At 39.2% G+C, this 47,681-nt stretch carries 44 protein-coding genes and 1 riboswitch; of the genes, 30 read left to right on the top strand and 14 right to left on the bottom strand.

Annotated features, from left to right (window positions below):
* Window positions 1–207: 207 nt before the first annotated feature.
* Window positions 208–489 (top strand): hypothetical protein, encoded by a 282-nt coding sequence (locus tag ACE198_RS25670; RefSeq protein ID WP_251461707.1) that lies wholly within the window; start codon window positions 208–210, stop codon window positions 487–489.
* A 296-nt stretch (window positions 490–785) separates the two neighbouring features.
* Here ACE198_RS25670 and ACE198_RS25665 read toward each other — a convergent pair whose 3' ends face one another.
* Entirely contained in the window at window positions 786–998 is a 213-nt protein-coding gene (locus ACE198_RS25665) for a hypothetical protein (protein WP_375377516.1), read from the bottom strand.
* Between the two features lie 235 nt (window positions 999–1,233).
* On the opposite strand from ACE198_RS25665, the gene ACE198_RS25660 reads away from it, so the two are divergent.
* Window positions 1,234–2,673: a flavin monoamine oxidase family protein gene (locus ACE198_RS25660; RefSeq protein ID WP_375377519.1), complete on the top strand. Its 1,440-nt coding sequence runs from the start codon at window positions 1,234–1,236 to the stop codon at window positions 2,671–2,673.
* Window positions 2,674–3,035: 362 nt separating this feature from the next.
* Here ACE198_RS25660 and ACE198_RS25655 read toward each other — a convergent pair whose 3' ends face one another.
* The 4 genes from ACE198_RS25655 to ACE198_RS25640 all read right to left on the bottom strand — a co-directional run bounded on the left by ACE198_RS25655 (window position 3,036) and on the right by ACE198_RS25640 (window position 10,454).
* Entirely contained in the window at window positions 3,036–4,550 is a 1,515-nt protein-coding gene (locus tag ACE198_RS25655) for a CoA-acylating methylmalonate-semialdehyde dehydrogenase (RefSeq protein WP_375377515.1), read from the bottom strand.
* 30 nt (window positions 4,551–4,580) lie between these two features.
* Window positions 4,581–5,933 (bottom strand): aspartate aminotransferase family protein, encoded by a 1,353-nt coding sequence (locus tag ACE198_RS25650; RefSeq protein ID WP_375377514.1) that lies wholly within the window; start codon window positions 5,931–5,933, stop codon window positions 4,581–4,583.
* 689 nt (window positions 5,934–6,622) lie between these two features.
* On the bottom strand, window positions 6,623–8,188 hold the full coding sequence (locus tag ACE198_RS25645; RefSeq protein WP_375377513.1) for a vanadium-dependent haloperoxidase: 1,566 nt from the start codon (window positions 8,186–8,188) through the stop codon (window positions 6,623–6,625).
* Between the two features lie 613 nt (window positions 8,189–8,801).
* Entirely contained in the window at window positions 8,802–10,454 is a 1,653-nt protein-coding gene (locus ACE198_RS25640; RefSeq protein ID WP_375377512.1) for a M20/M25/M40 family metallo-hydrolase, read from the bottom strand.
* Between the two features lie 183 nt (window positions 10,455–10,637).
* Window positions 10,638–10,820, top strand: a riboswitch (Lysine riboswitch).
* 81 nt (window positions 10,821–10,901) lie between these two features.
* Between ACE198_RS25640 and ACE198_RS25635 the strand changes: the two genes are divergently transcribed.
* From ACE198_RS25635 to ACE198_RS25625, 3 genes are all read left to right on the top strand, one after another.
* On the top strand, window positions 10,902–11,699 hold the full coding sequence (locus ACE198_RS25635) for an ABC transporter substrate-binding protein (protein WP_375377511.1): 798 nt from the start codon (window positions 10,902–10,904) through the stop codon (window positions 11,697–11,699).
* A 72-nt stretch (window positions 11,700–11,771) separates the two neighbouring features.
* Complete coding sequence (locus ACE198_RS25630) at window positions 11,772–12,455, top strand: amino acid ABC transporter permease (protein ID WP_098576875.1); 684 nt, start codon at window positions 11,772–11,774, stop codon at window positions 12,453–12,455.
* Window positions 12,452–13,174: an amino acid ABC transporter ATP-binding protein gene (locus tag ACE198_RS25625; RefSeq protein ID WP_375377510.1), complete on the top strand. Its 723-nt coding sequence runs from the start codon at window positions 12,452–12,454 to the stop codon at window positions 13,172–13,174. The genes ACE198_RS25630 and ACE198_RS25625 overlap by 4 nt, the downstream gene beginning before the upstream one ends.
* Window positions 13,175–13,494: 320 nt before the next feature.
* On the opposite strand, the gene ACE198_RS25620 is transcribed toward ACE198_RS25625, so the two are convergent.
* On the bottom strand, window positions 13,495–14,598 hold the full coding sequence (locus ACE198_RS25620) for a 5-methyltetrahydropteroyltriglutamate--homocysteine S-methyltransferase (RefSeq protein ID WP_098576870.1): 1,104 nt from the start codon (window positions 14,596–14,598) through the stop codon (window positions 13,495–13,497).
* A gap of 223 nt (window positions 14,599–14,821) precedes the next feature.
* Between ACE198_RS25620 and ACE198_RS25615 the strand changes: the two genes are divergently transcribed.
* Together ACE198_RS25615 and ACE198_RS25610 are read left to right on the top strand one after the other, a co-directional pair.
* A complete protein-coding gene (locus ACE198_RS25615; RefSeq protein WP_251461742.1) occupies window positions 14,822–15,784 on the top strand; it encodes a bile acid:sodium symporter family protein in 963 nt (320 codons plus the stop codon).
* A 264-nt stretch (window positions 15,785–16,048) separates the two neighbouring features.
* Window positions 16,049–16,222, top strand: a complete 174-nt coding sequence (locus ACE198_RS25610) for a hypothetical protein (protein WP_180230285.1) — start codon at window positions 16,049–16,051, stop codon at window positions 16,220–16,222.
* Window positions 16,223–16,478: 256 nt separating this feature from the next.
* On the opposite strand, the gene ACE198_RS25605 is transcribed toward ACE198_RS25610, so the two are convergent.
* The 6 genes from ACE198_RS25605 to ACE198_RS25580 form a co-directional block, all read right to left on the bottom strand.
* Entirely contained in the window at window positions 16,479–16,736 is a 258-nt protein-coding gene (locus tag ACE198_RS25605) for an aspartyl-phosphate phosphatase Spo0E family protein (RefSeq protein ID WP_098576864.1), read from the bottom strand.
* Window positions 16,737–16,983: 247 nt separating this feature from the next.
* Window positions 16,984–17,265: a hypothetical protein gene (locus ACE198_RS25600; protein WP_098576862.1), complete on the bottom strand. Its 282-nt coding sequence runs from the start codon at window positions 17,263–17,265 to the stop codon at window positions 16,984–16,986.
* Between the two features lie 7 nt (window positions 17,266–17,272).
* Window positions 17,273–17,662: an SHOCT-like domain-containing protein gene (locus ACE198_RS25595; RefSeq protein ID WP_375377509.1), complete on the bottom strand. Its 390-nt coding sequence runs from the start codon at window positions 17,660–17,662 to the stop codon at window positions 17,273–17,275.
* 13 nt (window positions 17,663–17,675) lie between these two features.
* The gene (locus ACE198_RS25590) at window positions 17,676–18,041 is read right to left on the bottom strand and encodes a DUF2089 domain-containing protein (protein ID WP_375377508.1); all 366 of its coding nucleotides are present in this window, start codon (window positions 18,039–18,041) and stop codon (window positions 17,676–17,678) included.
* Between the two features lie 261 nt (window positions 18,042–18,302).
* On the bottom strand, window positions 18,303–18,545 hold the full coding sequence (locus ACE198_RS25585) for a hypothetical protein (RefSeq protein WP_180230284.1): 243 nt from the start codon (window positions 18,543–18,545) through the stop codon (window positions 18,303–18,305).
* A gap of 145 nt (window positions 18,546–18,690) precedes the next feature.
* Complete coding sequence (locus ACE198_RS25580; protein ID WP_375377518.1) at window positions 18,691–19,260, bottom strand: DUF421 domain-containing protein; 570 nt, start codon at window positions 19,258–19,260, stop codon at window positions 18,691–18,693.
* A gap of 420 nt (window positions 19,261–19,680) precedes the next feature.
* Between ACE198_RS25580 and ACE198_RS25575 the strand changes: the two genes are divergently transcribed.
* From ACE198_RS25575 to ACE198_RS25560, 4 genes are all read left to right on the top strand, one after another.
* Complete coding sequence (locus ACE198_RS25575; protein ID WP_375377517.1) at window positions 19,681–20,598, top strand: VOC family protein; 918 nt, start codon at window positions 19,681–19,683, stop codon at window positions 20,596–20,598.
* 260 nt (window positions 20,599–20,858) lie between these two features.
* Window positions 20,859–21,701: a ComEC/Rec2 family competence protein gene (locus ACE198_RS25570; protein WP_375377507.1), complete on the top strand. Its 843-nt coding sequence runs from the start codon at window positions 20,859–20,861 to the stop codon at window positions 21,699–21,701.
* A 1-nt stretch (window position 21,702) separates the two neighbouring features.
* Entirely contained in the window at window positions 21,703–21,918 is a 216-nt protein-coding gene (locus ACE198_RS25565) for a DUF3006 domain-containing protein (protein ID WP_251461763.1), read from the top strand.
* 431 nt (window positions 21,919–22,349) lie between these two features.
* Window positions 22,350–22,916: a DUF4256 domain-containing protein gene (locus ACE198_RS25560; protein WP_375377506.1), complete on the top strand. Its 567-nt coding sequence runs from the start codon at window positions 22,350–22,352 to the stop codon at window positions 22,914–22,916.
* Between the two features lie 46 nt (window positions 22,917–22,962).
* On the opposite strand, the gene ACE198_RS25555 is transcribed toward ACE198_RS25560, so the two are convergent.
* Window positions 22,963–23,139, bottom strand: coding sequence for a hypothetical protein (locus ACE198_RS25555; RefSeq protein WP_375377505.1), 177 nt, complete (start codon window positions 23,137–23,139; stop codon window positions 22,963–22,965).
* Window positions 23,140–23,540: 401 nt separating this feature from the next.
* Between ACE198_RS25555 and ACE198_RS25550 the strand changes: the two genes are divergently transcribed.
* From ACE198_RS25550 to ACE198_RS25520, 7 genes are all read left to right on the top strand, one after another.
* Entirely contained in the window at window positions 23,541–24,953 is a 1,413-nt protein-coding gene (locus tag ACE198_RS25550) for an MFS transporter (protein WP_375377504.1), read from the top strand.
* A 345-nt stretch (window positions 24,954–25,298) separates the two neighbouring features.
* Window positions 25,299–26,348, top strand: a complete 1,050-nt coding sequence (locus ACE198_RS25545; protein WP_375377503.1) for an autoinducer 2 ABC transporter substrate-binding protein — start codon at window positions 25,299–25,301, stop codon at window positions 26,346–26,348.
* A gap of 97 nt (window positions 26,349–26,445) precedes the next feature.
* Window positions 26,446–27,933 carry a sugar ABC transporter ATP-binding protein gene (locus tag ACE198_RS25540; RefSeq protein ID WP_375377502.1) on the top strand — a complete coding sequence of 496 codons (1,488 nt, stop codon included), beginning with the start codon at window positions 26,446–26,448 and terminating at the stop codon, window positions 27,931–27,933.
* Between the two features lie 40 nt (window positions 27,934–27,973).
* The gene (locus tag ACE198_RS25535; protein ID WP_375377501.1) at window positions 27,974–28,969 is read left to right on the top strand and encodes an ABC transporter permease; all 996 of its coding nucleotides are present in this window, start codon (window positions 27,974–27,976) and stop codon (window positions 28,967–28,969) included.
* A gap of 21 nt (window positions 28,970–28,990) precedes the next feature.
* Window positions 28,991–30,043: an ABC transporter permease gene (locus ACE198_RS25530; RefSeq protein WP_375377500.1), complete on the top strand. Its 1,053-nt coding sequence runs from the start codon at window positions 28,991–28,993 to the stop codon at window positions 30,041–30,043.
* A 39-nt stretch (window positions 30,044–30,082) separates the two neighbouring features.
* Window positions 30,083–31,786, top strand: coding sequence for a ribulokinase (locus ACE198_RS25525; protein ID WP_375377499.1), 1,704 nt, complete (start codon window positions 30,083–30,085; stop codon window positions 31,784–31,786).
* Complete coding sequence (locus tag ACE198_RS25520) at window positions 31,755–32,363, top strand: SIS domain-containing protein (RefSeq protein ID WP_375377498.1); 609 nt, start codon at window positions 31,755–31,757, stop codon at window positions 32,361–32,363. Before ACE198_RS25525 ends, ACE198_RS25520 begins: the two co-directional genes overlap by 32 nt.
* A 46-nt stretch (window positions 32,364–32,409) precedes the next feature.
* On the opposite strand, the gene ACE198_RS25515 is transcribed toward ACE198_RS25520, so the two are convergent.
* Window positions 32,410–33,384 carry an ABC transporter substrate-binding protein gene (locus tag ACE198_RS25515; protein WP_375377497.1) on the bottom strand — a complete coding sequence of 325 codons (975 nt, stop codon included), beginning with the start codon at window positions 33,382–33,384 and terminating at the stop codon, window positions 32,410–32,412.
* A 172-nt stretch (window positions 33,385–33,556) separates the two neighbouring features.
* Between ACE198_RS25515 and ACE198_RS25510 the strand changes: the two genes are divergently transcribed.
* The 12 genes from ACE198_RS25510 to ACE198_RS25455 all read left to right on the top strand — a co-directional run bounded on the left by ACE198_RS25510 (window position 33,557) and on the right by ACE198_RS25455 (window position 47,405).
* Complete coding sequence (locus ACE198_RS25510; protein WP_375377496.1) at window positions 33,557–35,320, top strand: cache domain-containing sensor histidine kinase; 1,764 nt, start codon at window positions 33,557–33,559, stop codon at window positions 35,318–35,320.
* 6 nt (window positions 35,321–35,326) lie between these two features.
* Window positions 35,327–36,892: a response regulator gene (locus tag ACE198_RS25505; RefSeq protein WP_375377495.1), complete on the top strand. Its 1,566-nt coding sequence runs from the start codon at window positions 35,327–35,329 to the stop codon at window positions 36,890–36,892.
* 256 nt (window positions 36,893–37,148) lie between these two features.
* Window positions 37,149–37,751 (top strand): YARHG domain-containing protein, encoded by a 603-nt coding sequence (locus tag ACE198_RS25500; RefSeq protein WP_375377494.1) that lies wholly within the window; start codon window positions 37,149–37,151, stop codon window positions 37,749–37,751.
* Between the two features lie 172 nt (window positions 37,752–37,923).
* Window positions 37,924–39,843, top strand: coding sequence for a BglG family transcription antiterminator (locus ACE198_RS25495; protein ID WP_375377493.1), 1,920 nt, complete (start codon window positions 37,924–37,926; stop codon window positions 39,841–39,843).
* 169 nt (window positions 39,844–40,012) lie between these two features.
* Window positions 40,013–41,953, top strand: coding sequence for a fructose-specific PTS transporter subunit EIIC (locus ACE198_RS25490; RefSeq protein ID WP_375377492.1), 1,941 nt, complete (start codon window positions 40,013–40,015; stop codon window positions 41,951–41,953).
* A gap of 192 nt (window positions 41,954–42,145) precedes the next feature.
* Window positions 42,146–43,090: a mannose-6-phosphate isomerase, class I gene (manA, locus tag ACE198_RS25485; protein WP_375377491.1), complete on the top strand. Its 945-nt coding sequence runs from the start codon at window positions 42,146–42,148 to the stop codon at window positions 43,088–43,090.
* 48 nt (window positions 43,091–43,138) lie between these two features.
* On the top strand, window positions 43,139–43,825 hold the full coding sequence (locus ACE198_RS25480) for a copper homeostasis protein CutC (RefSeq protein ID WP_375377490.1): 687 nt from the start codon (window positions 43,139–43,141) through the stop codon (window positions 43,823–43,825).
* A gap of 26 nt (window positions 43,826–43,851) precedes the next feature.
* Window positions 43,852–44,265: a RidA family protein gene (locus tag ACE198_RS25475; protein WP_375377489.1), complete on the top strand. Its 414-nt coding sequence runs from the start codon at window positions 43,852–43,854 to the stop codon at window positions 44,263–44,265.
* Between the two features lie 174 nt (window positions 44,266–44,439).
* Window positions 44,440–44,910: a DUF2975 domain-containing protein gene (locus ACE198_RS25470; RefSeq protein WP_375377488.1), complete on the top strand. Its 471-nt coding sequence runs from the start codon at window positions 44,440–44,442 to the stop codon at window positions 44,908–44,910.
* Between the two features lie 22 nt (window positions 44,911–44,932).
* Window positions 44,933–45,412, top strand: a complete 480-nt coding sequence (locus ACE198_RS25465) for a DUF2975 domain-containing protein (protein WP_375377487.1) — start codon at window positions 44,933–44,935, stop codon at window positions 45,410–45,412.
* A gap of 10 nt (window positions 45,413–45,422) precedes the next feature.
* Window positions 45,423–45,641: a helix-turn-helix domain-containing protein gene (locus ACE198_RS25460; RefSeq protein ID WP_375377486.1), complete on the top strand. Its 219-nt coding sequence runs from the start codon at window positions 45,423–45,425 to the stop codon at window positions 45,639–45,641.
* Between the two features lie 123 nt (window positions 45,642–45,764).
* Window positions 45,765–47,405 (top strand): M20/M25/M40 family metallo-hydrolase, encoded by a 1,641-nt coding sequence (locus tag ACE198_RS25455; RefSeq protein ID WP_375377485.1) that lies wholly within the window; start codon window positions 45,765–45,767, stop codon window positions 47,403–47,405.
* Window positions 47,406–47,681 lie beyond the last annotated feature (276 nt).

Below are 47,681 nucleotides of genomic sequence, written 5' to 3'. Positions count from 1 at the left end.
AGATAAGCTATATTCTGTAAATGATGACTAGGAGGAGCCGTGTGCATTAATAGTGCAAGCACGGTTCTGTGAGGGGGGAGAACACAATCTACCGTAAGGGTAGAGAGGTTCTCTTCTACTCGACTAGATAAACAAGAACAATGTAAATTCATAAATGATTAATTGACGTAATTTACATATACTATTAAGTATTAAGGAGATGAATAAATGGAAGAAGATTTTTATTTCTCAAAAAAGCACTTTATAAGTGGTTTGCTGATGCCGAAAAGTATAGGTGGTTTGACGATGAAAAGAGGTGATGTATCACTTGCTAAGATTAATGATGTGTGGGAAAAATACACAGAATCTGTACCAAGAGGAAGAAAACCTTTGTCAAATCATGATGATCTAGTTTGGATTGGTGGAGGGAAAGATGTGGAGATTGAACGGGAGCAACTTTCACAAGAACAGATTGAAACTCTCATTATAGGAATGAAAAATAATCATTAATTCTAAGTACGAAGATGCTTTTATATAGAAGAACTGATAGTCAGCTGCCATACTTGGCGGCTGTTTCTTATTGACTAGGGATGCAGGATAGTGAATATGAAGAAATAAAGGTGAGTTAGTTTAAGATATCATAGGAAATTTTAGCTATCGGTGTAGTAAAGGTGACTCAAAAATGACCTAATTAATCTTAGGGATTTATTGAACCAAGGGGTAAAGTAAGGATGTTGCGACAGCGGGGTTGAAAAATAAAATACCTTGAAAACCGCTTGTGTTTCACCCCAAAAAAAAGCACCCGATTATTCGGATGCATACTTAATTATTCCGTGTAAATAAACTGAGTATTCTCGTAGTACACATTCTCTTAACTTGATTTTTCCTTCACTAACTAATTCTCCAACCAATTCTTCAATCTTTTTTACATCTTCATTTGTAGCTTTAGGAATCTCTGTTGAAAACAAATTACTTCGACTGGCATTGTGTAGTTTTCTTAATAATTCAACTTTATTCATTGGGTCATCCCCTTTACCTATAGGATTCGACATAAAGGAGGTACTTTCCTTTAAGTTGTTTCACAAACGGGGCAGGTTAATAAAAGAAGGGATCGGTTAAACGTCCATCATGTAGTATGATTGAATTTAATCCTAGTTAATAGTCTACTTCAACTTTCTACCGAATAACATTTTATTGGTAGGTATTTTTTTGGAAGTAGAGGTGATATCTTTGATACAAAAATTACTGCTTTCAATGGAGCAAATGATTTACCTAATTCAAAATGGGTTACAAAAAACGAATTCACCAAAGGATGTAACCATTATAGGTGCAGGGATATCTGGTTTAGTTGCTGCTTCACTCTTAAAAGAAGCTGGACATCGGGTTACCATTATTGAAGCAAATAACAGAATTGGCGGAAGAATTTACACAAAAAGGGAACCTTTTATTAATAATCAATATATAGATCTTGGGGCAATGCGTATACCTTCATCTCACCATTTAGTTTTTGAATATATAAAAAAATTTAATTTACAATTCAACGAATTTATTAATAGCACCCCTAATGATCTGATTTACATCAATAATATATTAACAAATGAAAAAAATTATAGAACCAATCCAGACCAATTAAGATATAAAGTCTACCCAAGTGAAAAAGGAAAAACTGCAACAGAGTTACTATTATTAGCAGTTGGTCCAGTTATTGATTTTATTAACCAAGATCCCGAAAAAAATTGGGATATAGTTATTAATAGGTATGATCATTTATCAATGGCTAACTTTTTGAAATATAACCCTGTGGGTGTATCCTTATCTGCTGAAGCAATCGATATGATTGAAACGATGGTCGGATTAGAAGGATTTTCTGAACTTGCATTTACTGCAATATTAAGAGAAGTTTTAGTACTCCTTACAAAGAACCTAAAACTTTATGAAATTTCAGGGGGTACTGATCATCTTATTAATGGATTTTTACCACAACTAAAAGACGATATTATTACTAATCAAAGAGTAAAAAAAATTATTCAACAAGAATCAAACGTAACAATCTATACAGAAAATCAAATACTAAATACTGAGCATCAACTTACAAGCGACTTTGTTATTTCAACAATTCCTTTTTCTTTATTGAATTTCGTAGATTTACTTCCCTTTGAGTCTATTTCATATGATAAGAGGAAAGTTATTAGAAAGATACATTATGCAAATTCAACTAAAATAGGACTTCAATTTAAAACTAGGTTTTGGGAAAAATATGGGTTATATGGAGGGAAAATAACAACCGATTTACCAATCAAGTTTGCATATTTTCCTAGTCATGGTCAAGAATCATCGGACAGTACAGGGATTATGTTAGCTAGCTACACATGGGAAGACGATTCTAGTATTTGGGATAATATGACACAACAAGAACGTATTAAAATTGCTTTAAATAATCTTTCGTATATATTTGGAAATCAAGTGTTTACGGAGTTTTTAATAGGATATTCACATAATTGGTCTGAATTTCCTTATTATGGAGGAGCATTTGTCATGTTTAAACCCGACCAAACAAAAGAATTAGGTCAACATATTAGTACACCAGAAGGGAGAATTCATTTCGCAGGATCACATTCATCTACTACACCAGGTTGGATTCAAGGCGCGATTGAAGCAGGAGTTAGAACAGCGTATGAAGTTAATAATAGGTAAGTTTTATTTAAATATCAAAAGATGAACTTCCACAAAAAGGTCATCTTTTATTGATAATTAGAGTATTTATTTAAACAGATTACTGAATATAAAGGATTTTCTTATTCAATTAGCGCATGCGTTAGTTTAAAAAGAACCGGAATTTTATAACAAAGAAAACTCGCCAATTTTGGGGCGAGTTTTGCTTTTTTTATGCCATTTACGATGTCAAAAGGACTGTCATTTCTGTGCATTTTTTTATTAATGCACCTCAAATCGGAACTTTTACAAATTTGAAATCGGCGCAATCACTAAAATTAACGTTTATTTAATTCATCAAGATGATTCGGGGGTGTCAGGCACTGATTTTCTAACTAGCTGTGTTATTTATTGCTAGGGAATGCAAAGGATAGATCACTATTATCATTTGATGATAACCAGCGTTCTGAAACTGTTTTGGTCTTTGTATAGAACCGTGCTTGATCTGGGCCAAACATTTGCCCGTCGCCAAATCTTGAGCCCTTAAAACCAGCAAAGTTATGAAAGCCTACTGGAATTGGAATTGGTACATTCACCCCGACCATTCCTACATCAATTTCAGTCGTGAATTTTCTGGCTGCCAGCCCATTATTGGTATAGATGGTAACACCATTGGCTAATTCTTGCTGATTAATTAATTGGATGGCTTCTTCTAAAGAATCCACACGGACAATATTACGAACAGGGCCGAAAACTTCTTCATCATAAATTTTCATACCTGGTTTTACATGATCAAGCAATGTTGGTGCCAGGAAGAATCCTCCGTCATTTTTGGTAATGTCTTGATTACGGCCATCACAAACGAGGGTTGCCCCTTCTTCTTCACTGAGGTCAATTGCTTTTAAGATGTTTGCTTTTGCTTGCTTGGAAATAACGGGGCCGTAATCTGCACCGTCTGTAAAAGCACCAACTTTTAAGCGGCTAACCTTTTCTTTTAAAATTTCTACCAAGCGGTCCGCCGTTTCTTGCCCGACCGGCATTAATGTAGAAATGGCCATACACCGTTGTGAGGCAGCCCCATACCCTGCACTGATGAAAGCATTCGCTACTTGTTCTAAATCAGCATCAGGCATAACGACCATATTATTTTTCCCGCCGCCTAAGGCAACAACCCGTTTTCCATATTTAGCGCTCGTTTCATAAATATAGTGGGCCACTGGTGTCGACCCGACGAATGAAATCGCCTGTACAGCTGGATTTTCAAGTAGTTCATTTACCGCCTCTTTATCACCATTGATAACTGTCCAAATACCATCTGGCAGGCCTGCTTCTTTCCATAATTCACAAATATATAAAGCAGTCATAGGTACACGCTCAGAAGCTTTTAAAATAACCGCATTTCCAACGGCAACGGCCATGCTTGTTTGCGCTAATGGCACCATGATTGGAAAATTGAAGGGAGAGATGGCGGCCACTACACCAAGTGGATATTTTGCTGAATAGGCATTAATTTGTCCGCCTACATTTACGGAATATTCGCCTTTCATGAAATGAGGCGCATTCATCGCTAAATCTACTGATTCTAATCCACGAGTAATTTCACCCTGTGCATCTTCGTCTGTTTTTCCACTTTCGGTGCAGATTAATTCGATTACCTTATCTTGATTTTTCTTTAGTAAGTTTCGGAAATTCAGGACGATTTCTGCGCGTTTCGCCACGGAGAGATCACGCCATGCCGGGAAGGCAGCTTCTGCTTTTTTTATGGCACCTTTCACTTCATTAGAGGAAGCTAATGGTACTTTCGCAATGACTTCGCCTGTTGCCGGATTGAACACCTCTGAAAAACGGCCGCTTTCACCCTTGGTCATTTTTCCATCAATAAAATGCGTAAGTTCTTTCACGTCAGTTATGTTTGTCATCTATTCGTTCTCCTTTCGATTTGAAAAGATTTATAAAGATTCAATTGCTTGAACTAATTTTGCTAGAATAAAATCCTTTTCCTCTAACGTAATATTTAATGGTGGGGATAAGGTTAATACGTTGTTGTATCCTGCGACGGTTACACCATTTTTTCCAATAATGAGTCCTTGCTCTTTACACTTTGCAATTACTTGATTGACCTTTTCTACAGCTAAAGGGTTTTTTGTCTCACGGTCTTCAACTAGCTCGATTCCAACGAGCAATCCTTTTCCGCGAATATCACCAACATGTGGATGTTGTGCTATTCTAGTTTTTAATTCTTCTATTAAAATCGCACCCATTTCGGTAGATTGCTCAAATAGATTTTCTCGTTCCATAATTTCTAAATTTTTTAAAGCCACGGCACATGCCGCCGGGGAGCCCCCAAATGTATTGATATGACGGAAGAAGTCATAATTTCCGCTTTTCGTAAACTCTTCATAAACTTCTCTCTTGACTGCCGTTGCTGAAAGTGGCATATACGCGCTGGTCAGTCCTTTTGCCATGGTAATAATGTCTGGCTGTACCCCATAATGTTGGTGGCCAAAGGCTTTTCCTGTCCGTCCAAAGCCGCAGATGACTTCATCGACAATTAATAAGGCACCATGCTTCTCGCACACTTCTTTTACACCCTTTAAGTAATCATCTGGAGGCATAATGACCCCGCCGCCTGTAATAATCGGCTCCAATATCATAGCCGCAATCGTTTCTGAATGTTCCCATGTCATGATTTCGTCTACTGCTTTAACAGAAGGTAAATCGGTTGGATTCGTAAATCCATCCTCATTGGAGCGATATTGATCCGGGGCTTTCACATGAATAAAACCAGGTGCTAATGGTTCGTATTTATATTTCCGTTCAGCTTGCCCTGTTGCGGCAAGTGCTCCCATGGAGTTCCCGTGATAGGCGCGATACCGAGAGACAATTTTATAACGGCTGCCTTGCCCTTTTTGCTGGTAATACTGCCTGACGATTTTAAAGGCTGTTTCATTTGCCTCAGAGCCGCTATTGGAGAAAAATACTACATAATCTCCACCTAATAACTCGCTGATTTTTTCAGCCAGTAAAATCGCCGTAGGATGCCCATTTGTTAATGGTGTATAGTTATTCTCGAGAAGCTGGTCATATGCCGCTTTTGCAATTTCTTCTCTTCCATACCCAACATTTACACACCATAGTCCCGACATGGCATCCAAATAACGATTCCCCTCAATATCTGTCAGCCAAGCACCCTCCGCTTTTTGAATGATGCTAGTAGCTTGAGGGTTATACGGCTTCATTGAATGCCATAGGTATTTCTCATCTTTCGTGACTAAATTTTCACCTGTTTGAACATTTCCCATCCTGAGTCACTCCTTTACAATTTGTTTCATCTATCTTTATTGTGAAGGGTAATGACCCTATAATCATCAGACATAATGTAAAACGTTTTCAAAAGATGTTTAACATATTGACAACATTTCATCGCCTCTTACATACTAAGAGGATTTTTGTGCCAAGTATAAATAATGGCTACAGTCATCGTGAGGATAAATTAACTTCCTATGAAGACCTACGCTTAAGGTGCGAACGTTATGCTTATTAGTGTATTATGCCGTGAAAAAGTGTGATAGAAAAAAGGATCAGTTCTCCGCTGTTTTAACGCAGCGGGGACTGATCCTTTTTCCTCATTTGATTAGATTTATTACATAAAGGCGGACACTTATGACGTATTTTAAGAGATTTATGACATAATTTTGGTTACTTATGACGTACTTTACGAAATTTACGACATTTATTGGAAAAATACTGGTAATTAATCTGAGCTGGATAAGCTTGTTCCTTTTCTAATAAAAAGGAATAGGATAGAGTATCAAACGGTTGATTGGAAAGAATGCTGAAAACGCATTGGATTTTTGCGCTCCCTAATAGAAAAGGCCACTCCCATTTGCAGAGTGGCCTTAATCGTTTAAATATTATCGTTTGGAAGCATTCAGTACAAATAATAGTTTTCCAAATTTGGTGTAACTATTCTTTAGAATCATCAAAATTCTTAGGTCGTTATTTTAGATCCATCAAATTTTGTAAGAGAGAATCCTTTGAAACTCTCATTATAGGTTCGCTTGTAATCTCTTAAGATTCCTATGGCTACAGCTTCTCCAAGTAACATACCATTGATCGCACTGCTACGGTAGTGAACCCCAGCAATCGTCCGCCCAATGGCAATATTTGCTGCAAGTTTATTCAGTTCCCCTCCTAGCGTTAGCTTCCCATCGTAAGGCAGAAGGTGAAGACCGTCAGAACTTGCTACAACCGGATCGGGTATTTCATACGATTCATCAAAGAAGGCTTTCATCATTGTTACCATCGCCCCAATAAAGGCGGCATGACCGGAAGGATAAGAAGGGTGAGTTGGACATCCTTCTGAATAAGCTTGAGGAAGCAAGTACGTACCGAATTTATTAAATGTTTGGATAAGTGCTTCCGAACTCATAACCACCGGATTGATGGGGTAATCAGCACCCATCATCTTATTATGAATCCGACCACCGAATTCTTCGGGGCGGAGCCGGCGATGAACGAGCCATTTTTGGAACCAGACTGCATCAAGGGCTGGACGTGAAGCTCTTGTGATGAAGTCCAAAATATGCGGGACCCCAAAGGTAGGAAATCCAACTTGTGTGGCAGAGTTAAAATAAGGATTTTCCTGATCTAATGCTTTACTGCCATAGCTTAGCAAAAGGTAACAAGCCATTAACCCGCTATCAATCGAACTATCATTGTGTACCCATTCGGCTAAATCCCGGCCATTGCGAATATAGCGGGGTACGGAATCCATCTTTTTGTTATGAGGATTTGAGCCGTTTTGTACGGCCAGCCATTCGCTATAGGAAGTTAGATGGTCATCCCCTGGCAAAATAGTATTGTATTGTTGGATAATTTCAGTAGAAACAAAGGGGATATTTTTCCATAAAAATTGTGAAATATAAGGCCCTTCTATGCTGCCTTGATAGTTCCCGCGGAACAATGTACCTGTCGTGACTTGTCCATTGATTTTTGGCCCATTAAAAACAGGCAGACCTGAAAGTTCTGCGGCTGCATCCTTTGTTAATTGGTTGCTATCGTATTCATTGAATGGAATGTCTCTTGCAAGTGCTTGCCAATAAAGCTCAACCATTTCTCCAGCAAGATCAGCACTGCTAAAGTCTGGAGGTGCGTGAAGAACCAGCTGATGACTATCGGGTCCGACTAAGTCATATGCATATGCAGACTGTGGATTTACCAGCTTCGCAGCACCACCCATTGGAATCTTCTCAAAATCTTTCGAGTCTCCTGATTTCAAAGCTTCTAAATAATTATGATATGCTTTGAGATTAACCTCTCCTAACTCATTATGCGGCAATGCTTTCGAATAACTGGCTATTTTATTTGGATACCTATCTTCATCCCCATTATTTCGATGGTTGACCAGCGGCTGATTCTTATAGAATTTCGCGGCCTCCATACGAATTTCAAATGCTTTATCGCGTCTTTCGGCAGGAGATAAGGGACCGAGAAGACACGAATTTATATACCTGGACATTTTTTTAATTACCTTTTTAAATTTGTGCTTGTCCAATAGATCACCTCTATTTATCGTATTCATTTTTTCTTTTTTTGTTTATGAAATTTATTATTTTTATTATTCTTGGAAATGGCATTGGGGGAAAATATATTAAACTCTTGGTCTCAGAATGGTATGGTCGAAATATAAAAAAATAAATTGACAAATTTTAGAATCCTATTAAATGTAAGATAGTTTTATCCTCAAATTCTTCTCTAACTATTCTTTTTATATTAACTACTCCGCAAGTCTTTAAACGGTAAAAAAAAGCACTTTCTCAACTAGCCGACAAAAAGATGTTGATTCCCGCATCCGGGATCAAGAGGGTTCGCTCTTATCGGTTGGGGGATCATGTTAAACACCCGATCAGATAAATAAGCGGAAAAATTCCGCTTATTTAGAAATTATCATTAAAAATAACCAAAATAGCCGGAGAAATTCCTCCTATTTACTCGAAAAGCGCGAAAATGGTGGATTTCGCTTTGAATAACCGGAAAAACTTCCCTTATTTACCCCAAAACGAGCTCCATTCTGCATTTAACCGGAAAAACTCCGCTTATTTTCCGATCGCGCCGGTGCCGCAAAACAAAAAAGCCTGTAGACCAGACGAGTCTACAGGCTTTTGGCCTCAATGATTTAATAGTTTCTGAATCACGAGGTTTGTTAGATTTGGTACGATTTCAAAGGAGTAAGTCATTTCTAGTCTTTCAAGTTTCTTGTGAGCATCTAGACCATAAGGGCCGATGTTGATTACTGGTACATTGATATCGCGAATGTCTTGGTAGTCTACAAAGAGCTTGGTGCCCCAGCCAGGGTTATTGTTCGATTCGGCATTAATACCGGCTTCGTCATCACTAAGCGCAACAAAACTCATATCTGAGATATAAGGGAAAAAGTTACGTGTCACCATCGGATGTTGATAGTATGGCTGGAGCTCATCCACTGCTTCATCCAAGGCCGTAATTAAAGCAAGCTCGTCCGTTGTTTTCCCTGTCAATTCAATTCGTGGAGAGTACAGGGATGAGTAAAACAGAATAATGGCCGGATTTTTATCCTTCATCCATTTCCATGCTTCCTCGACCACTTTTGCCGCAAACATGCGCGTATCTAGTTCTGTATTTTTTAAAAGCTGTTCTTTAAATTGACTCATATGTGCCGTGAACGCTTCGCCGTTCTCTTCAACCAATAATTGTTCCATTTCCTCGTACGTCATCACTCTAGGTTTCCAAGGGTGCTGTACATAGGGTTCGCCGCTTAATGTGCTGTATTGTTTATACCTTTCTTCAAAGGAAGTCAGGGCATTGGTAAAAGCAATGATCGCTTGTTCCCTTAATTTTTCAAGCACGTCCTTTGGCGACCAGGAATGAATAAAGAAATTGTAATAAACATAGGCAGCTAAGGCCGTTTGAACGGTATAAGAAGGCTTCAAATCCGTTTGTTTTAACGAAACAGGAGGCACGGTTGTTTCACCAAATGCTTCGTTACAAAGCTCTGGATTGTAATTGATTTGCCTGGTCAGCTCGGCGGCAATAAAGTTCGGATCAAGTCCCTCAAAGGCGGAGCCTACATGCGTTTCTGCTCCTGTAATAAAGAAAGATGGCAGAAGCTTTCCGACGGTCCCTTTGTAGATATAGCGATTTTCGTCGCCTTCATATCTTGGTGAAACGAAATCCGCATTAATCGCGGCTACATAGGTAAACCCATGTTCCTTTTTCCAGCGTTTCAATGTTTTCAATGCGGAAAGAACACCGTGTGAACTGTCCTCTTCGTCACATTCTGATAAGAGAACGATGTTTCCGTCTAGTTCTTCAGGGTGCTCGGAATAATAGTTTAAGAGATATAAGTGGCTGGCAACCCCGCTTTTCATATCAAGGACGCCGCGGCCAAATAACCAGTCGCCTGAGTCTAAATGCTCTTTAGCGGCAGCCGGCAGCTGTTCCGTTTTTAGTGACTCCATCAGTTGGTCTGGGAAGCAAGCCTGGTCTTTTAAATGGTTAAAATCTTCAATCCCAACCGTATCAATATGACCCATCAAAATCACCGTGCGGCTGCTATTTCCCTTCGTTCCTTTCACAAAAGCAAGAACATTATAACGCTCTTGATCGTCGTTGAGTGTTTGTTCTAACACTAGGTGGCTAGGGTTTTGTGAAAAATAGGGAATAGAAGAAATCATAGAATATAAAGACTGTGCAATGGCCTTTTCGCCATTGGTATTAACGACACTTTCAATGTTTACAAGCTGTTTCGTGAATGTCAGCACATCCTCACGACATTGCAACATACGCCTGACCTTCTTTTCTAGTAAATTGGTATTTAGAAAAAATGTATATCAGAAGAGAAAGCCCGTCAAGTCTTTAATTTTGATAAAAAATAACATCAAAAATATTATTGCAAAAGTAAGAATATTTATATATACTAAAACTTGTTTCATTAAACTAAATATAAATCCTCATCTTTAAGCATTAGATGGGGTAGAGGTCGCGATTGATATTAGTATCCTATTGGAGATTCAGTGAAATCTATGAAAATAGGAAAAAGGATCCATCGCCGAAGCTTCTGAAATCACTGCGTTCAGAAAGCTGGGTCTGCACTCGAATAGGGGCAGAACTGTCACAGTTCCTTGGAATTGTGGAGAACTATCTTCACCAATGCTAACCGATGAGGGTGTGTAGAACACCGTCATACTCACATGGACGGTGTTTTTTTTATTACCTAGGAGGGGATTTTTATGAAAAAGTTTGCATTTTTATTAGCAGCGGCGATGATGTTGATTTTATCTGCTTGCGGCACGGAGAAGCCTGATGGAGAAAAGGCAGCAAAAGCAAGTGGCTCTAAGCATGAGTTAGTGAAAAAAGGGCTGTTAACATTCTCGATGACCGGGCAGTATCCACCGTTAAACTTTAAGAAAGACGGTAAATTGACTGGATTTGATGTTGAAATTGGAACAGAAATTGCTAAGAGAATCGGGCTTGAAGCCAACCCTGTAACCAATCCATGGGAAACGATTATCCAAGGATTAAAGGCAAACAAATATGATGCCATTATTGGAAGTATGACTGCTACACCTGAGCGAGATAAGCAAGTTGATTTCACCAATCCATATTATTTATCTGGTGCACAGATTTTTGTAGCGGAGGGCAATTCTGCGATTCAATCGAAAGAGGATTTAAAAGGCAAAAAAATTGGTGTTATTCAAGCAAGTACGTGGAAAGACATGGCCGATGAATTATCTGATCAAGTGAAAGGCTATCCAACAGACGTTAACGCCCTTCAAGATTTGGCGCTTGGCCGTTTAGATGCGGTCATCACGGATAAGATTGTCGGTGTGAGTGCTAAAAATGAAAAAGGCTTAAAAATTAAGGCCATTGGCGATTTATTGAATGAAGACCGTGTCAGTGTAGCGGTAGCTGAAGGAAACAAAGAGCTCGCTGAAAAAATCAACGAAGCCATCCAATCGATGATTGACGATGGGACGTATGAAAAAATCAGTATGAAATGGTTTAATACAAACATCATGGAAAAGTAAGAGAGGATCAAAGATTTTAGTGTAAGCACCTGATGTGGGTGCTTGCACGATTCAACGAAGGAGGTACGCATCATGATATTTATTGAAAATATTATCAGTATTTTTAGTGAACACGGAATTGCTTTTTTGAAAGCTTCTTGGATGACCATCGCGATAACGGCCATCTCGCTATTATTTGCCATGGTGATTGGTATAATTTTCGCGGGCTTTAAAATTTCCTCTAGTAAAATACTAAATCGCATTGCCGATATCTATATAGGTATTATTCGTGGAACGCCTCTCATTGTTCAGATTATGTTCCTTTATTATGGACTTGCCAATATCGTGAACCTGGACAGCTTCACGGCAGGGGCTCTGGCATTAGGTGTACATACAGGAGCCTATATTGCGGAAATTTTTAGAGGAGCGGTGCAATCCATTGACCGCGGACAGATGGAGGCGGCAAGGTCACTCGGAATGTCCTATTCTCTTGCGATGAGGAGAATTATTTTCCCGCAGGCTTTCAAAAGAGCAATTCCGTCTTTAGCCAATCAGTTTATTATTGGCTTAAAAGATTCTTCCCTTGTTGCCTATATTGCCGTGACGGATCTATATAACACGGCTCTTAGTGTCCAAGGTGAAAACTATATGCCATTTGAAACGTACTTTGTTGTCGGCGTCTATTATTTGATTATCGTTCTGATTTTCACATGGGTTGCTAATCGGATTGAAAAGAAAATGGATGTCAGCAGACCTAAGGAGGCAGTAATCGCATGATTGAAATGAGCCATCTTTCAAAATCCTTTGGTAAGCTTGACGTATTAAAACAGATTAACTTAAGTGTAGAAGAGAAAGAGGTCGTTGTTCTGATCGGTGCCAGCGGCTCTGGTAAAAGTACGCTGCTTCGCTGCCTCAATTTTTTAGAAGTGGCAGAGAGCGGTGACATTATCATTGATTCTGAAAAAATAGACCTCGCAAAAACAAACTTAAATAAAGTAAGAGAAAAGGTAGGAATGGTGTTTCAGCATTTCAATCTTTTTCCTCATAAAACAGTCATCGAAAATATTATCGAAGCACCGATGTTTGTCAGAAAGGAAACAAAGGAAGCAGCGAGTTCCAAAGCCATGGCCCTTCTTAGAAAGGTAGGCTTAGAGGATAAAGCCAATTACTATCCAGAACAATTATCCGGCGGGCAAAAGCAGCGGGTAGCAATCGCGAGAGCATTAGCGATGGAACCAAAAGTGATGCTTTTTGATGAACCGACTTCAGCGTTGGATCCTGAACTTGTTGGTGAAGTGCTGCAGGTAATGAAGGATCTCGCACGTGACGGGATGACGATGGTGATTGTGACACATGAAATGGGCTTTGCGAAAGAAGTGGCCGACCGAGTCATTATGCTGGCAGACGGAAATATTATTGAAGAAGGACATCCAAATGATATCTTTGTCCATCCAAAACATGAACGTACAAAAAGGTTTTTGAACCAAATATTATAGAATGCCATCAAACTTGCCTTGGAGTATTCAAGGCAAGTTTTTTATCTTATGGCTCTGTTATAGCTTAATGATGATTTCTCTGTGTTTGAAAAATAAACGGGGAACTTCCGTTTAAATTGGGAAATACCCATATTTCCTTAAAAATAAAGGGAGTTTCGGATTCCCTTTTCCTGATATGCCATATATTTTAACCCTACTTTTGTACAACATTTAGATACATAGGGTGGCAGCCCTTGCCTTTTGTGTAAATATAGATATTAGGATAGTTGATACCACGGACAACGGAAGCAAAGGAACGCCCCCGCGCTTTCGAATTTCTCTTATTTCCACACATCATTCGCAATCGAAATCACATGTCTAACTTTATCCCATTGCTGTTCCTCTGTTAATAGATTTCCCTCTTCGGTAGAAGAGAATCCGCATTGCGGACTTAGGCATAGCTGGTCTAAGTCTACATACTTTGCAGCTTCTGCAATACGGGCTTTGATACGTTCCGGGTCTTCTAGGTCACCGAACTTCGATGTAATTAGACCAAGAACAATTTGTAAATCTTTCCGATTAACGTGTTGAAGCGGTGCAAACCCGCCAGAGCGCTCATCATCAAATTCTAAGAACAAGCCATCAAGCTTCAGTTCGCCAAAGATATATTCAGAAGCGTTATCATAACCGCCGCTTGCTGTGTAGGTCGATTTAAAGTTCCCGCGGCAGATATGCATCGTGATGACCATATCTTCTGGTTTGTTAGCAATCGATTCATTGATGGCACGGGTGAAAATTTTAATTAATTCTTCTGGTGTATAGCCCTTATCGGCAATTTGTTGATGGCCTTTCTCGGAAAAGAACACTGCCCAGGAAGTGTCATCAAGCTGCAAATAACGGCAGCCTGCCTCGTAAAATGCCTGAATTGCTTTTTGGTAGGCTTTAATTAAATCATCAAAGAACTCATCTTTGTTTGGATAAACTGCTTCCTCAATAACTCCTCTAAAAAAGAGCATATTTGGACTTGGAATCGTGAATTTTGCGACATGGTCACCCTTGATGCTGTGCAAGAATTTATAGTCTTCGATAAATGGATGCGGACCGAAGTCTAGTTTGCCATTCACCTTTAGTCCGTGAGCTTTTGTTTGGACACCGTGAAATTGAATTCCTGCCTCAGCTTCATAAAGCTCAACGCCCTCAAGGCCCGCTAGGAAGTCGAAATGCCACCATGCACGGCGGAATTCCCCATCAGTTACAGCGGAAAGACCTGCTTCTTTTTGTTTTTCTACTAATTTAATAATTTCTACATCTTCGATGGCACGAAGCTGTTCCGCTGTGATTTCTCCGTTTTCTTTTTGAAGACGTGCTTGTTTTAGTCGTTCGGGACGAAGGAAGCTTCCGACGTGATCGGCTTTGAATGGTGCTCTAGTAAGTGTTTTTGTCATTATTTGTCTGCTCCTTAATAAATATAATTTTTATTATATAGATAATTTTCAAATAATGCACAGATGAAATATCTGCTGTAAATCCTTTTTAAATATGTAAGCCTTTACGTTTTTTCTGAAAATAATTATTGTATAGAAAATATTGATTTTTTTAAATATTTATACTAATATATAAAAATATTAATTATTTGGAGAAACGAAATAATTCAGGGGGTACTATATTATGGGCGTCATCGAGAAAATCAGCGGGTTTGCTGGAAAGACCTTTACATTATGGGTATTAATCTTTGCTGTTGTTGCGTTTAATTTTCCCACTCACTTTGCGTGGTTGGGAGGATATATTGTTCCTTTATTAGGAATCGTTATGTTTGGCATGGGGCTGACACTAGAGTTATCAGATTTTAAAGAGGTGTTTAGAAGACCAAAGGAAGTAGCACTGGGGGTCATCGGCCACTTTATCATTATGCCGCTGTTAGCGTTTCTATTGGCGGTCGGACTTGATTTACCGAAGGAAGTGGCGGTCGGGGTTATTTTAGTAGGTTGCTGCCCGAGCGGAACGGCTTCGAATGTTATGGTGTTTTTAGCAAGAGGAAATGTGGCGCTGGCGGTTGCGATTGCCTCTGTATCTACGATTCTTGCACCTATTGTCACACCATTGCTGATTCTTTTATTTGCAAGTAAGTGGGTGGATGTCAGTGTGGCCTCTTTATTCCTATCGATTGTACAAGTTGTCATTATTCCGTTGGCGCTTGGCTTTATTATTAAAAAGTTCTTTGGAAAACAGGCACAAGCCGGTGCAAAAGCATTGCCGCTTGTTTCCGTTATCGCGATTGTGTTAATTGTCTCTGCCGTTGTTGCGGGCAGCGCGGCGAAGATTGCGGAAACAGGTTTGTTAATCTTTGGAGTGGTCATTCTTCATAATCTATTAGGATTCTTGATTGGATTCTTCTTTGCCCGAGTATGCGGGATGGATCTGGCGAAACAAAAGGCTGTTGCAATGGAAGTCGGCATGCAGAACTCCGGTTTGGGTGTCGCTATCGCCACCGCTCATTTCTCGCCATTAGCGGCCGTACCAAGTGCGATTTTCAGCGTTTGGCATAATTTATCTGGATCGGTTCTAGCGAATATCTTTAGCCGAATGAAGGAAAAGGGGCAAAACGGGGGAAGTATGAAACGTGTGGGTTAATTTGAATCACCTCTCAGCCGAATCGGGCTGAGAGGTTTTTTGTTCTGGGATTTTGTTTGATAGTGGTAACATTTCATAATTTTTTCATAGTTTCTTCATTTAAAGTACACACCAAATGGATAAGATAGATAGGGAAGTGGTAATACCATTTCTACTATTAAGGATTCCTTGCAGTCAAAAAGGAAATACAACTATGCTTTCGGGTTTATATTGTTAGCCAAAGGGAAATATAGTAAAGATAACTCGGAAAGGGAGGAATGAAAAATGGATGTTCCATTAACATCAAAGGAAGTCATTACTCAGATCCAGAAGTTACAGAACCAAGGTAATTCTCTACGTAAAAAAGAGGTAAAACAACTTTATCCTGATTTAATGCGGAGTGCTTTGCATTACTACCCAAGTTGGCAACATGCCATAGAAGAAAGTAAAGTAGGTTAGGATATCTAATTTACATCAAGACATTAGATTATGATGAGCTCTGTTAACAAAAAAAGGTTTCACTCACAGTGAAGCCTTTTTGCTATGTTTAAAAGCTTCTTTAGAGCAATACTAAAAAGAGATTGTTATTCCTTATATCCTTATTAAAAATAGACAAAAAAGAGAGAATGCCATGTGTGCATGCTCTCTCTATTATTAACGAATCTAAACAAATTGTATATTAAAGGACTTAAGTGGAGGGATACCCCTAGTGCCATTATATTAAAAAATATCTGTAAGGCAGCGATAAAATCCTTAATATATGATCTCTAAATAAGGAGTAAAAGTCATCATGATGGTTAATAGGTTTAGAATGGTTATTGTCTGCTAATAACCTATTATACTCGTTAAGAAGTTTGTCCAGTTCTTGGCTGCAATAGATGGTTTCTTCGTTTTGAAGTCCTTTTGTCATTCCTAATTTAATCATTTCGTCTTTTTTCTCTTTAATAGCAGCTTCACATAGGTCAAGTCTCATTGCCGAATACACCTCGTAAACTTTTAGTAAAATTTCAGTAAACTCCATTTTTAATAGAATTAAAATGAATTATAGCATGTATTAACTGATATGTAATAGATTCGATAAAACAAGTGAAAAGGAGACAAAATTAGACGAGGCCTGCAGTTTTTTTCGACAAAAGGGTCTGTTTCACTCACTTATTTGGTAATTTCTAAAGATGAGTGAAATAAAAAAGCCGGTCAATGACCGGTGTATTCTAAAACCATTATAATCTAACCAAAACCTCCGTACCGTCCTTCGCTTTGACATCTACGAGTACGATTCCTTTATGATTTTTCAGTTCCTCGACGATGAGCTTTAGCAGTTTTTTGTCTAACGGTGGAATGGTAAGATCCAGTTTTTTTCTTTCGAAGTAGTCTTTTGTCCATTTGTTTGCCTGCTGATGAATAAATTTTGAAGACAAAATAGAAATGCCGATGTTTAACATGGCATATGGAATGGGGAGCGAGAGCCGAATGTCCTTTGCTTTCACTTTAAGATGCAGCATAGGCCACCTACTCGATGATGACAGAAACGGTATCTCCGTTTGCTGATTTAACATCCACAATTTGGCCATCTAATTCGTTTTCGATGGCTTCAATAATAAGGTGGATATCGAGATCCTTTACATACTTTTCTGACTGAGGAATACTCGATGCGATGCTGTGTCCCGCCTTTAATACTGCCTTGATAAGTTTTACGGGCAAATTGATCGTGACGTTATCATTTTCTGCCGATACCACACGAACTTTTAATGTTTTATCTACATATTTCGTTGGTTTCCCCGCTAGCTTACTTCCTGCTTCTTCTTTCTCTTTTAAGACTTGGATCAGTTCTGATCCCTTATCCGCATCAATTTTTCCCTCTTGCACCATCGCTAATACTCTAGCAATTTCCTCTTTCATGGTCAATTCCTCCCTATTCTTCTTTTAAAAGCTTTATGGCCTCTTCAGGAGTGATTTCGCCATTTTCCAACATGGCGACAACCTTTTTCTCGGCTACCTCATTTTTCTTCTTTTGCACATATCCAAGGGCAGAAATGATGTCGTTTAGTTTGCCTCGAACGGTTGGATAGGAAATCCCCATTTCCTTTTCAACTTCCTTGATACTCCCTCTGCATGTTAAAAATACTTCCACAAAATGAAGCTGATCCTTTGTTAATGACGCCAGTTTGGAGAATTCAAACTCATTTTCAATCGTCGTGTGACAATGAGAGCACTGCAGCTTCGTAATCTTCAATGTTTTGCTGCAGACAGGACAATTTGTGATTACTTTATATGCCATAATGAATTCCTTTCCTTTAGTTGCTTTGATTATAAATCAATAAAATTAAATAGTAAATATAGAAATTTATTTATTTAGTGTAAAAAATTAATATAATTAATTGTGTGATTAAGATTATTGATTTTCTGTTTTTAATAACCAATGTGGAAAATACTTCGAGGCTGTCCAAGATGGAGTAAGCTGTCATAATCAAGTGCGTGTGTATGAGTAATAAAAACTAAAACCATGCCGGTCCTTCAGCATGGTTTTACGGGTACCCGTTTATTCTTCTGTAAACTCTGTCATCAATTCACGTAGATCTTTGATGGCTAGTTTGGCACTCTCTTTTTTATCTTTATGCAATCCGATCCCTGTTAAAGAGTCATGGCAGTGGTAGGAGTTAGTTGCCAAGCTTTTATAGCCGTCCGGAACGGTGAATATTTCTACTGTTATGGTCAAGCTTTTGCCAGTGTAGATTTTTATAATCTCCAGTTCATCCATTTTCAACTTTGTTACCACTCGCATCCCATCATCCTCTCCGCCGTTAGTTTCATCGGTAGTATCTATTTCTCTAGTTAAGTATACGTTAAGATTCAGCCTCAGGGGCCTTCATGATTTGACAATAATCAAACTCTTTTGAATATATTTACGAAGCATTGATTTTCTGGATTCATTGGAGATATGAAGGATTATTTTTTTGCTTGCCATCGAGTTCCTCAAAAATGCTTGCGGCATCTTGATTACGAGGAGAAATAATCTCAGTTTGATTAGGGGATTTAGCTAAAAAGGAGTTCATTAACTGTTTAAATTCTCCCGTAGTTAGTGGCTTAGCATCATCATTCAATTCATATCCAAGTAATCCATTCGGTTCAATCGTTGCATATTTCACATCCCCAATTTTAGATATCCCTAGATTTCGCATTCTCATTTCAAGCTGGTCGACGCTTAGGCGCAGCTTTTTTAAATTTTGCTGATTGATTTCCCCATTCTCAATCACAACCTTGGCTTTACCCGTGATAAATTTTTCAATGGCATTGAATTTTAGTTGTAAATAATCCACAACCAAGACTGTTGCCACAAAGACCGCTGCTGCCCCAATCGCCTTTAGCATGCTTTTTTCAACAATTGGCTGAACAATGATTGTCCCAATAGATAACATAAGGATTGTTTGCGAAAGTGTCATCTGTGCGATTGATTTTCGACCGGAAACTCTTAGCAGTAAAATCCCTGCTAAAATCATAACAAACGACTGCCAAATGAACGAGAAATCCACCTAATCACCCTTTTTATAGTTTTAAATGTCCTAAGATTAGGATGCTAAAAACTCAATAAAATTATCAAAAAGAAGTAGAAAATCCCTAGCTTCAGCAACATAGGTGATGCCGAAAAACAGGGCCGAAGCCCATCTGTTTTTGTAGAAAGATGGGTTATTTCCTGCGAAAATGGGAAAAGGCGGGGCAAAAATTATTATAGGTTTGAAATGTATGTCTATAAAAGAAAAAAGGTAGGTAGAATTGTTAAGAAGGAATTATTAAAAGTTACTAGAATGAATAGGAGATCATTGTTTTTGATTATCCTTTTAGCCGAAGGTCTGTCGGAAAACGAAATTGCTGTTCTGTCTTATGGCAAGGTGCAATTGAAAAATGAAGGAGGAAGGACTATGTCGAAAACCAATCAAAAAATTGTTCCACATTTATGGTATGACAAGGAGGCGAAAGAAGCAGCCGAGTTTTACACTACTATCTTCCCGGACTCGAAAATAACGAATATAACCACCATCCGTGATACTCCATCAGGAGACTCTGATATTGTCTCGTTTGAACTATGGGGGCAGAAATTCATGGCAATCAGTGCCGGGCCTCATTTCAAGCTCAATCCATCGGTATCGATCATCGTCAATTTTGATCCGTCCCGAGAAAAAGATGCGGGTGAAAAATTACAAGCGGTTTGGGACAAATTGTCCGATGGCGGCACAGCGCTCATGCCACTTGATAAGTACCCGTTCAGTGAGAAGTTTGGCTGGATTCAGGATAAGTATGGTTTTTCCTGGCAGCTAATACTTTCCAATCCAGAAGGTGAAGAGCGTCCCCCATTAGTGCCGTCCCTATTGTTTGTCGGTGATAATTGCGGCAAAGCGGAGGAGGCGATTAACTTTTATTTATCCGTATTTAAAAACGCCAAGCAGGGACTTATCGCCCGGTATCCGAAAGGCATGGAACCTGATAAAGAAGGAACCATCATGTTCGCTGATTTTAGCTTAGAAAATCAGTGGTTCTCCGCAATGGATAGCGCACATGAACACAAATTCAATTTTAACGAGGCATTCTCATTTATGGTATATTGCGATACACAGGATGAAATTGATCACTACTGGGAAAAGCTCTCGGCCGTACCTGAAGCCGAGCAATGCGGCTGGCTGAAAGATCAGTTTGGTTTATCCTGGCAGATTGTACCGACAGAGATGGACGAGATGATGAGCAAGGGCACTCCAGAGCAACTTGCCCGCGTAACGGAAGCATTCCTTAAAATGAAGAAATTTGATCTTGCGATATTACGGGAAGCATACAAGGGAGAATGAAGATTTTACATAAAAAGTTTTTTAAGATCCGGCTGCATAGCCGGATTTTTTGTTTTCGTGAAGACCTGGTGCATGAATGGCAGACTGGGATAGTTACTTATTCCAGTAATGACAATAAAATACCAATGATTGAATTGTTATTCCGGCTTACAATAGGTTGAGTGTTGGTCTATCAAATAGAACATACTAGAAATGAAATCAACTTTCTAAGCATACGTACTTTGTTTTCACCTAGATTTTATTAGAAAGAAGGTATGATTTTGAAAATAAAAATCATTAAGATCGTTACAGCACTAACATTATCAGTTGGTTTATTATCCGGTGTTTCATCTACAGAAGCAGCTACAAAAGAGATGAAGGTTCACTTTATCAATGTAGGCCAGGGGGATTCTATTTATATAAAGACGGCTGCAGGTGATGACATTATCATCGACGCTGGTAACAAAGATGGCAGTGATGTCGTATCATACTTAAAAAAGCAAAAAGTAAAAGACATTGAGGTAATGATTTCCACCCACCCAGACGCAGATCATATTGGTGGATTGGATGAAGTTCTAAAAGCATTTAAAGTGAAATCCGTATACGCTCCAAAGGTGAGTCACACTTCCCAAGCTTACAAAGACTTTTTAACAGCTGTGAAGCGTGAAGGTGTCAAAATTAAGACGGCTCAAAAAGGTGTGAAACTCCCCTTAAAAGGGGTATCCGCTACCTTTGTGGCTCCAGTAAAGACGTATAGCAAAAGTGATTTGAATGACTGGAGTGCGGTTTTACGACTGGTATATGGAAAAAAATCGTTCCTGTTTACAGGTGATGCTGAAGTTAAGTCTGAAACGGATATGATTAAATCTAAACAAACTTTAAAAGCCGATGTATTAAAAGTAGGTCACCACGGTGCCAAAACATCGACTAGTGCTGCCTTCCTAAAAGCTGTCAAACCATCTTATGCAGTACTAAGTGTGGGGAAAAACAGTTACGGACACCCTACCAGCACAGTAGTTAATCGTTTGAATTCAATGAAAGTAAAAACATATCGTACCGATAAAAGTGGACATATCATCTTTACGACGAATGGTTCGAATCTTAGTGTAAAGACGGTGAAATAACATGGTGAAGGGTATCATCGATCGTTTTGAAGGAAAATTTGCAGTGGTAGAAATCGATGGGAAGACTAAAGACTTTCCTAAATCCATTTTCCCTAAGAGTGCGACGGTAGGGGATGTTGTTGAAATTAACGGAGATAAAGTGAAGGTTTTAAAGGACGAAACTGATAAACTAAGGCAAGAGATTGAAGAACTTATGGATGATGTGTGGGAAGATTAAATGGTGAAGTCCTTTTCTATTAAGAGAAGGGCTTCTTGTTTTTACGTGGCACTGTTATTGCTGACTGGTGATTTCACTGAGTTTGAAAAATAAGCGGAATAATTCCGTTTAAATTGAAAAATACCTATATTTTCTTAAAAATAAGGGGAATTTTTCCGTCTATTTGATCAAAATCTTTGGATTTTGTCCTATTTCGAGCAGTTAAGCGGAATATCTCCGCTTATATCGGCTTTATATGATTCCTTTATACACAATAGCCGGAAATTTTCCGCCTATTGAATCTCTCATACCTAAACGGAAATCAATAATGAACAAAGGAATTTACTACGGAACTATCGAATAGGTAGTCAGTGTATTTTTTTATCTAAGATGTTAATATGGGACGATAGTCCTTAAACATTTATGAGTAAAAAAACAAGGGGGAAACGAATATGATAAAGACGAATATGGAGTTGTCACTAGAACAAACTGAGGCACTACTAAAAACGTTGAAAGCCCGCTTTGAGAAAAACATGAACAGACATGAAGGCCTAGAATGGGCTGAAGTACAAGCAAGGCTCGAAGTGAATCCTGAAAAACTGTGGTCGCTCCATGAAATGGAAGAAACTGGCGGTGAACCGGATGTGGTTGGCCATGATCAAAAGACGGGCGAATTCATTTTTTATGATTGTTCAGTGGAAAGCCCTAAAGGCCGCAGAAGTCTTTGTTACGACCGTGCAGCCCTGGAGTCAAGGAAACAACATAAACCAGCAAATTCCGCGATTGATTTGGCCGCCGCCATGGGTGTTGAACTTTTAACGGAGGAGCAATACCGGGAGCTGCAGACCCTTGGAAATTTCGATTTGAAATCGTCAAGCTGGGTGCAAACACCTGCTAATATAAGAAAACTTGGCGGGGTCATCTTTTGTGATCGCCGCTACGACACTGTCTTTGTCTACCACAATGGAGCAGATTCCTACTATGCTGCAAGGGGTTTCCGCGCCGCGCTAAGAGTTTAAACTTTGCAAATAAAAACATCCCCAGGCTTGATTAGCCTGGGGATGTTTATTTATCTAAATAATGATTGTACATTTCTAGACATTCCAGCAGTTCGGTTCGATATACCATCAATGCTTTTCTGATCGTTTCGTTATGATTGTTATTCAGTTCAAGGTTGCATTTCTCTAATTCCAACGACTTAATCAAGGTAAGTTCATTATAAATATTTGTTAGGTTGTTCATGTCCCCGATCCTCCAACTCCTCTAGCAAACTTTTTTTGTTTTTCTAATAGATTTGACACTATTTCTGTTTTTTATACTAGGTTCTGGAGGCGTTGTTATAGGACATACTATTTAGATTTAACATAAACTTTTGGGCACTTATGACCTATATTTTGGTTCAGTTTTGATTTTATTCCCTTATTACCATGTTTAATGCTCGATGACCCAACTGTGTCTTGTTGAAAAATTATTGACTTTCTGACTATTCAGTTCTATTATGAAACCTATTCAAACATATTGGAATACTATGCTTTATCTTTTCCAAAAGAGGGCGTGGGGTTCCTTTGAGAAGACCCTCAACATTGGAGAATGTACAGTATCCTATTCCAGTACATAAAAAAACATCAAAAGGGGGAGCTCAATTGGAAAACAAAAGGTTAGTCATTCATTCGAAGCAAGACATTATTGATTTTGTCAGTACCAATCCTATTAGTCAAAAAGGGATGTTAATTGTTTTCGTTGCATTGGGAGGAATTGTTCTCGATGCGTATGATCTGACGAGTATTGGAATTGGGGTTAATCAACTAACGGAGGATTTCAATCTATCTCCTGCCCAGCTGGGTTCGCTTACCTCCGTCATGGCGGTTGGGGCTTTGTTGGGCGCACTATTTGGAGGGATGGTAACAGATAAACTGGGCCGGAATAAGATGTTTTTGGTCGATATTCTTTTACTTGTGGTTGCGGCCTTTGGGGCAGCGCTCGCCCCCAATTTAGAAGTTCTTGTATTTTTCCGTTTTCTTTTAGGCGTCGGCATTGGGCTTGATGTCCCTATTGCCTTAAGCTTTATTGCAGAAATAACAAATACGAAGAGACGGGGGCAACTAGTAAATCTTTGGAGTCCGGTCTGGTATATCGCCACTGCTTTTGCGGGATTGCTATTATTGCCGATCTTTTTTTTAGGAATTGATGAGAATCTTTGGCGGTATGCAGTTGGCTTTGGAGGAGTGCTTGCCTTAATTGTACTGTTTCTTCGCTTTAAATTTATGGATGAAAGTCCGATTTGGGCTGCCAAACACCTTCCTTTAAAGGAAGCAGCAAAAATTGTAGAAAGAACTTATAATATTGAAGTAGTGGTTCAAGAGTTGAAACAAAAGGTAACTAAACAGGACGATAAAGTAGCGTTATCTACGTTATTCTCAAAGAAATACCGCATGAGGACTCTTTCCGCCTCTATTCTAGCCGCTACCGAAAGCATGGAATATTTTGCTGTTATGTTTTATCTTCCTACCATTTCGATGCTGATTTTTGGCAAAGGAACAATCTACGGGATTATCGGAACCGTTGTATTTAACTGTTGTGGAATCCTCGGCGGCCTTTTCCAATCCTATTTGACTGGAAAAGTCGGTATTCGTAAACTTGCGATCATTGGATATTCAATCGTTTGTATTGCCCTTTTAACTGTAGGCTTAGTAGGAGAATCATTACCGGCCATCTTTGTTGCCATCCTTATAGGCAGCTTTATTTTTGGTCATGCTTTTGGACCTGGGGCTCAATGTATGACCATGGCTACATTATCTTACCCGACAGAGTTAAGGGGACTTGGTTCCGGATGGGGACAAGCCATGTTAAGGGTTGGCAGTATTATTGGTGCCTTCGTGTTTCCAATGGTATTGGCCCTTGCAGGATTAGAAAAGACGCTTCTCGTTGTCCTAATTGCTCCGGTTATTGGCTTAATTGCCGTGTCTCTAATCAAATGGGATCCAACAAATAAGAACTTAGATAGTGATACAGAAACAGAATTTCTTTCAAAAAATCATTCAAAACTTAGTATATGATCATGAATACAGGTGAATAAAAATAATCCTTAAACCAATCGATGCAGCTTGCCCGCGGAGATTGGTTTTTTTTCTTTAGATGACTATTGGGGTATAAAACCAACTAAAGTTTTTTTGATGCCATGATGCCATGAGAACGGTTCTGGTGGCTTTTTAGAAGATAAGGCCATTTTATATTATAGATTTTCTAGAAAAAAGGAATTTTAAATAATATTTAACTATTTTTAAAGAATCCTTTATTAACTCTAAGAACAGCAAATAGTAAGATAAATTCAAGTTAAGAGTCAAATCAACTTCTTGATTGTTAGCGGTTACAAAACAGAGTGGAAAAGGGGAGGAATTGTTTTGAAAAGGTTTAGAAAGCAATTATCTTTATTGGTTATTACTGTTTTATCACTAGCTCTTATCGTGGGCTGTGCTGGGACAGGGATTACGACGAAATCATCCGGAAGTGAGTCTTCAAAGGAAAAATCCAAGGATGGCAAATATAAAATTGCAACCGTTGTCAAACTTAGCAATAGCGCTTGGTTTGAACGGATGGACGCTGGTGTAAAAAGATTTGCAAAAGAAACAGGTGTAGATGCCTACCAAATTGGACCACAAAAAGCGGATGCTGCTTTACAAGTTCAAATGATTGAGGATTTAATTGCTCAGAATGTGGATGCGATTGTGGTTGTTCCATTTTCTCCAGAGGCGCTTGAGCCAGTTTTAAAGAAAGCAAGAGATAAAGGCATTGTTGTTATTAGTCATGAAGCATCGAACTTAGAGAATGTTGATTATGATATTGAAGCATTTAATAACGCGGCCTACGGTGAGCATTTAATGAATAAACTTGGTGAATTAACAAAAGGTGAAGGTGAATATGCCACTTTCGTTGGTAACCTTACCACTAAGTCACATAACGAGTGGATTGATGCAGCCGTGAAACTACAGGGCGATAAATATCCAAAAATGAAACTTGTGGCTGATCGTAACGAATCAAACGATGACCAAAAAACCGCTTATGAAACAACCCGTGAACTTTTGAAGAAATATCCAAATTTAAAGGGAATTCAGGGAAGCGGGATGCCTGATGCAGCTGGAGCCGCTCTTGCAGTTGAGGAGATGGGCCTAACTGGGAAAGTGAAAGTTGTCGGCACGAGTCTTGTATCTGTTGCAGGAAAGTATCTAAAAAGCGGTTCATTGGATATGATTTCCTTCTGGGATCCAGCAGATGCAGGATATGCAGCTAACCAACTTGCCTACAAGATATTGGAAGGTAAAAAGAACGAGTTAAAAGATGGATTAGATTTAGGTGCAGCAGGATATGATCAGTTAAAGCTCGACGGTAAAGTGTTTTACGGAAAAGCTTGGATTGACGTAACCAAAGAAAATATGGATCAATACGATTTCTAAACATCACTAAAAAAAGGGCAATTATACATCATCCTGTATAATTGCTTCCTTTTATCTAATGGTAAACGGGCAGACTCGAGAGGAGGAAAGATAACGCATGAGTGAACCATTTATTCAGTTAACCAACATAAATAAGTCTTTCAGCGGTGTAAAAGCATTACAAGGAGTCAATCTCACCATCCATAAAGGGGAAGTTCGCTGTCTTGCAGGCGAAAATGGATGTGGGAAGTCGACTTTAATTAAAACCATCTCCGGGGTCTATAAAGCAGACCAGGGCGAAATTAAGATTAATGGAAAACAATATAAAAACTTCACACCGATGGATGCCATTAAAGAAGGGATTCAAGTCATTTATCAGGATTTTTCTATCTTTCCTAATTTAACAGTAGCAGAAAATATTGCCATGAATTTGCAGTTAACAAATAATAAAAAGTTGGTCAATTGGAAAAGCATTTATCAAGTTGCGAAACAAGCGGTTGAAAAAATTGGATTTAACATTGACTTATCAGCAAAAGTTGAAAGTTTGTCCGTTGCTGATAAACAGTTAGTAGCGATATCCAGAGCATTGCTCCAGGATGCAAAGTTGATTATTATGGACGAGCCAACGACGGCATTGACACAAAAAGAAGTGAAATCATTATTTACAGTGGTCAATGATTTGAAAAAACAAGGGATCTCCATTCTTTTTGTTAGCCATAAGCTTGAGGAAGTCTATGAAATCTGTGAAACAATTACCATCTTACGAAATGGTCAGAATGTAAAAGATGGGGATGTAAAGGAAATTAATCAGTCTAACTTAGTAGAGTATATGACTGGAAGAAAAATAGAGGATGAGTTATATACGCCGGTGGTTAAGAGCACCCAGCCTCTTTTACGGACAGAGAACTTAACGAAAAATGGTGCTTTTTCTGATATTTCTTTAGCCTTATACCCCGGAGAGGTTCTCGGAATTACAGGATTGCTTGGTTCGGGACGGACGGAGCTTGCCAAGGCTATATTTGGAATGCTGCCATCCGATTCTGGTGCTATCTATATTGAAAATGAACAAGTGAAAATCAGAAGTGTCCATGATGCGATTAAGCATAAAATTGGTTATGTTCCGGAAGACCGATTGACTGAGGGGTTATTTTTACCGCAATCCATTGGAAACAATTCCGTTATTAGTGTCATAGACCGTTTTCTCAGTCGCTCAAAATTAATTAATACGAAAAAGATGAGGGCAGAAATGGATAGATGGGTGAAAGAACTAAATATTAAGACCCCATCGCCAGATTTACCTGTCTCGGTTTTATCGGGTGGAAATCAACAAAGGGTTGTGTTAGCCAAATGGTTAGCCACCAATCCAAGAATACTCATCCTGAATGGCCCAACAGTGGGAGTGGATATTGGTTCGAAAGCAGATATTCATAAGATTGTCCGGACTCTGGCTGCAGAAGGAGTGGGCGTCATTATTATTTCGGATGACATTTCTGAAGTCATTCATAACTGTAACCGCATTCTAGTCATGAAAAAAGGTCAGATCATGAACGAGTTTAAAAACACGGAGATATCCGAACGAGAATTAGGACATCAATTAAGCAGTTAATCTAGAACTTTTCTAAACTGCTATGTAGGGAGTGAATCGAATGAAAAAACTATTGAGTACAAATGAATTTTTTGTGGCCTTAACATTAATTGTCCTGGCTTTAGTCATTGGGATCATGAATCCTACCTTCTTTTCAGCTGGAAATATGATTGATTTATTTAGGAGCAGTATCGTTACAGGCATATTTGCGATCATCGTTTTGATTGTCATTATATCTGGAGGAATTGATATTTCTTTCCCTGCCATTGCGGCATTTGCAATGTTCTCCACAACGAAAATACTTACAAGCTATGGATATGAAGGATCCATTTTTCTAGCGTTTCTTATCGCGGGAATTATTGGTATCCTGCTTGGTTTGGTGAATGCAGTCTTGATTTCGCGCTTCAAATTACCGACGTTAATCGTGACGCTAGGTACGGCGAGTATGTTTAGTGGCTTTTTATTAACTTTTATTGGTTATAAAGAAATTCCTGATGTTCCACGAGGTATGGTTGATTTTTCAAAGATGGAATTATTCCGTGTGACAAGCAAAACTGGCATTGTTTATAGTCTCCCAGCAGCCATCCTTGTCTTAGTAGTTATCGCAGTAGTGGTTTATTTCATTCTCCGTTATACCATGTTAGGCCGGGGCATCTATGCATTAGGCGGCGATCTTGTATCGGCAGAAAGAGCTGGTTTTAACATCAAGAAGATCCAGTTTTTTATTTACAGTTTCGTAGGCTTTTTAGCAGGGATTGCTGGAGTTGTTCATACTTCCTTGATGAGAAATAGTAACCCGATGGATTTTATGGGCGCAGAAATGATTGTTATCGCTGCTGTCGTCCTTGGCGGGGCACGAATCACTGGAGGGCACGGGACACTGTTTGGTACCTTTTTAGGCGTCTTTTTAGTGTTAGTTATCAATAATAGTTTAATTTTGTTAGGAATTCCGTCATACTGGCAAAAATTTATTGTTGGACTATTAATCTTAGTGGGAACGGGCATTACGGCTTATCAGGCAAAGAGAAACGCGCTTAAGATGCCTAGTATCACCTAAAGAGATAGGAGGGGAACATATATGCAAACAGTGAAAACAAACGTTGATAACCTTAATAAAAAGGGCCTTTCAGCTTTTCAATATAATATGAAAAATGTGCTATCAAAGGACGGAAATCTAACGCGACTATGTGCGATGATGGTGATTGTCTTTATAGTCATGAGTATATTAAAGCCAAATTTATTCCCAACGTTCGACAGTCTAGTTTCGATGGCCTTTCAGTTTCCTGAGTTTGGGATTCTTGCAATTGCAATGATGATTTGTATGCTAACGGGCGGTATTGATTTATCTATTATTGGAATCGCCAATTTATCATCCATTTTAGCTGCCGTGACGATGGTCAACTTTATTCCAGAAGGTGCAGGTCCAGGCCAAATTGCCATAGTTGTTCTTGTTGCTGTCCTTGTGGCGGTGTTAACTGGATTAGTTTGTGGTTTTATCAATGGTATTGCCATATCAGCATTTGGCATACCACCGATTCTTACTACATTAGGATCAATGCAAATCTTTACAGGAATTGGAATCATTATTACCAAGGGAAAAGCCATTTACGGATTCCCAATGGGATTTACCCTTTTAGGGGCAGGTTCTGTCTTTTATATTCCCATTCCACTGATTCTTTTTGCACTATTTATTGTGATTTTTTCAATCTTGCTTAAAAAAACATCTTACGGTATGCAGCTTTACATGATGGGGACAAACCCAACTGCAGCTATCTATTCAGGGATTAATAATTTAAAAGTTACAGTTAAAACGTATATGTATTCGGGAGTCCTTGCTGCTTTTGCAGGCTTGCTAATTGCCTCTAGAACAAATTCTGCGAATGCTGAATATGGAAGCAGTTACACACTTCAGGCTTTGCTAGTCGCTATTTTAGGAGGAGTCAATCCAAATGGCGGATTTGGAAAAATAGCTGGGGTAGTCGTTGCGGTCCTAACTCTTCAATTCTTATCTACAGGGTTTAATATGCTTCATATCAGTAACTTTTTTAAGGATTTTATTTGGGGGGCTGTACTGATTATCGTCATGGTAACCAATTATATCAGCAACCAAAGATCGATGAAGCGGTCTTAAGGAAAGAGAAAAGTACCAAAGAGAAAGGGGAGAGAAGGAGTGAATAAAAAGTATTCGATTGGAATTGATTTTGGTACCCAGTCCGGAAGAGTCCTGCTAGTAGAGGTTGGCACTGGCAGGGAGATTGCCACTTCTGTTACAACCTATAAGCATGGAGTAATCGAAGATGTACTTCCAGGAACCAAAATCAAACTTGGAAACGATTGGGCCTTGCAGCATCCGGGAGACTATTTAGAAGTGATTCAATCGATTCAGGAAGTGATCAAGGATGCCGAGGTTCGTCCGGGGGATATTATAGGAATTGGATTGGATTTTACATCGTGTACAATCCTGCCAATTAAGGAAGATGGGACACCATTATGTATGATCGATGAATATAAGGATAATCCAAACGCATGGGTGAAACTGTGGAAACACCATGCCGCACAAAAACATGCGAATAAGTTAAACGAGGTAGCTGCCAAACGAGGTGAATCGTTTCTTTCTCTTTATGGAGGAAAAATTTCCTCCGAATGGATGATTCCAAAAATCATGCAAGTCCTAGATGAGGCGCCTGAAATCTATGAAGCTGCCGACTCCTTCTTGGAGGCAGGAGACTGGGTAGTTATGCAGCTGATAGGTAAAAAAGTGATCAGCAGCTGTTCAGCGGGATACAAGGCCATGTGGCAAAAGGAAACGGGCCATCCGGATCCATCCTTTTTCAAGGCACTAGATCCTCGATTAGAACATGTTGTCGATGAAAAGTTATCAAAGCAGGTATTCCCAATTGGCTATCAAGCGGGTTATATAACAGAAAAGGCGGCGGAATTAACTGGTTTAACTCAGCAGACTGCAGTCTCAACCTTCATTTGTGATGCCCCTGTTGCTCTCCCAGCCTTAGGTGTTACAGAACCTGGAAAAATGGTTATGGTCATGGGGACCTCACTTTGCCACTTCATCCTTTCACCTGAAGAGCAAAAAGTGGAAGGAATTTGTGGAAGCGTAGAAGATGGGGCGATGCCTGGATTTTTTGGCTATGAGACAGGCCAAAATGCCGTTGGCGATATATTTGAATGGTTTGTCAAAAATGGCGTACCAGCTGACTATCATCAAGAAGCAGAAAACCAAAACATCAGTATTTATAGATTACTAGAAAACAAAGCTTCCAAATTAAAACCAGGAGAAAGCGGGCTTCTTGCTCTTGATTGGTTAAATGGAAATCGTTCTCCACTTGTCGATGCCGATTTATCAGGGCTAATCATAGGACTTACTCTATCTACTAAGCCTGAGGAAATCTATCGGGCCTTAATTGAAGCAACGGCTTTTGGTACAAATTTAGTCATTGAAACTTATAAAAATGCAGGTATCGATGTTCAGGAATTGTATGCCTGTGGGGGACTTTCGCAAAAGAATGGATTGCTTATGCAAATTTTTTCTGATGTAACTAATAAAGAGATCCATATTGCAGGGTCGGAACAAACACCTGCCTTGGGAGCAGCTATTTATGGAGCAGTTGCTGCGGGTCAATCCCATGGGGGCTATGACGATGTGTTTGGCGCTTCAGCCAAAATGGCGAATCTATCGGATGTAATATACCAGCCGATTTCGGAAAATCAACAAATTTATCAACAGCTGTTTGCCGAGTATAAACAATTAAATGATTATTTCGGCCGGGGTCTGAATGATGTAATGAAGCGTTTAAAAACTATAAAGCAAGGAGAAGTGAGCCAGGATGCAAGAAACCCAATTATGGCAGCACGTTGAAAATACTCTGCAAATTGAGGCAGAATCGATAAAGGAACTTATCTCAACCGTTTCAAAATCGGAAATTCTTCAAGTTATTCACGCCATTAAAGAGTGTACAGGAAGAATCGTTGTGGCAGGGTGCGGAACTTCTGGTGTAGCCGCAAAAAAGATTGTTCACACCTTATGCTGTATTGAACGGCCAGCCTGCTATCTAAATCCTTCTGATGCTGTCCATGGAGAACTAGGTCTTGTTCAAAAAAATGATCTTGTCATCTTAGTTTCAAAAGGCGGCAAAACCGGTGAATTAGTCTGTCTTATTCCAGCCTTGAAGGAGAAAGGTGTTTCGATTATTACTGTGACTGAAAACCTAGATTCCATCCTTGCAAAAGAAGCAGATATGATTGTAAGGATTCAGGTAAAACGCGAGCCTGACCCGTTTAATATGCTTGCAACTGCCAGCACTTTAGCGGTGATTTCCGTTTTTGATGCGATTACGATCGCTCTCATGCATGAAATGGATTATTCTAAAGATCAATTCAGGGTAATTCATCCTGGGGGGGCAGTCGGTGAGCTTCTACTTAATAATAAAGGATGAAAATGAAAGAGGCTGACACATTTGTGTCAGCCCCCATATCTTTATTTTAATAGGCTTGGTTAATAAAGTTTTTTGCATTCTCTTTTGTGTAAAATCTTCCTGGCTGGATAATCCTAGTGGGAATGACTTTCCCATTCCGGTGATCTTCAATAACGTCAAAAGCTTTTGATCCGAGAAAAGGATTGCATTCAACTGTTGCGCCTAATTCTCCTGCAATAATAGCTTTTAGGGCATCCTTTTCCCCATCTACTGAGACAATCAGATTATCTACATTGGGCTTGATACCAGCGGCTTTCAAGGCCTGTATGATACCAATCGTGCTTTCATCCGCATGCGAGAAAATAGCGGTAATGGGTGAATCTGAGGTTTGAATGATTTGCTCCATCACCTTTTGCCCTGTCGCTCTGGATGACTCCCCAGATTGCGAGGCAATTATGTTCATATTGGGATAGGACTTTATTATATTACGAAACCCCTTTGCACGTAATTTAGCGGAAGTCGAGTTTGTTGTTGCGGAGATTTCGACAATATTAGCCTTGCCGTTCGTCTGTTGTACTAACCAGCGGGCAGCCTGTTCCCCTTCCCAAATAAAGTCTGTTCCAATGAAGGTAATATAATCCTTACCAGGTACTCCTTTTGTTTGGCGATCAATCAAGATGACTGGTACTTTCTTTTTCTTAGCCATTTCAAGTGCAGGTGCAAGTTCTTCATCTTGTCTGGGTGCCAATAGGAGGTAATCGACTTTTTGCTTTAGGATCTCTTTAACATCGGAGATTTGTTTTTTAGATGAACTTTGAGCGTCTCGATAGATTAAGTCAAACCCTCGTTTTATTGCTTCTTCTTTTATACTATTTGTTTCAGCAATCCGCCACGGATTATTATTTTCTCCTTGTGAGAAACCAACGCGAATGACATCTTCTGTTTTGGTCGCTGCTGATGTTACTGACGGTTTGGAGGGTGCGGATAGACTGCAAGAAGATAATAATAAGATACTACCAATAAAAATTATGAATTTCCTCATCCAAGTACCTCCCATTTTTTTGAAAGCGTATACCTTTCCTTGTGCAAAAAACTAAAAGGAATAGGAAACAAAAGCACACTTAAACCAAATATTGTTAATGTAATTTCATACTTTTTTAAGATAATCTTCTATATAATAAAAATATTAAAAAAAATATGACCGGATGTAAACCATGAACATAAATAATTTTTATAACAATTTGACCATGCAGAAAAAACTTCTCATTCAATTTATTATACTGTCGATTGTCCCCATTCTTTTAATAGGGACAGTTTCCTATATTATTAGCTATAACATTACAAAAAACAATACGATTCAATATAGTAAAGAAATCGTTCACCAATCGAAACAAAAGATAGATGGATTACTACTAGAAATGCAGAAATCGGCATTGTTGACAGCGGATGAACCGGCCGTTCAAGTAGCACTGCGAGGTCCTGTCAATAGGGATATTGCAAAGAAGTACTCAAAAGAATTAGAGATTAACACACGCCTAAATTTAATTTCAAATTTTAATGAGAAATTATTTGGTATCTATGTAATTGGCAAAAATGGCGCCATTTATAAATCCAATTATGGCACTGAACAATCGTATGAAATTAATAAGTCTATGTGGTATCGCGATGTTGTCCATTCAAGAGAATTAACCTGGTTTAGTACAAGGACTGGATCCTTAGTTGTCAACACAACGGGCGAATTTTTTTTATCAGCGGGTTACCCAATTAAAGATAAGGCAAGCGGTAATATATCTGGAATAGTCATGGTGGATATGCTTGAACAACAATTGTCAGAAATTGTTCAGGCGAAGTTAGGAAAGAAGGGTTATATTTACATTCTCGATAAAGATAATCAAGTGATTACCCATCCCAACCGAGAGCTTATTACTACTAAGCTCAAACTAGAAAACTCAAAAAAAGTGGATACGCTCAAAAATGCCACCGTTAAATACACAGAAAACAATCTTACCATCGAAGAAACCTCTGCTGTTACTGGATGGAAGATCATCGGCACCGTCCCTCTTTCCGAGTTAACCAGGGAAAATGAGATGATTCGTAACATTCTATTCGCCATCCTTTTCCTTGTTTGTTCGATTGCAATTTTCTTTGCTTGGCAATTTTCTAGAACCACTGTAAAGCCAATAAAAGAAATGTCAAAAACGATGAAAATAGTCGAAGATGGAGTATTCGATGTTAGACTTTCCCCAAAAGGTAAGGATGAAATCGGTCAATTAAATGTTAGTTTTAACATCATGATTCAGAGGATTCAAGAATTAATGGACCGAGTCTTTAGAGAACAGGAAGCATTAAGACAAGCAGAACTGAAATCACTACAATACCAAATCAATCCGCACTTTTTATATAATACATTGGATTCGATCGTCTGGATGTTACGTGCGAAAAAGAATGAAGAGGCCATTACCATGGTGATGGCGATTACTAAACTGTTCAGAAACGGGATTAGTAGGGGAAAGGATATTATCACGATTGCAGAGGAATTGGAACATGTTGAAAGTTATCTCATCATCCAGCATATGAGATATGCAAAAAAGTTTGATTATACAGTGGATGTCCCAAAAGAGCTTTATCAATACAAAGTAGTCAAAGTCATTCTTCAGCCACTTGTGGAGAATGCGATCTATCATGGCATTAAACTAAAGAAGGAAAAGGGACATATTTGGGTACGTGGGGAGGAAAAATCAGATTACCTTTTGTTTACGGTTCAAGATACAGGTAAAGGGATGGATGAAGAAACATTGCAGAAGCTTAATAACACGTTAAAGGATCGGCCAGGAGAAAAATTAACTATTTATGGTCTAAAGAATGTTGAGGAAAGAATTAAGCTGTTTTTTGGGAACAGTTTTGGTATTACCTTTCGAAGTATCGAAGGTCAAGGAACTACTGCTGAAATAAAAATCCCAAAGACGAATGGGGAATAAAACGAGATGGATGTATTATTAGTTGATGATGAAGAACTAATTCGACAAGGTATTTTTGAAAGTGTCGAGTGGGATAAATTGAATATGACCGTGGTTGGACAAGCAGAAGATGGTGAAGAAGCATTGGAGCTTTACCTTCAGCATAAACCGCAGCTAATTTTGACTGATATTAAAATGCCTTTTATGGATGGTTTAGAGCTTGTTGAAAGAGTAAAGGGCCAAGACCCTGACACGTATATCGTGATCATCAGCGGGTATGACGAATTTCAATACGCGCAAAAGGCAATCAAATTAGGAGCCTATGACTTTATTCTCAAGCCCATTGAATTAGAAGAATTAGAAAAACTGTTACATAAAATCAGCCTAGAATTTTCCCAAAAGAAAAAAAGAGAACTTGAAGAGCAAACGATGAAAGAACAGGTAGAGACGAGCCTCTCTATTTTGCAGGAAAACTTTTTAAAAGATATTATGTTTAAAAGAATTGATTCTCTTTCCATACAAGAAGGAATCAATGAATTAAAAATAGCGAACACAACCTATCATACGGTTTTACTTGTCCAAATCGATAATGCAGCGGAGATGGAAGTGACTGAACAATCTTTTTATTTGTTTATTCATGAGGTCCTTGCAGAAGAGGAAGCCATGTATACTTTTGAAATGAACCATAATGAGATAGTCATCCTTCTTTTTGATGAAGATGAAAACCTTGTTAAAAGGAAGAGAAGTAGAATCATCCAAAGGATTAGAAGGGGAGTTAAAGCAACTTCCATAACAATCGCTTTTGGAACAATTTATCCAGCGCTTTCCTTCCTTGCTCAAGCCTATGAAGAAGCAGGAGAGGCACTCGAATATAAATTCATTTTAGGCAGCGGCCACGACATTTCTTATAATGAGGTAAAGGGTAGAAATCATGAATATGCGAATGTAATTAACAGTAAGGACTATGATCGTATTTACTCGATGGATTTTACTGACAAGGACAGGATTGAAAAGGATATTACCCTATTAATGGCTGACATAAAAAATGCAGGGAGAGATTCTTATCTATATTCACAAATGATCATCAGCACCATTTATATGTCCGCCATCAAAGCTTTGAAGGAGATGGGGGGAACGGTTGAGGAAGCCTTTCATCCCATCGAGGAATTTAAACAAATTGTTTCAAATCCAACGATTGATTTAATGAAAGTTAGACTAATCCAAACTTTGTTGAAAATAGCTGACTATATTAATGATCGGAAATTTGGGAAGTCCTCCTATCTGATTGAAAAAGCTAAGCTATATATTCAACATGGTCTTCATGACCCGAATTTTTCAATTGAGGCCGTAGCTCGTCATGTCAATATTAGCAACAGCTATTTTAGCATTTTGTTTAAACAAGAAACGGGTCAAACTTTCGTCGATTATTTGACTTCGTTACGAATGGAAAAGGCAAAATACTTCTTAAAGAACTCAGGCTATCGAACCTATGAAATTTCAGATATGGTCGGTTATAATAATTCCACCTATTTCAGCACCATATTCAAAAAATACACGGGCTTCACACCAAGCGAATACCGAAAGAAAATCTAATCAGTGACCAGGGGGCCGGGGTTCTGGCGGGGATCACAAATCTCATTTAAAGCCATGAATACTTCCCTTTGGCAACTTCCTTCATAATAATCCTCTCTTCTGCTGAAATATCCCACCCTTCATAAGTTGAAATGAAATACTGATGTCATATCAGAATAATCTGTTTGAAATAATTCCCCCTTATAATATGTATGATTGCAAGTATTGAATATAGGATGTCTTAGTAAGGAATATTCAATAGAAGGGGAGTATTTCAATGGATGTTTGCACAAATTGTGGTGAAGAATTAAATCATTCTAGTAAGTTCTGTCCAAACTGCGGTTCGAAGGTTGCAATAGATCAAAAGAACATGCCCTCAACCTTAGAAACTCGCATTGAAATAAAGAAAAATCGTTCAAAAACGAGATTATTAGCTGGAGTTGGATCGCTTATAGGATTGATGCTTGTTATCAGCGTTACCCTAATCGTCAAAGACTTCACTAAGCCTGAATCTAAATCGAATGCAGCGGTAACAAAAACAGTTGACAGATTAAAAGATAAGGATGTTGAAAAGAAAGATCAAGTTAGTCATGAAACCGAACAGGAAAGTTCCAGACCTTCCTCTTCGGAATATATTTTGCCTGCTAGTGATAAGAAAGTGTTGGGTGAGGCGGACGTTGCTAATCTTACAAAAGGGCAGCTGCGTATCGCGAGAAATGAGATCTACGCTCGTCATGGGTATGTCTTTCAATCGGAGGATTTGCAAACCTATTTTTCGAGTAAGTCATGGTACCAGCAAGAACCTGACTTTGATGGCTCTTTAAATGAAGTAGAAAAGGAAAATATAAACTTCATCAAAGAAAGAGAGGACAGTCTTTAGTGGAGTACAGTTGGTGAAAATGTTTTAGTGCTTCAAAGTGTTTCGCTAGAAAAAGCAACTGAAACCATTAATCTTCTGAAGTAAATTCGAGTCCTACTGTACCTTGTTCCAATTGAATAGAAGTCAAAAGAAAGATACACTTACTATATCGTTAATTGGAGCAGGTGCAGGAATGAATAATCGACAAAAGGAATTATTAAGAATATTGCTGACGAATGAAGAAGGGGCCTTGAATATAAGGGATTTGTCGGAGGGGCTTGATTGTGCGGAGAAAACCGTACGGAATGATTTAGACCGGATCGAGGAGTTTCTTCTTGATTATTCCGGCGCGAGTCTGATCCGCAGGCCCGGTTTTGGAGTAATGATTGGAATTGGCGAGGGAGAACGGTCTGCCATTTTGCGAAGTCTTCTTTCTAGTGAACCGAAATCAAATGAAGAGCGGCTGATTGAAATCACCTATCAGCTCTTAACTAGTCATAAGGCGATAACACTACAGTATTTTTCTGATTCTTACTACGTACCCAAAGCGGCTATTAAAAAGGATATGGAAGAAATTACGAACTGGCTTCACGTATTTCATCTTGAGCTGATCACTAAACCACGGCTTGGAAGTGTGATTGAAGGAACAGAGCTGCAAAAACGGTCCGCGTTGGCGCACTTATCCGAACTAATTCCCTCTCTTTCAAACGGGAAAAATTTTGTGTTGGATCTATTTTTGCCTTATGAAATTGCGACCGTCAGGAAAGCACTGGAGGATTTGCGGGACAAGTTTTCGATAACTTTTACAGAGGAGGCGTTAGAGAGCCTGCTGGTTCATGCCTTGATCATGACCAAACGGACCCGGCAAAGGTCTTCCGTATTTGTCCAAGAGTCTGAAAAGAAATCGGCACTTGGTCGAAAGGAATATCAGTATGCCATTTGGTTTTTTAATCAGCTGGAGTCCGTATTTCGGCTCACGTTTCCTGAAGAAGAGCGGATCTATTTTACCTGGCACCTTATTAGCAGCAAGCGAGTAGAAGAGGGATCTGAACAGATTATGGAATATGATGAAGAGGTTGCAGAGGTACTCCGTGTGTTCATTGAAAAAATGGGAAAACTGACCCTATTTGATTTTGAAGCCGATTCGGTTTTACAAAATGGCCTTGCTGTCCATATGCTCTCCGTCATCAATCGAATGAAGTACGGTTTTCCAATCTTTAATCCGCTGCTATCTAATATTAAGAAGATGTATCCCTATATGTTTAATATGGTCATTTTGACGCTCGAAGAAATTAAAAGTACTTTCCATTTAGAAATCCCTGAAGATGAGGCAGCCTATATCGTTCTTCATTTTCAAGCCTCGATTGAACGGATGGAGGGGAAGAGAGACCTAAAGAAGAAGGCACTGATCGTCTGTCATATGGGAATTGGCATGTCTCATTTGCTAGAGGCAAAGATTGAACAGCAATATATGGACATTGATATAGTAGCCTGTATCGGCAAAGCAGAAGTAACAGATTATATAAGGCAGCATCCAGTTGATTTTATTATTTCTACTGTTCCTCTTGAAATCAATATGGAGTACCTCGTCATTTCACCGCTGTTTGGACAAGAGGATAAGAAAAAATTAAGTCAATTTGTTAAGAAGGTGAAGCAGAATAAGCCTGACCTTCTAGAACAAAATGCTTTTTCTCAATTATTGACGGAGGACCTTGTGTTTTTTCATTTGGATAAGGGACACCGATATGAAGTGGTCGAAATGCTTGCCACTACTCTCGTAAACAAAGGCTATGTGAGGCAAGAGTTTATCCATAGTGCTGTGAATCGGGAACGGAAATCTGCCACAGCGATCGGCGGAGGAGTGGCCATTCCGCATGGAAATCCGTTGGTGGTTCAAAGATCTGCCATAGCAGCAGCAATCATGAAAGAGCCAATTGAGTGGGGCGATGAACGGGTTTCACTAGTATTCCTGCTTGCGATTTCAAAAGAAAATCACCGAGACGTTCGCGCGGTCATCGGAAAAATAGCTTCCCTTAGTGAGTCACCATTGGTTGTACATGAGTTAACAGTCGCAGAGAATTATCAGGATTTTCTACGGATCATAAATAAGTAGGGCAGAGAAGAGTAGATCCAGAGATCCACTCTTTTTTTCGGTGCTTTTTATTTTAATAAAATGATTTTTACCGCAACTTCTGGTAAAAATAAATAAAATTTACTAGACAAAGAGGACTTATTATATAAGTAAGCGATTACTTATATTTTTTCATTAGGAGGAAAGCATGATGGGGAAAATTCTAGCTGTAACAGCTTGTCCCGTTGGTATTGCTCATACGTATATGGCTGCTGAAAACTTACAAAAAGCAGGCAAAGCGTTAGGCATAGATGTTAAAGTTGAAACACAAGGGTCCATTGGGGTAGAAAATGCGTTAACGGAACAGGAAATTGCGGAAGCCGATGGAATTATTATTGCTGCTGACAAAGAGGTCCCGAAAGACCGCTTTGCTGGAAAAAAAGTCATTGTTACCGGTGTTAAAGATGGAATTCAGAACCCGGAAAAACTCATTAAGCAGATTCAGAATGGAGATGTTCCTGTTTATAAACCAGAATTAGCATCTGCTACTGGATCATCGAATAGTAAAAGTAAAAAGAATCCCATTTATAAGCATTTGATGAATGGTGTATCTTACATGGTTCCATTTATTGTTGTTGGGGGATTGTTAATTGCGATTGCCTTGACTCTTGGCGGGCAACAAACACCTGGAGGAATTGTCATTCCAGACGATTCAATTTGGAAACAAGTTGAAAAGCTTGGCGGAACAGCATTCATGTTCATGGTGCCAATCTTGGCTGGTTTTATTGCAGTGAGTATAGCTGACCGCCCGGGACTAGTACCGGGGATGATCGGCGGATATATTGCAGCTAATGGCAGTTTTTATGGAAGTGAAGCAGGTGCCGGATTTATCGGCGGGATTATTGCCGGCTTTTTGGCAGGTTATATAGCCCTTGGAATTAAGAAATTAAAGGTGCCAAAAGCAGTTCAACCTGTTATGCCGATTATTTTTATCCCAATTCTTTCATCTGTTATTGTAGGTTTATTATTCATTTTTGTTATCGGTGCTCCGGTTGCCCAAATCTTTGAATCATTAACAAGCTGGCTTGCTAGTATGCAAGGCGGAAGTTCGATTGTATTAGCGATGATTCTTGGAGCGATGATTGCCGTTGATATGGGTGGACCATTCAACAAGGTAGCGTTCTTATTCGGTTCAGCTATGATAGCTGAAGGAAACTATGAAATTATGGGGCCGATTGCCGTAGCGATCTGTATTCCTCCAATTGGACTTGGACTAGCTACATTCTTGAACAAACGCAAATTTGGTCCAACGGAAAGAGATGCAGGGAAAGCATCCTTCACAATGGGTTTATTCGGTATTACGGAAGGTGCAATTCCATTCGCAGCACAAGATCCGCTGCGTGTTATTCCAAGTATCGTTGTCGGTTCTATGGCCGGCTCGGTTATTGCCATGCTTTCAGGTGTGGGTAACAAAGTGGCCCACGGCGGTCCGATTGTTGCCGTGTTAGGTGCTGTCGACAATGTCGTTATGTTCTTTATTGCCGTTATTGTTGGGGTAGTTATAACAGCGATCATGGTTACGGCATTGAAGAAAGATGTGGAGGCAGCGGCGGCCGTTGTTGGTGATGGCGGCGCTCGAACTGATGCGCCTCTAGTAGGAAATGGTGAAATGGCAGAAGCCGAAAAGGCTGAAATCGAGAAATTGACCGATATTACCAATTTGGACTTAATCGAAGTGGATTTAGACGGAACGACTCGTGACGGTGTTATCGATGAATTGATTACAAAGTTTGATGCTACTGGTGTTTTAAGCTCGAAGGCAGAATTTAAACAAGCAATCCTGAACCGTGAAGGTGAATCTTCTACTGGACTAGGTATGAATATTGCGATTCCACATGGAAAATCAAGTGCGGTTAAACGGCCAGCTGTTGCCTTTGGAATTCAACGTAACGGTGTAGACTGGAAGAGTTTAGACGGTTCAGATGCAAAACTAATCTTTATGATTGCCGTACCGGAAAAAGCAGCAGGAGATGCGCATCTGAAGATCTTACAAATGCTATCACGCAAACTAATGGATGACAGCTTTAGAGAGAGACTGTTACAGGTCACTTCTAAAGAAGGAGCGTTCAAATTGCTTGAGACAATCCATTAACATAGTAAGAAACCAACAAGAACCATTGTGAATAATGGATTATGTTACTAAAGATATCATCTGGAAAAAGAGAGCAGTCATTGCTCTCTTTTCCATATAAAAGTACATTAATTGACCATGGGCATCGATGACACGATGTGCGCACGTCAATGGATCGAGAGTGTAGAAAATAAAATAATGGAGGTATTATACATGCAACCGATGTTTTTAAAACCAGTCTTTAAAGAAAGAATTTGGGGCGGTACCGCTTTACAAGAAGAATTCGGCTATAAGATACCAAATGAAAAAACAGGTGAATGCTGGGCTATTTCTGCTCATCCAAATGGACCCTCTATGATTGAAAATGGACCCTATGCAGGTATGTCATTGGATGCAATCTGGCGAGAGAAACCAGAACTTTTTGGCCACCCAAAGGAAGAGGTTTTTCCTCTTTTAACAAAAATATTAGATGCAAATATGGATTTATCTGTTCAGGTCCATCCGGAGGATACATATGCGAAGGTTCATGAGAATGGTGAACTTGGCAAAACAGAATGCTGGTATATTCTAGATTGTAAAGAAGGTGCCGAAATGATCTTCGGTCACAAGGCTAAAACAAAAGAAGAATTAGTCGAGAAATTGAAAGAAGGAAAGTGGAACGAGCTGCTCGGCAGAGTCAAAATCAAACCAGGTGACTTTTACTATGTGCCAAGCGGAACTATTCATGCACTATGTGAAGGGACTCTTGTATTAGAAACACAGCAAAGTTCAGATACCACCTATCGTGTGTATGATTATGATCGCAGGGACGCTGACGGGAATTTAAGGGAGCTTCACTTAGAAAAAGCGATAGATGTAACGACTGTGCCGCATCAACATGCAGGGGTCGCTCCGAAAGTTGAGAAGCGGGAAAATGTAACCATTACAACCTTTGTGGAATCTGAGTTTTTCACCGTTTACAAGTGGGAAATCGAGGGTAAGGCTGCTTTTGAATATAATCATCACTATTTACTTTTAAGTGTGATCAAGGGAGATGGAACGCTAGTCCACAATGGTGAGAAGTATCCGTTGACTAAAGGAACACATTGCATTATTCCAGTCGGTTTGGGAGAATTTGAATTAAATGGTGAACTTGAACTAATCGTATCACATGCTTAGAACAAGGGAGACCATGGGATAACCAAAAGTAAACCAGGGGGAAATGTCGTGCTACTTGAATTGATTGCCGTCACGGCTGAGGATGCCGTATTAATTGAAAAATCGGGAGCAGACCGAATTGAGCTTGTTTCGGGTTTAACAGAGGGTGGATTAACGCCGAGTTATGGGTTGATTGAAAAAGCAGTTTCGAGTGTTCATATTCCGGTCAATGTTATGGTTAGACCGCATAGTCAGTCGTTTTGCTATTCGAGAGACGACCTCGCGATCATGAAAAATGATATTCGCATCATTCGCTCGCTTGGGGCAAACGGGGTCGTATTGGGAATGCTGGATGAAGAAGGAAATATCGAATACGGTCAGCTTGAAGAACTTTTAACGGAAACAGGTGATATGGAGGTAACCTTCCATCGCGCCATCGATAGTTCAAAAAATCCACTCGAAGCAGCAGAAAAATTGGACCAATATAAGGAAATCAAGACAATTTTAACATCGGGCGGATATGGAGACTGGCCCACCCGGCTTGAGCTGCTCCTGCAGATGAAGGATCGGTGTAAGAAGACGGATATCCTCATCGGAAGCGGGCTGACAAAGGAAAATATCCTAGAAGTTCATGAAAAAGTGGGTACCGGTTTCTATCATTTCGGATCAGCCGTTCGTAAAGAAAATAGTGTACTTCAACGTGTTTCGTTAGAAAAAGCCACTGAAATTGTTCATCTTTTGAAGAAAAAGGGATGAGTCCCTCATAATTGGGAGGAATACATATGAACAAGAAAATATCGTTAATACGCTCTAGTAATCTTGCACAGGTGGATTATGCTTATGCAAGTCGAGTACCTGCTGGGATGGAGTTGCTATTTTTAGCAGGGGCATGCCCTCTCAATAAAGAGGGAATCGTACCAGATATAAATGATTATGTAGCCCAGGCGAAACTCTGTGTTGAGAATTTGAAGGTGGCTTTAAAGGAAAGCCAAGCTACATTGGAAGATGTAGTCTATACGAGAGTCCTAGTTGCATCAAACCAGCAAGCTGATTTGGGTGCCGTTTGGAAAGCGATTCGTCTTGAGTTTGGCGACCACGATGTCCCAAGCACTTTAACCGGAGTTACAGTGTTAGGTTATAGAAACCAATTAGTGGAGCTGGAGGCAGTAGCAGCCGTCAATCCAATAAAGGAGTAATATCATATTTCACAAAAAAGGCATTGGTAAATTCCGATGCTTTTTATTTTTGTCAGAAATCAAAGGGATATTTAACTAACAATAATAATATAATAAAAGACAATATTAGTTTATTGTAATACGATAAATCGTGTGCTAAAATCATGTTGTCATGAAATAAGTGAGGTGTTTCAAATGAATGTTAGCCGAGGTTCGACCACTTTTTTAAAGGTCATTATTTTTCTGGCTGGAATGGCAGTGCTGGCATTGTGTATCTATTGGCTGCCTGTGATCGCCGTTAGAGATGCAAGGGTACATCCAGATACGGCTTCCTTCCTAATTCCCTTTTTAGTATGTGCCTACGGATTCTGTATTACGTTTGCGATTGTGTTGTATCAAGTATTTAAACTATTAACCTATATCGAAAGGAACAATGCTTTCTCTGAGTTATCCCTTAAATCTTTGATGGTTATAAAGAAATGTACTTTTGCAGTCATTTTCTTCCTTGTGTTAGGGATCGTAAGCTTGATGATGCTTGCTAAAGTTACAGGTGACGATGCAGCAGGTCCTATATCACTAAGTCTAATGGGTATTTTAGTGACAAGTACCGTTGCAGCTTTTGTCAGTGTTCTTGAAAAACCAATTAAAAATTTTCTGAAAAAGTGAAATAAATTGTGAGGTGTGTACTTTGAGAAAAGTCACAACATTATTTTTAAAAATAGCTGTTTTTATTATCGGACTACTAGTTCTTGCTTTATGTATATTTTTAGTGCCCCATCTAGCGGATTTCGCTGCAAAATTGTATCCAAGTATTCCCTCAATGAAATATCTCGTTTTCATCTTGATGTACGGAGCCGCCGTGCCTTTTTACTTTGCTCTCTATCAGGCGTTCAATCTTTTGCGGTACATTGACAGGAACACAGCGTTCTCAGAATTATCTGTAAAGTCGTTAAAGAGCATAAAGGGGTGTGCATTTACAATCAGTGGTTTGTATGTAGTAGGTTTGCCACTCTTTCGTTTGATAGCGAGGAAAGTGGACCCTCCGATTGGATTTATCGCACTCATCATCATTTTTGCTTCGTTGGTTATCGCCGTTTTTGCCGCTATCCTCCAACGGCTTCTACAAGAAGCGATTAATATAAAATCAGAAAATGATTTAACGGTTTGAGGTGGAGAAGATGGCCATTATTATTAATATTGATGTGATGTTAGCAAAACGAAAAATGAGCGTAACAGAGCTTTCGGAGAGAGTTGGAATTACTATGGCGAATCTTTCCATTCTGAAAAACGGGAAAGCAAAAGCGGTTCGTTTTTCAACATTAGAAGCGATATGTAAGTCTTTAGATTGCCAGCCAGGTGATATTTTGGAGTACAAAAGCGAGGAAGACACTCAATAAAAACAGACAACAAATTTAGTTAACGGGATTAGGATTCAAACCATAACCACGATTCGGTTTATAATAAAGGTAAAGATTGAAGAACATCTTAAATCAGTATTAAAAGGGGATGACAAAAGAAAGATGGGAAAGGAAAGTAAGTGGCAAACCAAAGACCAATTATTGGACTCACTCTGTGAGCTGGTGGAGATTCCAAGTGTGACACATAGTATTGGCGAAATCGAAGTGGCAGAATTTGTTGAAAAAAAGCTTCGTGAGCTTCCTTACTTTCAAACGAATAAAGAGTACTTAACTCTTCATACAACCGAGGACGATCGTAAATTTGTTACGGCTCTCGTCAAAAAAGGGACGAATGAAAAACAAACCGTGATTCTTGTCAGTCATTTTGATGTAGTGGGAGTAGAGGATTATGGGGATTGGCAGGAATATGCTTTTCAGCCGAAAAAATTAACAGAGTTATTTTATGGGAATAAGAATCATATGCCTAAAGAGGTTCAAAAGGACTTAGAAAATGGAAATTGGTTATTCGGCAGGGGAACGATGGATATGAAGTGTGGGTTAGCCCTCCATATGTCCCTCATCGAAGAGGCCTGTTCCGGATCCTTTGATGGGAATCTGCTCCTCTTAACGGTTTGTGATGAGGAAGTGAATTCTGTAGGAATGCGTAATGCGGCACCGGTTCTTTTGGAAATGGCGAAGCAGCATCATCTGGAATACAACGCGTGTTTGAACTCAGAGCCTATGTTTGCTCGCTATCCAGGAGATGAGAATCAATACATTTATTCCGGTTCCATTGGTAAGATCCTGCCTGGGTTTCTCTGCTACGGGAAGGAAACACATGTGGGTGAGCCTTTTTCAGGATTAAATGCGAATTTTATGGCCTCACTGCTAACGAATGAGTTAGAGTTGAACACAGAATTTTGTGAAGTGGTTGAAGGTGAGGTCACTCCCCCGCCAACCAATCTAATCCAGAAAGACTTAAAAAAAGAATACAATGTGCAAATCCCTCATCGAGCGATTACCATGTTCAATCTATTTATTATGGAACGTTCGATGAATGAAGTAGTGGAACACCTAAGAAAAAGTGCTGAAAAAGTCGCCCGCAGGATCGAACAAGGGTATGAAAAAAGAGCAGCCCATTTTTCGACATTAGAAAATTCTACACCAAAGGAAATGTCCGTAAAGGTTTATCAATTTGATGAATTATTACATTATGCGATCGAAACTTATGGAAAGGAAAAAGTAGATGCTATTCAAACAAATGTCTTGAGAAGTAGAGGGGCGAGGGATGATCGCGACCTGACCATTCACCAGGTTGATGAGCTTTCGATCCTTTGTAAAGAGCTATCACCCATGATTGTTCTTTTCTTTGCTCCCCCCTATTATCCGGCGGTAACCTCTCGAAACCACCCGCGTATCAGTCGTGTCGTGGATCATATCATTGGGTATGCCAAAAATACGTATGATATCGAGCTGAAAAACCAAAGTTATTTTGCTGGGTTATCGGATTTAAGTTATGTTAGTTTGGAGAAACCTGCGTCAAGTCTGAAAGACCTCACCGCTAACATGCCATTGTGGGGGAAGGGATATCATGTTCCTTTAGATGTATTAGAGAATCTCAATATTCCTGTCCTTAACCTAGGTCCGGTTGGAAAAGATGCACACAAATGGACCGAGCGACTAGATGTCGACCATGCTTTCGGCGCGTTAAGAGATATGCTTTCGATTACAGTGAATCTATTATTAGATGGGGACAAGGATTAAAATCTAGCAGATCTGCATCAGGGAAAAGGAAATGGAGATGCTCAGAGTTTTGTTACTCTGAGCAATTTTTTTATAATATCTTCTTATTTGAGTAATCAGCAAAATAAACGGAGATTTTCCGGTTAAATGCTGAACGGAGCTCGTTTCGAGATTAAGCCCATATAATTGTGTAAAAAGAAAATGAGTCAAATTAATTCCTCATGGTTACAATGTTAACGGCTAATTAAACAATGTGGAGGAAGTAATTATGACTCAAGTACAGTTTAACCTAAATAT

Source organism: Neobacillus sp. KR4-4 (assembly GCF_042136325.1).
Lineage (GTDB): Bacteria > Bacillota > Bacilli > Bacillales > Cytobacillaceae > Neobacillus.
Note: the sequence above shows the minus strand (reverse complement) of the source record. Positions and strands in the feature narration are given on the sequence as shown.

What these genes read in the sequence shown, in the direction of transcription:
- ACE198_RS25670 (WP_251461707.1), top strand. Translation starts at nt 208, where the DNA reads ATGGAAGAAGATTTTTATTTCTCAAAAAAGCACTTTATAAGTGGTTTG.
- ACE198_RS25665 (WP_375377516.1), bottom strand. Translation starts at nt 998, where the DNA reads ATGAATAAAGTTGAATTATTAAGAAAACTACACAATGCCAGTCGAAGT.
- ACE198_RS25660 (WP_375377519.1), top strand. Translation starts at nt 1,234, where the DNA reads ATGGAGCAAATGATTTACCTAATTCAAAATGGGTTACAAAAAACGAAT.
- ACE198_RS25655 (WP_375377515.1), bottom strand. Translation starts at nt 4,550, where the DNA reads ATGACAAACATAACTGACGTGAAAGAACTTACGCATTTTATTGATGGA.
- ACE198_RS25650 (WP_375377514.1), bottom strand. Translation starts at nt 5,933, where the DNA reads ATGGGAAATGTTCAAACAGGTGAAAATTTAGTCACGAAAGATGAGAAA.
- ACE198_RS25640 (WP_375377512.1), bottom strand. Translation starts at nt 10,454, where the DNA reads ATGTTGCAATGTCGTGAGGATGTGCTGACATTCACGAAACAGCTTGTA.
- ACE198_RS25635 (WP_375377511.1), top strand. Translation starts at nt 10,902, where the DNA reads ATGAAAAAGTTTGCATTTTTATTAGCAGCGGCGATGATGTTGATTTTA.
- ACE198_RS25630 (WP_098576875.1), top strand. Translation starts at nt 11,772, where the DNA reads ATGATATTTATTGAAAATATTATCAGTATTTTTAGTGAACACGGAATT.
- ACE198_RS25625 (WP_375377510.1), top strand. Translation starts at nt 12,452, where the DNA reads ATGATTGAAATGAGCCATCTTTCAAAATCCTTTGGTAAGCTTGACGTA.
- ACE198_RS25620 (WP_098576870.1), bottom strand. Translation starts at nt 14,598, where the DNA reads ATGACAAAAACACTTACTAGAGCACCATTCAAAGCCGATCACGTCGGA.
- ACE198_RS25615 (WP_251461742.1), top strand. Translation starts at nt 14,822, where the DNA reads ATGGGCGTCATCGAGAAAATCAGCGGGTTTGCTGGAAAGACCTTTACA.
- ACE198_RS25610 (WP_180230285.1), top strand. Translation starts at nt 16,049, where the DNA reads ATGGATGTTCCATTAACATCAAAGGAAGTCATTACTCAGATCCAGAAG.
- ACE198_RS25605 (WP_098576864.1), bottom strand. Translation starts at nt 16,736, where the DNA reads ATGAGACTTGACCTATGTGAAGCTGCTATTAAAGAGAAAAAAGACGAA.
- ACE198_RS25600 (WP_098576862.1), bottom strand. Translation starts at nt 17,265, where the DNA reads ATGCTGCATCTTAAAGTGAAAGCAAAGGACATTCGGCTCTCGCTCCCC.
- ACE198_RS25595 (WP_375377509.1), bottom strand. Translation starts at nt 17,662, where the DNA reads ATGAAAGAGGAAATTGCTAGAGTATTAGCGATGGTGCAAGAGGGAAAA.
- ACE198_RS25590 (WP_375377508.1), bottom strand. Translation starts at nt 18,041, where the DNA reads ATGGCATATAAAGTAATCACAAATTGTCCTGTCTGCAGCAAAACATTG.
- ACE198_RS25585 (WP_180230284.1), bottom strand. Translation starts at nt 18,545, where the DNA reads ATGCGAGTGGTAACAAAGTTGAAAATGGATGAACTGGAGATTATAAAA.
- ACE198_RS25580 (WP_375377518.1), bottom strand. Translation starts at nt 19,260, where the DNA reads ATGATTTTAGCAGGGATTTTACTGCTAAGAGTTTCCGGTCGAAAATCA.
- ACE198_RS25575 (WP_375377517.1), top strand. Translation starts at nt 19,681, where the DNA reads ATGTCGAAAACCAATCAAAAAATTGTTCCACATTTATGGTATGACAAG.
- ACE198_RS25565 (WP_251461763.1), top strand. Translation starts at nt 21,703, where the DNA reads ATGGTGAAGGGTATCATCGATCGTTTTGAAGGAAAATTTGCAGTGGTA.
- ACE198_RS25560 (WP_375377506.1), top strand. Translation starts at nt 22,350, where the DNA reads ATGATAAAGACGAATATGGAGTTGTCACTAGAACAAACTGAGGCACTA.
- ACE198_RS25555 (WP_375377505.1), bottom strand. Translation starts at nt 23,139, where the DNA reads ATGAACAACCTAACAAATATTTATAATGAACTTACCTTGATTAAGTCG.
- ACE198_RS25540 (WP_375377502.1), top strand. Translation starts at nt 26,446, where the DNA reads ATGAGTGAACCATTTATTCAGTTAACCAACATAAATAAGTCTTTCAGC.
- ACE198_RS25535 (WP_375377501.1), top strand. Translation starts at nt 27,974, where the DNA reads ATGAAAAAACTATTGAGTACAAATGAATTTTTTGTGGCCTTAACATTA.
- ACE198_RS25530 (WP_375377500.1), top strand. Translation starts at nt 28,991, where the DNA reads ATGCAAACAGTGAAAACAAACGTTGATAACCTTAATAAAAAGGGCCTT.
- ACE198_RS25520 (WP_375377498.1), top strand. Translation starts at nt 31,755, where the DNA reads ATGCAAGAAACCCAATTATGGCAGCACGTTGAAAATACTCTGCAAATT.
- ACE198_RS25515 (WP_375377497.1), bottom strand. Translation starts at nt 33,384, where the DNA reads ATGAGGAAATTCATAATTTTTATTGGTAGTATCTTATTATTATCTTCT.
- ACE198_RS25510 (WP_375377496.1), top strand. Translation starts at nt 33,557, where the DNA reads ATGAACATAAATAATTTTTATAACAATTTGACCATGCAGAAAAAACTT.
- ACE198_RS25505 (WP_375377495.1), top strand. Translation starts at nt 35,327, where the DNA reads ATGGATGTATTATTAGTTGATGATGAAGAACTAATTCGACAAGGTATT.
- ACE198_RS25500 (WP_375377494.1), top strand. Translation starts at nt 37,149, where the DNA reads ATGGATGTTTGCACAAATTGTGGTGAAGAATTAAATCATTCTAGTAAG.
- ACE198_RS25495 (WP_375377493.1), top strand. Translation starts at nt 37,924, where the DNA reads ATGAATAATCGACAAAAGGAATTATTAAGAATATTGCTGACGAATGAA.
- ACE198_RS25490 (WP_375377492.1), top strand. Translation starts at nt 40,013, where the DNA reads ATGGGGAAAATTCTAGCTGTAACAGCTTGTCCCGTTGGTATTGCTCAT.
- manA (WP_375377491.1), top strand. Translation starts at nt 42,146, where the DNA reads ATGCAACCGATGTTTTTAAAACCAGTCTTTAAAGAAAGAATTTGGGGC.
- ACE198_RS25475 (WP_375377489.1), top strand. Translation starts at nt 43,852, where the DNA reads ATGAACAAGAAAATATCGTTAATACGCTCTAGTAATCTTGCACAGGTG.
- ACE198_RS25470 (WP_375377488.1), top strand. Translation starts at nt 44,440, where the DNA reads ATGAATGTTAGCCGAGGTTCGACCACTTTTTTAAAGGTCATTATTTTT.
- ACE198_RS25460 (WP_375377486.1), top strand. Translation starts at nt 45,423, where the DNA reads ATGGCCATTATTATTAATATTGATGTGATGTTAGCAAAACGAAAAATG.
- ACE198_RS25455 (WP_375377485.1), top strand. Translation starts at nt 45,765, where the DNA reads ATGGGAAAGGAAAGTAAGTGGCAAACCAAAGACCAATTATTGGACTCA.